This window comes from Cupriavidus sp. SK-3, from assembly GCF_000611145.1.
Taxonomy (GTDB): Bacteria; Pseudomonadota; Gammaproteobacteria; order Burkholderiales; family Burkholderiaceae; genus Cupriavidus.
Window position 1 is genome coordinate 10,230 of the sequence record NZ_JFJV02000075.1, and the last position, 57,671, is coordinate 67,900.

Below are 57,671 nucleotides of genomic sequence, written 5' to 3' on the forward strand. Positions count from 1 at the left end.
GGCGAAAGGGTGTCGTGACAACGGGCCAGGTCCGCGTCACAGCCTGTCGCAACCCAGTCAACGAGGAGACCAAGACATGTCTGCAGTCGCACCCACGCGGTCCGAATCCACCACGGCCGAAGACACCCTGAAGCAGAAGACCCGCGATGCCGGCGTTATTTCCGGCGGCCACCTGGTAGCGCGGGCCCTGAAGAACGAAGGCGTCGACACCATCTTCACGCTCTGTGGCGGCCATATCATCGACATTTACGACGGCTGCGTGGACGAGGGCATCCGCATCATCGACGTGCGCCACGAGCAGGTAGCCGCTCATGCGGCGGACGGCTACGCGCGCCAGACCGGCAAGCTGGGCTGCGTGGTGACCACCGCAGGTCCGGGCTGCACCAACGCCGTGACCGGCGTGGCGACGGCCTTCCGCTCGGAAAGCCCGATCATCCACATCGGCGGGCAGGGTGCCCTGTCCCAGCACAAGATGGGTTCGCTGCAGGACCTGCCGCACGTCGACATGATGTCGCCCATCACCAAGTTCGCGGCCACCATCCCCAGCACCGAGCGCGTGGCGGACATGATCTCGATGGCGGCGCGCGAGTGCTTCAATGGCGCGCCCGGCCCGTCGTACCTGGAAATCCCGCGCGATGTGCTCGACCGCGAAGTCGATGCGGCGCGCGCCGTGATTCCGCGCCCCGGCCACTATCGTGCTTCCACTAAATCGATTGGCGACCCGAAGGATATCGAGCGCCTGGCCGACATCCTGGTCAATGCCGAACGCCCGGCGATTCTCTATGGCCAACAGGTCTGGACCGCGCGCGGGCACGAGGAGGCCATCGCGTTGCTCAAGGGCCTGGATATTCCGGGCTACTTCAATGGCGCCAGCCGCGGCCTGCTGCCACCGGGCGATCCGCACCACTTCGACCGCACCCGTACGCAAGCCTTCGCCAATGCCGACGTACTGATCATCGTGGGCACGCCGTTCGACTTCCGCATGGGCTATGGCAAGCGCATCAGCAAGGAGCTGACGCTGGTGCAGATCGACATGGACTACCGCACGGTTGGCAAGAACCGCGAAATCGACCTTGGCCTGGTGGGCGACCCCGGCGCCATCCTCGGTGCGGTGCTGCAGGCCGCCAGCGGCCGCATCAAGAACGACAAGCGCCAGGCGCGGCAGAAGTGGATGGGCCAGCTGACCGAAGCCGAGGCCGTGGCCACCGCCAAGCTGATGCCGCTGTTCCGCTCGGAAAACACGCCGATCCATCCGTACCGCGTGGCCTATGAACTGAATGAGTTCCTGTCGGACGACACGGTCTACATCGGCGACGGCGGCGACGTGGTGACCATTTCCGCGCAGGCGGTGCGTCCGCGCCGTCCCGGGCAGTGGATGGACCCGGGTGCGCTGGGCTCGCTGGGCGTCGGCACCGGCTTTGCCATCGCCGCCGGCCTGGCCAACCCGAACAAGGAAATCCTCTGCTACTACGGTGACGGCTCGTTCGGCATGACGGCGTTCGACATGGAAACCGCCAACCGTTTTGGCGTGCCCTACCTGGCGGTGATCGGCAACAACTCCGCCATGAACCAGATCCGCTACGGCCAGCTCGCCAAGTACGGCGACGAGCGCGGCAACGTCGGCAACCTGCTGTCGGACGTGCCGTTCTCCAAGTTCGCCGAAATGCTGGGCGGCTATGGCGAGGAAGTGCGCGAGCCGGGCAAGATCGCCGGCGCATTGCAGCGCGGACGCGAGGCGGTGCAGCGCACCGGAAAATCGGCCGTGATCAATATCTGGGTGGACCCGCGCGAGTACGCGCCGGGCACCAAGAACCAGACCATGTACAAGTAACCGGTGGCGAGGAGACAAACCATGAACAAGGCACTGGACGGTGTGCGGATCCTGGACATGACCCATGTGCAGGCCGGCCCTTCGGCCACCCAGCTGATGGCATGGCTGGGGGCGGACGTGATCAAGGTGGAGTTGCCGGGGCGCGGCGACATCACGCGCAGCCAGCTGCGCGATGTGCCCAACGCAGACAGCCTGTACTTCACCATGCTGAACTCCAACAAGCGCAGCCTCACGCTCAATATGAAGACGCCGGAGGGCAAGGCGTTGCTGGAAGACCTGGTGCAGCGCTGCGACGTGCTGGTGGAGAACTTCGGCCCCGGCGTGCTGGACCGCGCCGGCTTCGACTGGGACCGCCTGCAGACGCTGAATCCGCGGCTGATCTACGCGTCGATCAAGGGCTTCGGCCCGGGACCGTTCGCGGACTGCAAGGCCTATGAGAACGTGGCCCAGTGCATGGGCGGCTCGGCCAGCACCACCGGCACGGCGGATGGCGCGCCCACCGTCACCGGCGCGCAGATCGGCGACTCCGGCACTGGCATCCACTGCGTGGTGGGCATCCTGGCGGCACTGCTGCAACGCGAGCATTCCGGGCGCGGGCAGCGCGTGGAAGTGGCGATGCAGGACTCCGTGCTCAACCTGTGCCGGGTCAAGCTGCGCGACCAGCAGCGCCTGGCCGCCGGGCCGATGCGCGAGTACCCCAACCAGGAGTTCGACGACTTCGTGCCGCGCGCGGGCAATGCCTCGGGCGGCGGCCAGCCCGGCGCCGCGCTGCGCTGCGCGCCCGGCGGCGCCAACGATTACGTCTACGTGATCGTGCAGCCGCAAGGCTGGGAGCCGCTGATGCGCTTGTGCGGCAGGGAGGAACTGATCACCCATCCGCAGTTCGCCTCGCCGGAGGCCCGCCTCAAATGCCTGGAAGAGTGTTTCTCCATCATCGAGAAATGGACGCGCACGCGCACCAAGTTCGAAGTGATGGATGCCCTCAACGAGGTCGACGTGCCGTGCGGGCCGATCCTGTCGATGAAGGACCTGATCGAGGACAAGTCACTGTACGAGCGTGGCTACCTGGTGGAACTGGATCACCCGGAACGCGGCCAGTATGTGCAACTCGGCTGTCCGATCACCTTGTCGGCATCGCCGGTGGAGGTCGAGCGTTCGCCGCTGCTGGGCGAGCATACCGAAGAGATCCTCGACTGGCTGGGCCGCACGCCCGCGCAGATCGAAGCCTTGCGCGCCGCCGGGGCAGTCTGATGCCCTGAGCGTAGCCAGGAGAACTTCAAGCACTTCCCACAGTGAGTTTGCAAGCCGCCCGCCCTCGCGCTTTCGCGCAAGGGCGCGGACCGGCTCATCCCTATGCAATCCATGAACAGATGGAGACCTGACATGGCACACAACAAGGACGCGGTGCGGAAGATCCTCGCCGCCGTGAAGGAAGAAGGCCGCAACGCACTGACTGCGCCCGAAGGCAAGCTGGTGTGCGATGCCTACGGCATCTCGGTGCCGGGCGAGGGCGTGGCCAGGACCCCGACCGGCGCAGTCGAGCTGGCTGACAAGATGGGGTATCCGGTAGTGCTCAAGATCGTCTCGCCCGACATCCTGCACAAGACCGAGGCCGGCGGCGTGCTGGTGGGCCTGAAAAGCGCCGCGGATGTGGAGCGCGGCTACCTGACCATCGTCGGGAATGCGAAGAAGTACGACCCCAACGCCAGTATCGTCGGCGTGCAGGTGCAGCAGATGATTACCGGCGGGCAGGAGGTCATCATCGGCGCCGTCACCGATCCGTCCTTCGGCAAGCTGGTGGCCTTCGGCCTGGGCGGCGTGCTGGTGGAAGTGCTCAAGGACATTACCTTCCGCATGGCCCCGGCCAGCCAGGAGGATGCGCTGTCGATGCTCGACGGCATTGCCGCCGCCGAAGTGCTCAAAGGCGTGCGCGGCGCCGATCCGGCCAATCGCGAGGCGCTGGCCGGCATGATCCAGCGCGTGTCGGAGCTGGTGAGCGATTTCCCGGAGATCTCGGAGCTTGACCTTAACCCGGTATTCGCCAGCAAGGACGGCGCCATTGCCGCCGACGTGCGTATCGTGGTGGACTTCGCGCCGCAGCCGGAGCGCTATCGCCCCAGCCAGGAAGACATCGTCAGGCAGATGAACCGCATCATGCGTCCCGATTCGGTGGCCGTGATCGGCGCATCAAACGAGGACGGCAAGATCGGCAACTCGGTGATGAAGAACCTGATCAACGGCGGCTACCAGGGCAAGATCTACCCGATCCATCCCAAGGCTGGCGAGATCATGGGCATGACCGCGTACAAGAGCGTGCTCGACGTGCCGGGCGAGGTGGATGTGGCGGTGTTCGCCATTCCCGCCAAGCTGGTGGCGGGGGCGCTGGAAGAGGTGGGCGAGAAGCATATTCCAGGCGCGGTGCTGATTCCCTCAGGGTTTGCCGAGACCGGCAACGTGGAAGGGCAGGAAGAGATCGTCGCCATCGCGCGCAAGCACGATATCCGCTTGATGGGGCCGAACATCTACGGCTTCTACTACACGCCAAAGAACCTGTGCGCGACCTTCTGCACGCCTTACGACGTCAAGGGCAAGGCGGCGCTGTCGTCGCAGTCCGGCGGCATCGGCATGGCCATCATCGGCTTCTCGCGCTCGGCCAAAATGGGCGTTTCGGCCATTGTCGGGCTCGGCAACAAGTCCGATATCGATGAGGACGACCTGCTCACCTTCTTCGAGCAGGACGACAACACCGAGATCATCGCCCAGCACTGCGAGGACCTGAAGGACGGCCGCGCCTTCGCCGAAGCCGCAAAGCGGGTGTCGAAGAAGAAGCCGGTGGTGGTGCTCAAGGCTGGACGCACCAGCATGGGCGCGCGCGCCGCCAGTTCGCACACCGGCGCGCTGGCCGGCAACGACAAGATCTATGAGGACGTGTTCCGGCAGTGCGGCGTGATCCGTGCGCGCTCGCTGCGCGATCTGCTGGAGTATGCGCGGGGCATTCCGAAGCTGCCGACGCCCAAGGGCGAGAACGTGGTGATCATCACGGGCGCCGGCGGCTCGGGCGTGCTGTTGTCGGATGCGTGCGTGGACAACAACCTGTCGCTGATGACCATGCCGGACGATCTCGACGCGGCCTTCCGCAAGTTCATCCCGCCCTTTGGCGCGGCGGGCAATCCGGTCGATATCACCGGCGGCGAACCGCCATCCACTTACAAGAACACCCTGCGCCTGGGCATGGAGGACCCGCGCATCCACGCCATCATCCTGGGCTACTGGCACACCATCATCACGCCACCGATGGTGTTCGCGAAGCTGGTGGTGGAGGTGAAGGAGGAAATGGCGGCGCGTGGCATCGAGAAGCCGATCGTGGCCTCGCTGGCAGGCGACGTGCAGGTAGAGGAGGCAGCCGAGTACCTGTACGAACACGGCGTGCCGTCGTATGCCTACTCGACAGAGATCCCGGTCGCGGTGCTGGGCGCCAAATACAAGTGGGCTCGCGGCGCCGGCAAGATCTGAGGCCAAGACCCAGCGGCAAGGCCGGGCCCGCCGCGTGCGGGCCCGGCTTTCGGCAATGCGGGACAAGGGTGGACGCGGCCAGCATGCCGCGCCCGCCGGAGGAGTTGACTGTGCAAACGTGGATTCGCTTCCAGACCGGGGACGGGGAGATCGGTTTTGGCCGTATCGAGGGGGATCATGTCATCGAGTACGACGGCCCCGGCTACGCGCGGCCGGAACCCACCGGCGCGGCTTTGCCGCGCGAGGGGCTGCGCCTGCTGAGCCCGTGCGACCCGGGCAAGATCGTGGCGCTATGGAACAACTTCCATGCGCTGGCGCGCAAGCTCGAAAAACCGGTGCCGGCGCACCCGCTGTTCCTGATCAAGCCGGCGAGCTCGGTGGCGGGCCCGGGCGATGCCATCCTGCGGCCGCGCAGCTATGGGGGCAAGATCGTCTACGAGGGCGAACTGGGCATCGTGATCGGGCGCCGTTGCCGCAACGTGTCGCCGGAAGATGCCGCCTCGCATATCTTTGGCTATACCGTGGTCAACGACGTGACCGCCGGCGAGATCATTGCCGAGGATCCCGGTTTCCCGCAGTGGTGCCGCGCCAAGGGCTTCGATACGTTCGGCTGCCTGGGGCCGGCCATCGTCACGAATTTCGACTGGCGTGCCGCGTGCGTGGTGACGCGGCTGGACGGGGCGGAGCGGCAGAACTACCCGCTGTCGGACCTGATCTTCTCGCCTGAGCAGCAGGTCAGCCTGATCTCGCAGGATCTCACGCTGATGCCTGGCGACGTGATCGCCTGCGGCACTTCACTCGGTGTCGGATCGATGAAGGATGGCGCCGTGGTCGAGGTGACGATCGAGGGCATCGGTTCGCTGGTCAATCACATGCGCGGCTGAGCGGGTGCGCGGGCGCGGGCAAGGCCCGCGCCCGGCCGGCGTCAGAGCGGCAGTGTCAGCAGCAGGGTCAGGGCGGAGGTGTCGCGCAGCCGGACGCGCCCGGCCAGCCAGCGCAATGCGTTGCATGCCGCGGCGCATCCCTTGCGCAGGCGGCGGCTGAGCCCCAGCCGTGCAAGCACCCGCAGGGGGACATTCAGCACCAGCGGCACATGCTTGCGGCAGAAGGCGATCTTGCGCACATAGCCATCGACTTCCCACAGCCAGGTGGTGTCGGCGGGGAAATAGCCGATGTCGCCGGCCTTGAGCACATGTACCTGGCCGCCAGGGCTGGTTACCTTCACCTGCCCAGCCAGGATAAACACGGTTTCCTCCCAGCCGTAGTACCACTCGAAGGTGCCGGTGGTGCATTCCCAGATATTGGTGGATGCCAGGCCATCGATCGCGCCCGAGTGCTGGGCGGCATGCGTCCGCGGGGCACCGGTACGGATCCAGGATGGTTCGATCGGACAGTTCTGCAATGCAAGCGTACGGGAGCTGGCGAACGTCCCCTCGCGGCGCTGAGCGCGGGCACCGGCTGGTGCGCCGGCTTCGAACATGTTCTGTCCCATGCCAGTCTCCCTTCTAGTGCGTAGTGGGCAGACCATAGCGCGCCACGTTCGCCGGCGGAGTGCGCTGGCGCACATTCGGCGCGCGCGGATGGCTGCAGCCATGGTCCTGGGGGCGCGTCTGCGTAGGCGCCATGGTGCGGCCGCAATATGGCACGCGGCAGGAGAATAGGGCGCTTTCCCGCGCCCATTCTTCCTGCCGCGTCTTCTCGGGCTTCCGATGTCTCAGTTGGCTTTCTGGCCCATCGCGCGAAGGTAATCGCATTTCTTGTCGAGGATCAGGCGGCTGAGGAAGTCAGCATCGTAGGCGTTGAGCAGGTGCGCGTGGTACCGCTCGATATAGCGTGCGATCCGGCTCTGTTCGCATTCGATGCCGCACAGCCACGCGTACATCTCGCTGTCCCAGCGAAAGCGCAGGCCAAGCTCGGTGAATGCGGCGTTGTAGGCCGCGAGTTGCGATTCGTCGTGGGCGCGCGGGGCTACGGCGTCGGCATGGGCGGCGGGGCGGGCTTCGAACTGGACCTGGTTCATGATCGGACTCCTCGGGCGGCTATCAAAGGTGGGCCTGAGCTGAGGATAGGTTTGCCGATCAATTAACGATAATTAAAGTTTAACTGAATAACCATAACCTATCGTTTATGCTTGATCAGGCTGTCCACGCCGGTGATGCGCTGGATCAGGCTGGCACCTTCTTCCATCAGGAAATGCTTGAAGGCGAGCGCCACAGGTGGCAGCCGCTTGTTCTTGCGGTGCACCACATACCAGTTGAGCATCACCGGGAACCCCTCGATATCCAGCACGGCGAGATTGCCTGTCTGCAGTTCCAGCCCCACGGTATGCGCCGACAGGAAGGCGATGCCCATGTTGGCGATCACGGCCTGCTTGATGGTTTCGGTGCTCTTGATCTCCATGGCGATGCGCAGGTTGGACAGTCGTCCGGCGAAGCCTTCCTGCATGGAGTTCCAGGTGTCGGACCCTTTCTCGCGCGCGACGAAGGCTTCATCTGCCAGGGCCGCGAGCGGGATGTTGCGCTCGCCCACCAGGCGGTGGTTGGGCGCGGCAACGATGACATAGGGGTGGGGCGCGAACGATTCGCTGATGGTGTCCATGCCTTCCGGCGGGCGACCCATCACCGCCAGGTCGGTCAGGTTGCCGGCAAGCTGGTGCAGCAACTCCTCGCGATTGTGCACTGCGAGATTGAGCGTCACGCCGGCATGCCGTTGCATGAACTCCGCCAGCAACCGCGGAAAAAAGTAATCGCCGGCGCTGATCACGGCCACATTGAGCCGCCCGCCGGAAATGCCTTTGAGCTGCGACATGGCGTCTTCCGCTTCGCGGAATTGCTGCATGATGCTGCGGCTGTAGTGCAGCATTTCAATCCCGGCCGGCGTGAGGTAGATCTTCTTGCCGAGTTGTTCGAACAGCGGGAGTCCGACATGGCCTTCGAGCTGCCGCACCTGCGTCGATACCGCCGGCTGCGTCAGATGCAACTCTTCCGCCGCCCGCGAAAAGCTCAGGTGCCGGGCAACCGTCTCGAAAACCTTGAGCTGGCGCAGCGTTGCGTTCTTCATGCACTCATCCGTCCAATCTATAAGGGATCGTAAATGATCATAATAAAAAACTTTATGCTTAGCTGAACTTAGTTTGAACTAGCATCAGTCCACGGATGCACGTGCCGCAATGTCAGGCGCGCTCAATCAAGTAGTGACCAAGGGCTCCCCCTCACAGAGAAGCCTACCCGTCGCGCCGCAGAGCGCGATACGCACTATGCAGGAGACACGACATGGCGCATGACAATATGGCGGCCCCGGGCCGTTCGGGCTGGCTTGGCAATCGCTGGTTCCAGCTGGCAATCGGTGTGGTTTGCATGGGGCTGGTAGCGAACCTGCAGTATGGCTGGACTTTATTCGTGGGCCCGATGAATGCCAAGCACCACTGGGGCGAGTCCGCCATCCAGGTGGCCTTTTCCATCTTCATCGTGACCGAGACCTGGCTGGTGCCGCTGGAAGGCTGGCTGGTCGACAAGATCGGACCGCGGCCGGTGGTGGCGGGCGGCGCGCTGTGCGCGGGGCTGGCCTGGGTCATCAACGCCTATGCGACGAGCCTGCCGCAGCTTTACCTCGCGGCGGTGATTGCCGGCATTGGCGCCGGAGGCGTCTACGGTACCTGCGTGGGCAATGCGCTCAAGTGGTTTCCGGACAAGCGCGGGCTGGCCGCCGGCCTGACTGCTGCCGGATTCGGCGCGGGCTCGGCGCTCACCGTGATCCCCATCGCCAACATGATCCATCGCTCCGGCTACGAGCAAGCCTTTATCACCTTCGGCATCCTGCAAGGCGTCTGCATCCTGCTGATGGCCTTGCTGCTGGTCAAGCCGCGTCCGCCCGCCGGCGCCGTGGCCGCCAAGGCGGTGCTGACCAATCCCATCGAGTTCACGCCAGGGCGGATGGTGAAGACGCCTGTGTTCTGGGTCATCTATGCGTCCTTTGTGGCGGTAGCGGCGGGCGGCATCATGGCCACCGCGCAGTTGGGACCGATCGCCCGCGACTTCGGCTTTGCATCGATGCCGGTGACGATGCTGGGATTCACGCTGCCGCTGCTTACCATGACGCTGTCGATCGATAACCTGTGCAATGGCCTGACGCGGCCGCTGTGCGGATTCATCTCGGACCGCATCGGGCGCGAGAACACCATGTTCTTTATCTTCATCGGCGAGGGGCTGTCGCTGCTCGGCCTGATGCAGTTCGGCCACAACCCGTACTGGTTCATGACGTTCGCGGCACTCACCTTCCTGTTCTGGGGCGAGATTTTCTCGATCTTTCCCGCGCTGTGCGCCGACACCTTCGGCAGCAAGTTCGCCGCGGCCAACGCGGGCACCCTGTACACCGCCAAGGGCACGGCCGCGATGCTGGTGCCGCTGGCCTCGGTCCTGTCAGCGCGGGGCGGGTGGGACGCGGTCTTTACGGTAGCGGCGGCCGTGACCATCGCCGCCGGACTGTCCGCCAAGTTCGTGCTGGCCCCGATGCGAAGGCGGTTTATCACCGGACATGCCGAGTCCCTGGTGCCCGCAGCCGACAGCACGGCTTACCTGGCGGGACTCTCCCCCCGCAAGAGCGACTGAATCCCCAGCCGGGCCCGGACCGCGTCACGCGAATCCGGGCCCGATTGCCATCACGATGCGCCGCGCCGGGCAGCGCAAGGCTGTTTGCCGCGCCTCATGCATACAGAAGGGGTAATCATGAATATTTCGCTACCGCAGTTGAAGGCTTTTGCCGCCGTGGCGCGACAGAAGAGCTTTACCCGCGCTGCGGCCGAGCTTGGGCTCACGCAGTCAGCCATCAGCCGCAGCGTGCGCGAGCTGGAAGACGAGATCGACCAGCGCCTGTTCGACCGCACCACGCGCCAGGTCGAACTCACCGATGCCGGCGAGCACCTGTCGCAGCGCATCTGCCACCTGATCGAAGAAGTCGAGCAGACGCTGCGCGAGAGCCACGGCACTGGCAAGCCGTGCCAGGGCACCGTGCAGATTGCTTCCGATCCGGTACTGTCGTCGATGTCGCTGCCTGGCTGGCTGGCGGGTTGCCGCTCGGCCTGGCCAGGGATTGGCATCTGCCTGAAGGACCGCTCGCACGAGTCCGTGCTGCAATGCGTGCGCAGCGGCGAGGTGGACTTCGGCATCTCCACCAATCCGGAGGCGGGCGACGATCTGTATTGCGAAGCGCTGTGTTCGGACCCGTTTTACGCCGTGCTGCCTTCGCAGCATCCGCTGGCCTCGCGGGAGACGATAGGATGGGGCGATCTCAATGATGCCAACGTGTTGATGCTGGACCAGCACTCGGGGATCCAGCCGGCCGTGGAGCAGGCGTTTGGCGTTTATCACGTGCGGGCGGGGTCGCTGCAGGCGCTGGGGCATTTTGCTGCGATTTTCGGCATGGTGGCGTTGGGGCTGGGCATCGGGATCGTGCCGTCGCGGGCCAATTCGGCTGGCTTGAACCCAGCTGCGGTGATGCGGCCATTGCGGCCGCAGGTCACGTCTTCGGTGATGCTGGTGCGGCGCAAGAGCCGTTCGCTCAAGCCTAATGCCGCCGCTATCTGGGATGCGCTGCGGGGGATGGAGTATGAGCCGGCGTTGGTGGCGCGCGTGGGGTAGGGCGAAGCGGCCATCCCTGTGGGGAGCGGCTCAGGGGCTGTTGCGGAGATGCCAAACTTCTTCTGATATATTACATACAGGATATTTACACATAGTGCGCCGCAGCATATAATGAAAACTCCTACTCACCATCCTTACCGGAGTTTTCTGATGGACAGCGCCCTTCTTCTCGGTCTCGCCCTTGGCCTGGTTTCCTTTGGCGTCGGTGTCACCTTCCTGATCGCCACCCGCGTGCCGACCCTTGTGCTGGTCCGCGCCCAGGAGCACGGACGCTTTGCCGGCCTCGGCGCGTCGCAGGAAACGGCCGGTGTTGGCCGTGCCAGTCCTGCCGTCCCTGGCGTGAGCGTGGAACCCCGACTGGCCCGCGCCTGATGCTGGCGTGGTGCGATCGGCAGAGCCCGGCTGCCGATCGCTGCCGCTATGCTTTGGTCTTTGGTTGAGGTCTTACCCGCTAAGTAGGCCTATTGGCTTGTCTGCAGAGCCACCCGGGTTCCGTTTCCTTTTTCGTTCGATCCGATGTCCTGGCGCGCCGTTTGGTTGCGGCCATCTCTCGTTGCGCACTGGCCTGGGCACTGCCTGCGCTACGGGCACCCGCATGCATCATGCTTGCACCTCTCCGCTCTTCTGTTCTGAAGGGCCAGACATTCAGCACATTCACCCGTTCGCGAGCCTGACTTTATCTAGGGACTTTCCCGAGGGTGGCTCTTGACGCTTTGGGCCGGAGCACTCCGCGCGCCCCGTTTCTGATTGCGATTGCCGCTGTTCCCCACGCGCCATTGATGAGGCGCAGCGCCCTAAGTCATTGATCCGTCAGCAGGCCGTCCGGGCGTGGCCGCCTGCTTTGATGCGCGTGGCGCACGAGTAACCTGCGTGCCGCTTTCCGGTGCGCAGCCGCGGCGCCTGTCACGCGATTTCAGTGGATTCCGAGCCGCCCAAAAGCGTCTTGACTATATTGATATATCACATACTGTATAGCACTGAAACGACCGCAGTATCTGGAATGACGCACAGGAGCGCCATCCCGAAGAGGTGTCCGAAGACGCCCTTTCCACATAAGGCGGCCCTGCCCGCCGTAAGGAGACACCAATGGAACATCAGCAAAACGCGCCCGAGTCACGCTTTGCCTCACCTTGGGTACAGCTCGTTTTTGGCGTGATCTGCATGGCGATGATCGCCAATATGCAGTACGGCTGGACGCTGTTCGTCAATCCGATCGACGACAAGTACCACTGGGGCCGCACGGCGATCCAGGTGGCATTCACCATCTTCGTCGTCACCGAAACCTGGCTGGTGCCGATCGAAGGCTACCTGGTCGACAAGTACGGCCCGCGTCCCGTGGTGGTCGGTGGCGGCCTGCTGTGCGCCATTGCGTGGGCGTTGAACTCCGTGGCTTCGTCGCTGCCGATGCTGTACTTCGCTGCGGCGGTTGGCGGGGTAGGGGCGGGCGCGGTCTACGGCACCTGCGTGGGCAATGCGCTCAAGTGGTTTCCCAACCGGCGCGGGCTGGCTGCGGGGATCACCGCTGCCGGCTTTGGCGCGGGCTCGGCGCTCACCGTGGTGCCGATCGCCAACATGATCAAGAGCAGCGGCTATGAGGCCACCTTCCTGTGGTTCGGGCTGGGCCAGGGCCTGATCGTGTTCTTCCTGGGCATGGCGCTCTATCCGCCTTCGGCCAAGGTGCTGAACCAGGTCACGAGCGCGGTCAAGACCGCCGCCTACAACGCCTCGCCGCGCCAGGTCCTGTCGTCGCCGATCTTCTGGGTGATGTACGCCATGTTCGTGATGATGGCGGCTGGCGGCCTGATGGCTACCGCGCAGCTCGGCCCGATCGCCAAGGACTTCGGGCTGGATGGCGTGCCGGTTTCGCTGCTCGGCCTCACGCTGCCGGCACTGACCTTCGCCCTGACCATCGACCGCGTGCTCAATGGCCTGACCCGTCCGTTCTTCGGCTGGATCTCGGACAACATCGGCCGCGAAAACACCATGTGCCTGGCCTTTGCCATCGAAGCGGTCGGCATCCTGCTGCTGGCCAGGTACGGACAGGATCCCATCGCATTCGTGGTGCTGACCGGCGTCGTGTTCTTCGCCTGGGGTGAAATCTACAGCCTGTTCCCGGCCACCTGCGGCGATACCTTCGGTCCCAGGTTCGCTGCCACCAATGCCGGGCTGCTATACACGGCCAAGGGCACTGCGGCGCTGCTGGTGCCGTTCTCCAGCGTCATCACCGCCGCGACTGGCGACTGGCACGCGGTCTTCATGCTTGCGTCCGGCATGGCAGGGCTGTCCGCCTTTCTCGCCCTGTTCGTGCTCAAGCCGATGCGGCAGGCGCACGCCAGGAAGTACGTGCATGCCAATACCGCGCCAATGGGATACCGTGCGGTGCCGGAGGACCTCACCTGAGAAGCGTGTCGGGCCGGCTGCAGGCAGTAGCTTGCCTGCGCGTGGCGGGAATAGGAATATGATCGAAGGCAACGCCCCGCCGGCACCCTGCAGCGCGGCTGCCGGGCGGGCAAGGCAGGATAAAACCAGAGCGGCGGGCAAGCGTGTCAAGCGCTTGCCCCGCTGCCATTCGGCACCCACGAGAGACAGTCACCGAGATTGCCATGAACCAGGTCGTCATTCCCATCGCGGTCCAGGATATCGGCAAGCAGCGCAAGCGCCGCCAACCCAAGGGGCGGCAGGCCGATCCGGCCGCGCTGGCCGAGGTGAGAGCCTTGCTGGGCGATGCCTCCCGCCGGCGCGACCTGCTGATCGAACACCTGCACGCCATCAACGACCATTACGGCCAGCTCGCCATCCCGCACCTGGTGGCGCTGGCGCACGAGATGCGGCTGTCGCAGGCCGAGGTCTACGAGGTCGCCACGTTCTATCACCACTTCGACGTGGTGCGCGAGGATGCGGATGGCGTAATCCGGCAGCCGGCGGCCGTGACGGTGCGCGTGTGCGAAGGCATCGCCTGCGAGCTTGCGGGTGCCCGCGACCTGCTCGCCAGGTTGCCGGCCTTGCTGGGCAGCGAGGTCAAGGTCGTGGCGGCGCCGTGCATCGGCCGGTGCGAGCGCGCGCCCGCGGCGCTGGTCGGACAGAATCCCGTCGATTTCGCCAGCGCGCCAGCCATTGCCGGCACGGTGACCGCACGCGCCGTGCGGCATGAGCCGGAAGCCTATCTGGGCTACGACGACTATCGCGCGCAGGGCGGCTACCAGTTGCTGCGGGACTTGGCCGCGGGCGAGCGCGATTTCGAATCCGTGCTTCGCACAATGGAGGATTCCGGCCTGCGCGGGCTGGGCGGAGCGGGTTTCCCTACCGGGCGCAAATGGCGCATCGTGATGGCCGAGGCGGCGCCGCGGCTGATGGCGGTCAACCTGGACGAGGGCGAGCCGGGTACCTTCAAGGATCGTGTCTACCTGGAACGGGATCCGCATCGCTTCCTGGAAGGCATGCTGATCGCCGCCGCGGTGACGCAGGTCTCGGCGATCTACCTCTACCTGCGCGACGAGTATGCCGGTTGCCGGGCGGTGCTTGGCGAGGAGCTGCGCCGCCTGCATGCCGATCCGCCGGTGCCGGGTTTGCCTGACATCCAGCTGCGCCGCGGCGCCGGTGCGTATATCTGCGGCGAAGAGTCGGCCATGATCGAATCGATCGAAGGCAAGCGCGGCATGCCCAGGCTGCGTCCGCCTTACGTGGCGCAGGTCGGCTTGTTCGGCCGGCCCACGCTGGAGCACAACTTCGAGACGCTCTACTGGGTGCGCGAGATTCTGGAGAAGGGCGCGGGATGGTTCGCCGCCCAGGGGCGCAATGGCCGGCATGGCCTGCGTTCCTTTTCGGTGTCGGGGCGGGTGAGGCGGCCGGGCGTGCATCTGGCGCCGGCGGGCATCACCGTGAGGGAACTGATCGAGGAGTACTGCGGCGGCATGCAGGACGGCCACGCTTTCTACGGTTACCTGCCGGGCGGCGCCTCCGGCGGCATCCTGCCGGCGTCGCTGGGCGATATCCCGCTGGATTTCGATACGCTGCAGCCTTACGGCTGCTTTATCGGCTCGGCCGCTATCGTGGTGTTCTCCCGGCAGGACAGCGCCGTTGCCGTGGCGCGCAACCTGATGCATTTCTTCAAGCATGAATCCTGTGGACAGTGCACGCCATGCCGCGTGGGCACCGCCAAGGCGCTGGATGCGATCGGGCGGCCGAAGTGGGACCTGGCCACACTGGCGGACCTGTCAGCGGTGATGCGCGACGCCTCGATCTGCGGGCTGGGGCAGGCCGCGCCCAACCCGGTGGACTGCGTGATCAAGTATTTCCCCCAGGAACTGGCCTGAGCCGCGAGGACGATATGAATGCACTGACCCGCGCCGAGCGTGCGCAAGTCGAAGCCTCCTCCGGCACCACGGTGACGTTCCGCCTGAATGGCCGGGACGTTTCCGCAAGCCCCGGCGAGAGCCTGCTCAAGGTGGCGCAGCGCGAGGGCTTCGACGTGCCGCACCTGTGCTACAAGGACGGCCTGGATACCGCCGGCAACTGCCGCGCCTGCATGGTGGAGATCAAGGGCGAGCGCGTGCTGGCGCCGTCTTGCTGCCGTTACCCGGCCCAGGGCATGGACGTCGAGACCGGCTCGGAGCGCGCGGTGCGCGCGCAGCGCATGGTGCTGGAGTTGCTGCAGTCCGATATGCCCGAGGCGCACTACACGCGCGACAACGAACTGGACCAGTGGTCCGCGCGGCTGGCAGTCGGAAAGCCGCGCTTTGCGCCGCGCGCCGCGGTGCCGGCGGACTTGTCCCATCCCGCCATCGCCGTCAATCTCGATGCCTGCATCCAATGCACCCGTTGCGTGCGCGCCTGCCGCGACGAGCAGGTCAACGATGTGATCGGCCTGGCCTTTCGCGGCGACCACGCCGCGATTGTGTTCGACATGGACGATCCGATGGGCGCTTCCACCTGCGTGGCCTGCGGCGAGTGCGTGCAGGCCTGTCCGACCGGCGCGCTGATGCCCGCGCGCGACGCGGCGCTGCCGGTGCCGGAGCGCCAGGTGGAGTCGGTCTGCCCGTATTGCGGCGTGGGCTGCCAGCTCACCTACAACGTCAAGGACAACCGCATCCTGTTTGTCGAGGGACGCGACGGCCCGGCCAACCAGAAGCGCCTGTGCGTGAAGGGCCGTTACGGTTTCGATTACGCGCAGCATCCGCACCGGCTCACCGTGCCGCTGGTGCGGCGCGAGGGTGTCCCCAAGCGCGGCGATTTCGTGATGGACCCCGAACGCGTGATGGACGTATTCCGCGAAGCCAGCTGGGAAGAGGCGCTCGCGCTCGCGGGCGGCAAGCTGGCAGGCATTCGCGATACGCACGGCAAGCGCGCGCTGGCCGGCTTCGGTTCCGCCAAGGGCAGCAACGAAGAGGCGTACCTGTTCCAGAAGCTGGTGCGCACCGGCTTCGGCAGCAATAACGTGGACCATTGCACGCGGCTTTGCCATGCCTCATCGGTGGCGGCGCTGCTTGAAGGGATCGGCTCGGGCGCGGTGTCCAACCCGGTGATGGATGTGGCCCGCGCCGAGGTGGTGATCGTGATCGGCGCCAATCCCGCCGTCAATCATCCGGTGGCGGCGAGCTGGATCAAGAACGCGGTGAAGAACGGCACCAGGCTGATCGTGGCCGATCCGCGCCGCTCCGACCTGGCCCGCTTCGCCCATCGTTTCCTGCAATTCCAGCCCGATACCGATGTGGCGCTGCTCAACGCGATGATGCATGTCATCGTGGATGAAGGGCTGGTCGACAAGGCGTTCGTCGCCAGCCGCACCATCGGCTACGACGAACTGCTGCGCAATGTGGCCGCCTACAGTCCGGAGGCGATGGCGCCCATCTGCGGCATCGACGCCGGCACCATCCGTTATGTGGCGCGCATGTATGCCACTGCCAAAGCCGCGATGATCCTCTGGGGGATGGGCATCTCCCAGCACGTGCACGGCACCGACAATGCCCGTTGCCTGATCGCGCTGGCGCTGATGACGGGGCAGATCGGCCGGCCGGGCACGGGGCTGCATCCGCTGCGCGGGCAGAACAACGTGCAGGGCGCCTCCGACGCCGGCCTGATCCCGATGATGTACCCGGACTACCGGCGCGTCGACGATCCCGAGGCCATCACCCGTTTCGAGTCGCTGTGGGGCATGCCGCTGGACCACCAGCCGGGGCTGACCGTTGTCGAAGTCATGCAGGCCATCGAGCGCGGCGAAGTGCGCGGCATGTACATCATGGGCGAGAACCCGGCCATGTCCGATCCCGACGCCCAGCATGCGCGCGAGGCGCTGGCGGCGCTGGACCACCTGGTGGTGCAGGATATCTTCCTGACGGAGACGGCCTACCTGGCCGACGTGGTGCTGCCGGCATCGGCGTTTCCGGAAAAGACCGGCACCTTTACCAACACGGACCGCACCGTGCAGCTTGGGCGCCAGGCGATCGATCCGCCAGGGCAGGCGCGCCAGGACCTGTGGATCATCCAGCAGATGGCGGCCAGGCTTGGGCTGGACTGGCCGTACGCGAGCGTGGCCGATGTGTTCGATGAGATGCGCCACGCCATGCCCAGCATCGGCGGCATTACCTGGGAGCGCCTGCAGCGTGAGAACGCGGTGACCTACCCCTGCCGTGCCGAAGGCGACCCCGGCGAGCCCGTGATCTTCACCGACGCGTTTCCCACCGCGACGGGCAAGGCCCGCTTCGTGCCGGCCGACATCATTCCCGCCGCCGAGCGGCCCGACGAGGAATACCCGACGGTGCTGATCACCGGGCGGCAACTGGAGCACTGGCACACCGGGAGCATGACGCGGCGCGCCGGCGTGCTGGATGCGATCGAGCCGGAACCGGTGGCGCTGGTGCATCCGCTCGACCTCGCCGCGCTCGGCGGCCAGCCCGGCGACCTGGTGACGCTGGTTTCGCGCCGGGGGCAGGTATCGCTGTTCGCGCGGGCGGACGATGGCACCCCGCGCGGTGCCGTGTTCGTGCCGTTCTGCTACTACGAGGCCGCCATCAACAAACTCACCAATGCGGCGCTGGATCCCTTCGGCAAGATCCCGGAGTTCAAGTACTGCGCGATCCGGATGACGCTGGGCGGAGTGATGCCGCGGCAGTCCAGCTACGGAGGCGGGCAGATCCTGGCGGGGACGATTCCGGGGACGACGCAATAGGGCGACTCTTGGGGCGACACTTGGCCAGTTTCCGGATTTTCGGGAAATTGATTGTTGTATTTTCCGGCTAATCAATGCAGGCAGACGGGACTACGCTATGGTCATGGCGCAGTCCCGCGCCACCGAAACCTGCTTGAAGGAGCCCTGCAATGAAAGCTGTTGGCCTGACCCGTTACCTTCCGGTCGACGATCCGCAATCCCTGGTCGATGTCGAGATTGCAACCCCCGTGCCCGAAGGCCGTGACCTGTTGGTCAAGGTGGCGGCGATTTCGGTCAACCCCGTGGATACCAAGGTACGGGCCCCGAAAGACAAGGTGGAGCCCGCCGTGCGCATCCTGGGATGGGATGCCGCCGGCACGGTCGCCGCGGTCGGGCCGGATGTGACGCTGTTCAAGGTGGGCGATCCGGTCTTCTACGCCGGCAGCATTACCCGGCCCGGCGCCAATAGCGAGTTCCACCTCGTCGACGAGCGCATCGTCGGCCATAAGCCCGCCTCGCTCGACTTTGCTCATGCTGCGGCCTTGCCGCTGACTGCGATCACGGCCTGGGAAGCCTTGTTCGATCGCCTGGGTGTGTCGCCCCGGGGCGAGCACGCGGGGCGTTCCGTGCTCGTGATCGGCGGGGCAGGGGGCGTGGGATCCATCGGCATCCAGTTGGCCAGGACCCTGGCGGGGCTGACAGTCATCGCCACGGCGTCGCGGCCCGAGTCGGCCGCCTGGTGCCGCAGGCTCGGTGCCGACCACACCATCGACCATCGCGGCGACATGCCCGCGCAACTGCGCAGCCTGGGGTTTGCCGAAGTCGATTACATCCTTTGCTTCAACGATACCGACCGCCACTTCGGCGCCATGGCAAGCGTGATCGCCCCGCAAGGCAAGATCTGCTCGATCGTGGAGAACAACGGCGAACTGGCCGTGGGCGACCTGAAGAGCAAGAGCGCCACGTTTGTGTGGGAGTTCATGTTCACCCGCTCGATGTTCGGCACGCCGGACATGGTCGAGCAGCACCGCCTGCTTAACGAGGTAGCGCGGCTGGTCGATGCCGGCCGGCTGGAGACCACGCTGGGGGAACACCTCGGGCGTATTGATGCGGCCAACTTGCGCCGGGCCCACGCCATCCTGGAGAGCGGGCAGACGATAGGCAAGCTGGTACTGGAAGGGTTTTGATGCGAGGCTGGCGGGCGGCCCTGCAACGGAGGGGTGGCCGGCACGCCCCGGCGCGCCGGCCACCGTTTTCTGTCCAATAAGCAATTAACCGCCAGGAATTTTCCCCAACCACCAAAAGTGGGTATGTGGCATGCCACATACCCACTTAGCCGACAGGATTGCTGCGGCGAACTGGCGAGGAGGGTTAGTTTCTCGCTAGCCTGGCCGGCCCAGGTCCAGGTTCAGGTTTGGGCTTCGACCTGAGCCATGCGCGCCGGCACACCGAGGGACGATGTGCCGGCAGTGCCGCCGATGAACGCCACCGTGCGCGCGATGACAGCTGCGTCATGTAGCACGCGGCGATGCCCGAGCCCGTCCGTGGCCATCAGTTGCGCACCGGGCCAGGCGCCGGCAATTGCCGCGCCGTTTTCCCAACCCACTTCCTTGTCCTGGCGGTCGTGGATCACCAGGGTCGGTGGGACCGGCACGGCGTTGCCGAGCGCGGGGACGTTGAAGGCCGACCACGGCATGCCCAGCCAGCGCTCGCTGTTGCGCTGCATGCGCGCGAGCACACCGGGGCCAATGCCCAGCCGCCAGGCCAATGCCGCGGCGGCGTTGTGCATATCCGCCGGCGGGCCGATCATCACGGCAGCCTGCAGGTGCAGGCCTTCGCGCATGGCCAGCGCCAGTGCGGCGCTGCCGAGCGAATGCGCGATCACGGCGTGGACCGGTCCGGCATGCCATGCCGTGGCCAGCAGCGCGCGCGACATTTCCACGACGGAGCTCTGGCCAGTGCCACGCGCGCCCGCGTCGGAGCCGCCGTGCGATAGCGCGTCGAAGGCCACCACGCGCATGCCTGCGGCCAGCAGCGGCGCGACCAGGGGCTGCCATTGCGCCGCATGGCCGCCCCAGCCGTGGGCCAGCAACACCGTGGGGCCTTCGCTGCCCCAGCGATAGACACGCACACGCCGGCTCGCTCCCTGGCCGGTCACCAATGCCCAGTCAACGCGGGCACGGGCAAGCAACTCCCGGCCCGCGCCATCGGGGGCTTTGCCATGGGGTGGGCGGAACCAGGCGCGTTCCAGCGCGCGCGCGGCGCCGGCGGGGTAGAGGAGGCCGGCCAGTTGCCAGCCAAGGCGCGCCCAGCGCATCGGGTCGCTCGGTACCGGCGCGGCTTGCCGGGTTTTGGTGGATGGGTAAGTCGCTTGCGTCACAGCGGGCACCTCCAGCAAATATTTGCAATGTCCTGAGTGCGGTCTGCGGTTTCGGGTGCCATGGCATCCGGTAAGACCGACCAGTCGTGCTATTTTTATTTCAAAAAAAGACGACGTCCGGTCGTCCCGTATTTCGCACTGATTTATCTCATGCTGCGTCGCGGCGTCTCGCAGGCGTTCCCGCAAGTGCCGCGCTACCTGCGCTCCGGTTGCGCCACCTCGGCACGCCTGAGCAGGGCTTCGAAGGCGCGGCGCGCCATGATCTCGGTGTCCTCACGGCCCAGCAGCTTGAAAGACTGCTGAAACGACATGCCGATGCCAACCATCTCGAAGGCGAATTGCCGCGCGTCTTGCGCGGGGGAAAGGTCGCCTTCCTCGATGGCGTCGGTCACGGCCCGGGCGATAAGGCTGTGCCAGTCCTTCAGCGATTGCACCACCTGATCCCTGATGGTGCCTGGGCGGTCGCGGTATTCCTGGCCCAGCGCCATGAACAGGCAGCGGCCCCTGTTGACGGATCCGCCAAGCCAGAGCATGTAGCCTTCGAAGAGGGCCTGCACCCGCCGCGTGCCCCTCGGCTGACGCATGGCCGGCCGGATGACGACATCGGAGAAACGCTCGAGGGCCAACCCCAGGACGGCTTCCTGCAATGCCTCCTTGGACTTGAAGTGGGCATACAACCCGCTCTTCGACATGCTGGTGTCGGCCGCCAGCGTGGCGAGCGACAACTGCTCGAACCCGACCTGCGCGGCAGTGTCCAGGGCTTGCTCGATGATGGCTGCGCGGGTGAGTTGACCTTTTTGCATTCGGCAAGAATAGCACGACCGGTCGGTTTGTCAATATTGTGTTAGTGCGCTCTCGTCAACCTAAATCCCGGCCGTCCGTTATGTCACCACGGAGGCAGATAATTGTGCTTTATTGGACCTATTGACAGGCGTGGATAAGCCTGCATTGGGTACTCTCAAGAAATCTGCACAAAGTGTTGCGCTGATTACATACGGAACGCTTTGCGTGCTCTATACTCGAATGCACGTCCGCGCACTTTTTTTTCACTGGTGACTGGAGACCGACATGAACAGTACAGCCGTGCCTAGAGGCGCTAGCGAACCGTTCCGGCAACTGCGGGCGTTGCGCCGAGCGCGAAAGCTCAAGCAGGAAGACGTCGCCCGTAAGGCCGGGATATCCCGGGAAGCTTACCTGCGGGCCGAATCGGGTCAAGCCGACCCCCGCATGTCGACTTTCCTAGCGGCTTGCGAGGCGCTGGGCCTGGAAGTGGTGCTGGCTCCCCAGCATCTTGCAGCAGACGTCAACGCATTTATTGCCAGCCGCAATGGCGGCGTCACGGCCGCTTCCATGGCCGGACAGGCGCCTGCCGCGACACCCACCGCCGCCACCAGCCCTGCACCGGCCACCCCGGTCAGCACGGGCTTCGCGTCGGGCCCGGGCGAAGGTCACAAGCCAGCCTGAGTGTTCGTGCTGGTCCCGCTTTCGGGACGGGCCGGCGCACGCTTGCCATACCTTCAGCGGGCACATCCCCCTGTGCCCGCTGAAGGAGTTTTGCCCGCCTGCCTGGCATGGCCTGGTGCCAGCCTGGCTGGCTGACGCTTGCCTTCTTTTGACGGCTTCGGCCCCTGCGCCGTGGCTGGCCTGCCTGCTATTGCCCGCCGCCCTTCCGGCGTTCTCCCCGCGTTCTCCCTATGTTCTCCATTTACGCCTGAGCATCTCCGCGCATCGCCTCGTCATGTGCTGTCTCGTGCCGCGCCGTGCTCCCGTCGCCCTATTTCCCGCCTAACCTAGAAGCCTGAGCCATCCGGGTTTCGCGGCCGCCAGCCGGTCTGCGAGCAGGATGCGGGTTTGACACGTCCGCAGGCTGAGATTACGATATGGTAAATGAATTACGGATTGTGTAATTTTAGGTGATGTTACCAGCCCGCCAGAATGCTGGAAGCGCACCGGCGGTGTAATTCACCAGGCGCCACTGTCCCCTGTGGTGCTGCCTGCCGGCTGGCGGCAAGGCGGCACCACGTCCCGTCCAGCGCCGGTTCCACTAGAAAGAACGAGACAGGAGCAGCCATGAGCAAGGCCTTTGCATCGCAGGCGGATCTGCAGGAAAAGCAGATCACCTTCACCAAGCTGTCGGAGAACGCTTACGCGTATACCGCGGAAGGCGACCCGAATTCCGGCGTGATCATCGGCGACGACAGCGTGCTGATCGTGGACACGACCGCTACGCCGGCAATGGCGCAGGACCTGATTGCCCGCATCCGCGCCGTTACCGACAAGCCCATCAAGCATGTGGTGCTGTCGCACTATCACGCTGTGCGGGTGCTGGGCGCTTCGGCTTACTTCAGGGAAGGTGCGCAAAACGTGATCGCCAGCCGCGGCACCTACGAGATGATCGTGGAGCGCGGCGAAGCCGACATGAAGTCCGAGATCGAGCGTTTCCCGCGGCTGTTTGCGGGTGTCGAGACCGTGCCTGGACTGACCTGGCCCAACGTGGTGTTCGAGCGCGAACTGACGTTGTACCTGGGCACGCTCGAAGTCAAGGTCATGCACCTCGGAGCCGGTCACACCAAGGGCGATACCGTGGTGTGGATTCCGTCGCAGAAGATCCTGTTTTCCGGCGACCTCGTCGAGTACGACGCGGCCTGCTATTGCGGCGACGCGCAGCTCGAGGAATGGCCGGCTACGCTGGAAGCGCTGCGCGCACTGGATCCGGTGGCGCTGATCCCCGGCCGTGGCCCGGCGCTCACCGATCCCGAACTGGTGGGGCGCGGCCTGGACTACACGCGCGACTTCGTCAGCACGCTGTTGCAGCGAGGCAAGGAAGCCGTGGCGCAGAAGCTCGACCTGAAGGGCGCCATGGCGCATACCCGCGCTGCCATGGACGACAAGTTCGGGCAGGTCTTTATCTACGAGCACTGCCTGCCCTTTGACGTGGCGCGTGCCTACGACGAGGCCAGCGGCATCAAGCATCCGCGTATCTGGACCGCGCAGCGTGACAAGGATATGTGGGCGGCGCTGCAGGAGTAGCGCGCGGCCGCGGATGGCATGCCGGCAGCGCGGCCCACCCGCAGCGTTGCCTGGAGAACCGCGCCAGCGGTCATGGCTGGAGGATGGAGACAAGATGGAAACCAATTACCAGGCCTGTACCTTCGCGTACCAGCCTTGCGCAGAGCAGAGTGCGCCGCGGCCAGGCGCCGGCGGCCATCCGGTCCATCCCGTCGTGGTGATCGGGGCCGGCCCGGTCGGGTTGGCCACGGCAATCGACCTGGCCCAGCAGGGTGTGCCTGTCGTGCTGCTGGACGACGACTGCACGCTCTCCACCGGCTCGCGCGCAATCTGCTTCGCCAAGCGCACGCTGGAAATCTTCGACCGCCTCGGTTGCGGCCAGCGCATGGTGGACAAGGGCGTGAGCTGGAACGTCGGCAAGATCTTCTTCGACCAGGAGCTGGTGTACAGCTTCGACCTGCTGCCCGAGTGCGGGCATGGCCGGCCGGCCTTTATCAACCTGCAGCAATACTATGTGGAAGGTTATCTGGTGGAGCGCGCGGCCGAACTGGCCAACCTGGCGATCCGCTGGAAGCATCGCGTGGCGGGGCTCACGCAAGATGGCGACGTGGTGACGCTGGATGTGGAAACGCCCGATGGCAACTATGCCCTGCAGGCCCGCTACGTGGTGGTGGCCGACGGTGCACGCAGCCCGGTCCGCCATGCGATGGGCCTGGAAAGCAAGGGGCGCGTCTTCCATGACCGCTTCCTGATTGCCGATGTGAAGATGGCGGCGCCCTTCCCGAGCGAGCGCTGGTTCTGGTTCGATCCGCCGTTCAACCGCAACCAGTCGGTGCTGGTGCATCGACAGCCGGACAATGTCTGGCGCATCGATTTCCAGCTTGGCTGGGACGCCGATCCCGAGCTGGAAAAGCAGCCCGAACGGGTGATCCCCCGCATCCAGGCGTTGCTGGGCGATGGTGTCGAATTTGCACTGGAGTGGGTCAGTGTCTATACCTTCTCCTGCCAGCGCATGGATCGCTTCCGCCATGGCCGCGTGCTGTTCGCTGGCGATGCCGCGCACCGCGTTTCCCCTTTCGGGGCGCGTGGCGCCAACAGCGGCGTGCAGGACGCGGAGAACCTCGCCTGGAAGCTTGGGCTGGTGCTGGCGGGCAGCGCGCCGGATGCCTTGCTGGATAGCTACGCCAGCGAGCGCGAACACGCCGCCGACGAGAATATCCGCCACTCAACCCGCTCTACCGATTTCATCACGCCCAAGACACCCGTAAGCCGCGTCTTCCGCGACGCCGTGCTGACGCTGGCGCGGCAGCACGGTTTTGCCCGCCAGCTCGTCAACAGCGGGCGGCTGTCGGTGCCGGCGGTGTTGCACGCGTCCCCGCTCAACACGCCGGATGCGGCCGACGAGCAGGGCGAGGCGAAGTTCGCGGGGCTGATGGTGCCAGGCACGTCGTGCGCCGATGCGCCAGTGAAGGTGGACGGCCAGGCCGCGTGGCTTTTGCCCCAGCTGGGCAGCCGGTTCACTGCCATGGTCTTCGCGGACGCGGGCGCTTTGCCGGCACCGGCGCTGACCGCCTTGCAGGCGCTGTCCTGCGGACAGGTCCGGCTGGCAGTGCTGTGCGTGGTCCCGGCAGGTGGCGGCGAGACGCCCGGCGCACCCACCGGCGTGCGCTTGTTCGAGGATAGCGAAGGCCTGCTGGCGCGCCGCTACGACGGGCGGCCGGGCACGGTCTACCTGCTGCGGCCTGACCAGCACGTATGCGCGCGCTGGCGGGCATTCGATGCCGGCCAGGTGCAAGCCGCGTTGCGGCGGGCGCTCGGCTGGCAGGAAGACGGCGCCGCCGGTGACGAACGTATTGCTGCGGCCACAGCCGAGGCCTGAGACGTTAGGGAGACATGCTGATGCCGCTGAACACTCAACCCAACCTGACCCGCCCGGACGACTTCTACGAGGCGCTGATCGACATGCATCGCGACCTGTCCGACGCCCAGAGCCAGTCCGCCAACGCGCAGCTCATCCTGCTGCTGGCCAACCACATCGGCGACCTTGCCATCCTGCAGGAAGCCATGGAGTTCGCCCGTGCGGGCGTGCTCGCACGGGCTGTCGTCCAGCCCGCCACCGACCCGGCGGCCGCAGCCTGACGCCGCGCCCAGCCGCATTTCAAGAAACCGAGATTCATCGTAAATCGTAAGCGCAAGAGGAAGACACAAGACATGACGCAGACGCAACTGAATGTTCCGGGCAAAGCGCCGGACCACGGTACGCCCGGCTACCAGTCGGGTTTTGCCAACGAGTTTGCCACCGAGGCTCTGCCCGGCGCATTGCCGGTGGCGCAGAACTCACCCCAGCGCGCGCCCTATGGCCTCTATGCCGAACAGATCTCCGGCACCGCCTTTACGGCGCCGCGCGCGCACAACCGGCGCAGCTGGTGCTATCGCATCCGCCCGGCGGCCATGCACGAGCCGTTCACGCTGGTCGAGCAGTCGCGCATCGTCAGCCGCTTCGATGCCGTGCAGCCTTCGCCCAACCAGATGCGCTGGAGCCCGCCGGCCATGCCCACCGAGCCGACGGACTTTGTCGACGGCATCGTCACCATGGCCGGCAACGGCAGCCCGGAGGCCATGTCGGGTTGCGGCATCCACCTGTACCTGGCCAACCGGTCGATGACGGATCGCTTCTTCTATAACGCCGATGGTGAAATGCTGATCGTGCCGCAGCAGGGCAGGCTGCGCGTGGCCACCGAGATGGGCGTGCTGGACGTGGAGCCGCAGGAGATCGTGGTGGTGCCGCGCGGCGTGCGTTTCCGCGTGGAGTTACCGGACGGCGAAGCGCGCGGCTATATCTGCGAGAACTACGGTGCCTTGTTCCGCCTGCCGGACCTGGGCGTGATTGGTTCCAACGGCCTGGCCAACCCGCGCGATTTCCTGACGCCGCACGCCTGGTATGAGGATCGCGAAGGCGATTTCGAGCTGGTGGCGAAATTCCAGGGCAACCTGTGGCGCGCATCGATCGGGCACTCGCCGCTGGACGTGGTGGCCTGGCACGGCAACTACGCGCCGTACAAGTACGACCTGCGCCACTTCAACACGATCGGCTCGATCAGCTTCGACCACCCGGATCCGTCGATCTTCCTGGTGCTGCAAAGCCCCTCCGACACGCCGGGCGTGGATACCATCGATTTCGTCATCTTCGGCCCGCGCTGGCTGGCGGCGCAGAACACTTTCCGCCCGCCCTGGTTCCACCGCAATATCGCCAGCGAATTCATGGGCCTGGTCGAGGGCGTCTACGACGCCAAGGCCGATGGCTTCGCGCCCGGCGGCGCCAGCCTGCACAACTGCATGACCGGTCACGGCCCGGATGCCGAGACCTTCGCCAAGGCCACCACCGGGGATACTTCGCAGCCGCACCACATCAGCGATACCATGGCCTTCATGTTCGAGACGCCGGCCGTGATCCGGCCGACGCCGTATGCGGCGAAGTCGGCCCAGTTGCAGGCCGACTACTACACGTGCTGGCAGGGATTGAAGAAGCATTTCAACCCCGGCCAGCGCTGATTCCGACCAACGATTTCGTCTTCCGGGTGCGCGCGCGGCCGAAGCCGCCGGCACCTTTTGTCATTCCCTTCCGGAGCCCCCGATGACTACCGTCCAGCAGAGTTGGATCGATTCCGCCAACGATGGCATTACGCATTTCCCGCTGCAGAACCTTCCCTACGGCATCTTTTCCCCGAGCGGGCAGGGCCCGCGCGTGGGTGTCGCCATCGGCGACCTGATTCTCGACCTGTCCGTGCTGGATGCGGAAGGCCTGTTGCCAGCCGCGGTGAAGGGCGTGTTCGGCGGCGCCACGCTTAACGCCTTCATCGCGCTCGGCAAGCCGGCCTGGACCGAAACCCGACAACGCCTGACGGCCTTGCTGTCGGCGGACGACACCATCCTGCGTCCCAAATCCGCCTTGCATGAGCAAGCCCTGGTGCCGATGGCCTGGGCCACCTTGCACTTGCCCGTGGACATCCCCGGCTATACGGATTTCTACTCCTCGCGCGAGCACGCCACCAACGTTGGCCGCATGTTCCGCGATCCGGACAATGCGCTTCTGCCCAACTGGCTGGAGATTCCCATCGGCTACAACGGCCGCGCCAGTTCGGTGGTGGTGAGCGGCACTGCGCTGCACCGTCCCAAGGGGCAGATCAAGCCGCCCAACGCACCGCGCCCGATCTTCACGGCCTGCCAGAAGCTCGATTACGAACTGGAAATGGCCTTTATCGTCGGCAAACCGTCGACGCTTGGCGAGCCGGTTACCACCGCCGCTGCGGCCGGGCATATCTTCGGCATGGTGATCCTCAACGACTGGAGCGCGCGCGATATCCAGCAGTGGGAATATGTGCCGCTGGGCCCGTTCAACAGCAAAGGCTTCGGCACCTCGATCTCGCCGTGGGTGGTGACGATGGACGCGCTCGAGCCGTTCCGCCGCGACAATCCGGTGCAGTCGCCCGAGCCGCTGGAATACCTGCAGCAGCCGGAGCGCAATGCCTACGACATCGCACTGGAAGTCTCCCTGCGCCCGGAAGGCGCCGAGCATGCCACCACCGTCTGCCGCACCAACTTCAAGGCCATGTACTGGACCATGGTGCAGCAACTGGCCCACCACACGGTGTCGGGCTGCAATGTTCGCGTGGGAGACCTGATGGGCTCCGGCACCATCAGCGGCACCACGCCGGATTCCTATGGCAGCCTGCTGGAGCTGACCCGCAACGGTGCCGAGCCGGTAGCGCTGGCCGACGGCGGCAAGCGTGGCTTCCTGGAAGACGGCGACGAAGTGGTCATGGCCGGCTGGTGCCAGGGCGACGGCTATCGGGTCGGGTTTGGCGAAGTGGCCGGCAAGATCCTGCCGGCGCGCTAAGCGGCCGGGCTCAGCGGGACATCCAGGATGACCGCGGCGCGGCCGGCCAGCAGCAACTGGCCGGCCGCGCTGACTTCAAAGGCATAGAGGATGTTGTTCTCGCTGCCGCTGATGCGGTGGGCCTCCACCAGCAGCGGCGCGGCGATATCGTCAAGACGCGCCACGCGCAGGTCCAGCTTGCGCACGCTGGCGAGGTAGCCCACGCGCGGGCGCTGCGCCGGCTGTTGCAAGGCGGCGCCGTGCGCGGCCATGGCCTGCGCGGCGTATTCGATGCCGCAGACGGCCGCCAGGCGTCCGTGGGCGCGCAGCGGATTCTCGGGATGGGTATGGCTGCTGGCTTCGCAGCGGATGAACTCCGGGCTCCAGTCGAGCACGGCGTCCAGCAGGCACATGTTGCCCTGATGCGGTATATGCGCCGCGATCCACGCGCGCCCCAGCGGTGCCGCGTCGGGATGCATGGCGTTATGCCGCCGCGGCCGGGGTAACGGCCACCCGCAGGCGCAGATCATCCAGATAGTCGATCACCACCTCGCGCGGGCCGCCCAGCGCCAGCGCCTGCAGCAGGGGCAGGGCCCGCGCCGCGGGCACGCCCTGGCGCAACCGCTCCAGCGCGGGGTCCGCCATCCGGCTGGCCGGGGCTTCGGCCAGCGTGACGTCGAGGCGCGCGAGGGAACGCGGGGTCGGCTCGGGCAGCAGCACCAGCGCCAGGCCGAACGCGTCCGGGATCGGCCGGTGGCTGCGCAGCGGCTCCGGGTAGTCCGTGTCGTAGGCGATCAGCATGCACGCTTCGCGGTCCACCGCCACCTGGCACAGGGCGTCCAGCAGGCCGGCGCCGAAACTGCCGTCGCGGGCGCACAGCACATTGGACGCTGCCATGGCACCGGAGGCGATGCCCCAGTAGCCCGCCGCCGCGTTATGCACTGAGTTGTGGAAGCGCGTCGGCGAGATCAGCGGATCGTCGCTGGCCAGTGCCTCGCAGATCATGTGATAGTTGTGGCCGTCGCCGCTGGATGCGGTGAATATGGTTGGCAGGGCCGCCGCATCCATGCCGCTCGCCGCTGCGGCTTGCTGGCCAAGCCCCAGCGCCAGCTTGACACTGGGGCCGGTGCGGCGCCGTTCGGCCGGTGGCAGGCCGGCCGGTGGTGGCAGTCCGGTCGGTTCGCTGGCATAGGGCAGCGTGCCGGCAAGTACGGCGGCACCTTGCGGCCAGTCCTTGAAACCGGGTCCGAGCAGGCCGATGCCTTCGATGAATGCGCTCACTTGCATGGCTAGGTTCAACCTGGCGAATCGGCGCGCCCGAACAACAGGCTGCAGTTGGAGCCGCCAAAGCCAAAGGCGTTGCTCAGAACGCGGTGCACGGGCTGCTCGCGGTTTTCCAGCAGGTAGTCGAGCGGCAATTCGGGATCCGGCTCGGTGGTGTTGATGCCCGCCGGCAGCAGGCCGTGACGCAGCGCCAGCGCGCAGATCACCGCCTCGATGGCGCCGGCCGCGCCCAGCGTGTGGCCGGTTGCGCCCTTGGTCGAACTGCACGGCGCGGCGGGCAGCAGGTCCAGCATGGCCTTGCCTTCGGCCGCATCATTGCTGCGCGTGGCGGTGCCGTGCAGGTTGACGTAGTCGATCTGCGCCGGTGTCAGGCCGGCGCTGGACAGCGCCTGCGCCATCGCCATGCGGGCGCCCAGGCCCTGCGGGTGCGGCGCTGACATATGGTGGGCATCGCTGGATTCGCCGATGCCCAGCAGCAGGATGTCTTCGCCCGCGCGCGCGGCGCTTGCCGCGGGAAGGCGCTCCAGCAGGCCGAACGCGGCGCCTTCGCCGATCGAGATGCCATTGCGGTGCGCGTCGTAGGGGCGGCATGGCTGGCTGGATACCAGTTCCAGCGAATTGAAACCGTACAGCGTGGTGTGGCACAGCGAATCGACGCCACCCACCACGGCAGCATCGATCAGTCCCGCCTCGATCATGCGGCGTGCCGAGGCAAACACCTTGGCACCGGACGAGCAGGCCGAGGAGATCGATGCCGCGGGCCCACGCAGGCCGAAGTAGCACCGTACGAATTCCGCCAGCGAGTAGGGGCTGTGGCTGCCGCGGTAATGAAAATCCGCGGGCAGCGCACCGGTGTCGGGGTCGCGTCGGCGGTACGCAAGCTCGGTCTGCAGGATGCCGGCAGTGCTGGTGCCAAGGAACACACCGATCCGGTGCGCGCCGTAGCGGGCCACGCTTGCGCGAACCTGCTCCGCAAAGCCGTCCTGTTCCAGCCCCAGTTGCGCCAGCCGGTTGTTGCGGCAGTCGAACTCAGCCAGCGCCGCGGGCAGCGACGTCTCATCCACCTGCGCGACTTCACCAATATACGTATCCAGCCTGATATCGCTGAACTCGCAGGGAATCAGCCCGCCGCGTTGTGCGCGCAAGGCCGCCAGTGTGGCGTCGAGGCCATGCCCCAGGCAACTGGTGGCTGTGTAGTGCGAGAAAAGAAGGGGGGACACTGCTTTGTGGATCCGTTTGCGCGGTGCGCCGATTGTATCAAATGGCCCGTGTCGGCAAGCCGCACGGGGCAAGGCGTCACGTAGCATCACGCAGCGTTATGCAGCGCAGCCCGGCGCTGTCGATGGCCCGCAGCACACGCGGCAGCACCGCCAGCACCAGCGGCCTGCCGGCGCGATCATGGCCTGGGTTGCCGTCATGCAGCAGCAGGATGTCGCGCTCGGCCAGGCCGGTCAGCAGGCGGCGCGCGACATGATCGGCATCGCCGGCGGCGGCGGTGTCGAAGCCCCGCCGCGTCCAGCTGGCCAGGTGCAGGCCCAGCCGGCACAGCACGGGTTCGAGGAAGGGGTTGCGCAGCCCGGCGGGCGCCCGGAAGAAGCGCGGCGCGGTGCCGGTCAGTTCCTTCAGCACCTGCTGTGCCGCGGCGATATCGCGCATCTGCCTGGCCGGGCCGAACAGGGAGAAGTGATGGCGATGGTCCAGGCTGTGGTTCTCCACCGCGTGTCCGCGCTGCACGATCTCGCGGACCAGCGCGGGGTGCCGCGCCGCGCGTGCGCCGATGCAGAAGAAAGTGGCCTGCACGCCGTGCTGATCCAGCAGGTCCAGCACGCGTGGCGTCACCTCGGGATTGGGACCGTCGTCGAAGCTCAGGGCCACGCAACCCTGTGCCGATGGCGGGAGGCGCCGCAGGTTGGGTCCCAGCCAGGTACTGCGCGGCCACAGCCCGGCCGCCGTCAGCAGCAGATGCGAGGCAATCACACTGCCGGCAGCCCACGGCAGGCACGCAGGCTGTGCCACGATGGCCGCGGCGGCGCCGGCATGCACTGCCAGCGTACCGCTGACCAGGGCGCCAGGACGCCACCGGCGGGCGTCGTGGATGGCGGCCGGGGCCGCTTGCAGGCGAGGGGTCGGTGTCATGCGGCTCATGGTTGGCTCCTGGCCGTCGCTGACAGCAGCGCCGGCGGCGCCAGGATAGCGGAGAACAATAGCGCGAGCACCGCGCCGGGGCCCACTGTCATGCCGAACGCTTGCAGCAACGGCAGGCTCGAGAAGGCGAGCAGTCCGAAAGCCGCCACGGTGGTCATGTTGGCCAGCATCAGGGATACCAGCGTATGTGGCGAAATAGCGGAAGCCTGCCGGCCGCTGCCGTTGAAGAACAGCGCGTAGTTCGATCCCACCGCGATCAGCAGCAGCATGCCGACCAGGTGCAGGATGGTGAGTTGCCGCCCGCTGGCGGCGAGCCCCGCAACTACCACTAGCGTGGCGGCGGCCAGCGGCAGCAAGGTGCTCAGCACGCGGCGCGGCGAGCGCAGCGCGATCGTCAGCAGCACGGCGATGGCGGCGAGCCCGCCGAGCGACAGGCGCAGCGCTTCGTGCATATAGCTGGCATACAGGTGGTCGGATTCGCTCTTCAGGTCGACAAAGAGCGTGTCGTCCAGGGCCGCGCGCGCAATGGCGGCGCGGATCGGAGCGGCGTCGAGGCTCGGCCCCGCTGCCGGCCCCGTTTTGCCTTGTGGCGTCGCCGTGGGCGCGCGCAGCGGCAGCGTCGCGCTCCAGCGCTCGCCGTGGCGGGTCAGCAGCCCGTCGACCGCAAGGGCCATCGAGGTGCCGCGCAGGTCTTCCCGGCGCAGCGGCACCGCGCCGCGCGCTTGCTCGGCGTCATCCAGGAACGGCGTAAACAGGCCGGGCTTCACCGGTTGATCCGCTACCGCCGCCTGCAGCCGTTGCGCCAGTTCCGGCCGCGGCGGCAGGCTGGCCTGCCGGGCGCGCTGGGTGGCCAGGCTGGGCAGGTAGCGCGCGGGGCTCTCATAGCCCGCGATGACGCTTTGCGCCACCAGGGGATCCAGCTCTCGCGCCACCCGCTCGGCACCCTGCAGCACGCTCTCCTGGTCGGGGCCGGACAAGACCACCAGGTAGCGCACGTCCGGCGCGCCAAGGTCGGCGCGCAACGCGGCGTCGAGTGCCTGTTCCCGCTCGGGCACAGGACTTAGCGAGGAGAGTTCCTGGCTCCACAGCGGGGCGCGCTGCATCAGCAGCACCGCGCCGGCTGCCAGCAGCAAGGCTGCCATCGGCCAGCGCAGCCGGTGGGCATGGGCGGCGGCGCTGGCCAGGCGCGTGCCCAGCGGCGTGACATCGCGCATGCGCAGGTTGGCCGGCGCCAGCCGCGGCAGCACGAAGCGCGTGACCAGCGCTGCCGTAGTCAGCCCGGCGATGGAATACAGCCCCAGCTGGGCGAGCCCGGGAAAGCCCGAAAGCAGCAGCGAAGCAAAACCGCAGACCGACGTCAAAACGCCCAGCCGCACCGTGGGCCAGAACGCGCCGACCCAGGCCCGTTCGTCGCGCCGGCCGGCATGTGTGTACTGGGCGGATTGCACGAACAGGTAGATGGAGTAGTCGACCGCCTCGCCGATCAGCGTGGTGCCGAAGCCAAGCGTCAGCCCATGCACCATGCCGCCAAAGCCGAGGCTGACCGCGGCCACGCCGGCCAGCGCGCCAGATACGACCGGCACCAGCCCGAGCAGTAGCGTGGGCACCGAGCGGTACACCACCAGCAGCAGCGTGACGATAAGGCAGATGCCCAGCGTGGACAGCCGCTCCACTTCCCGCTTGATGGTGTCGCGAGTGCTGACGGAGAACACGCCCGGGCCGGTCATCACAAGGCGGTAAGGTGCGGCGCCGGCCTGCGCTGGCTGTGCCTGCCGGGCTTGCCCGAAGGCCTGGCGGATGGCGGCGATGGCATCTGCCTGCCCGTCGGTGTCGGAGCCGGCGCTGGCGGTCTGCGCCAGCAGCACGGCGCGCTGGCCGTTGCGCGAGCTCCATGCGCCGTCGCGCAGCGGCACGCGCTGGCTGCTATCGAGCTGGCCCAGCACGGAGGTGATTTCGCCGGTGGGATCGCGCGGCAAGAGCGTTTTGGTGAAGAGTCCCGCCGGAGAGGCGAGCAGGTCGAAGCTTTCGCCCACCGCCGCCTTGAGCCCGTCCGGCGAAAAGCGCTCGGGCGTGACCGTGGGGCTGAGCAGGTAGCGATGCGCATAGAGGAAGCGCTGGTCGCTGGCCTGGTTGACCGGCTCGCCATTGTTGACCGAGGAAAAGCGCGGGTCGGCCCGCAACTTCGCCGCCACGGCCCTGGAGAGAGCGGCCCGCCCGGCGGCGTCGCCGCCTTCGATGCCAAGCAGGATCAGCCTGGACACCAGCCCCTCGCGCAACTGGTCCACCAGCAACTGCTGCTCCGCGCTCGGGCTGCGCGGCAGGAAAGCAGACAAGTCCGCCGTGAAGCTGGTGCGCGCAACCACCGCGGCGCAGGCCAGCAGGAACACCATCCACAGGCCGACGGCCATGCGCGCCGGCCGTTCGGCCAGGCGCTGGCGCCAGTTGTCGCGGCGAGCCTGTCCGGTCATGGGGCGCCGGCCGTCTTGATCTTCATCACCGAGCGGTCACCGTCTGCCTGCACGATTTCCACGCTATCGAGCGTGTCCCGTGCGCCTTCGATGCGGACCTGCCTGACGATGCCCGCCATGCGCGAATCGGCCGGCGTCAGGGTCAGCGTCCAGCGGGTAGCGCGGCCCTCGATGCCTAGTCGATAGTAACGCTCCAGCGCATTGCGGTTGCCCGCCAGGGTGCCGCGGATGCTCTCGATAAAGGCCGCGATTTCCGGATAGTTTTGCAGGGGCATCACGAACCGCTTGCCGCCGCGCTCCACCGTCATCATGTCGCCGTCGAGCACGAGGTTCTCCGGCTTGGGCGCAACGGTACGCTTTTCCAGGTGATCCGGCGCCACGAATACCAGTTCCCCCGATGATTCCACCGGACGTTCGAGCATGGCGAGATATTTCGTCTCGGTGAAGCGCACGCGCCCGGATTTGCGCTGCGCCAGCGCGGACATCAACTGGTCCACGCCCCAGGCCGCGGAGGCGGCGGGCGGTTCGGCGGCCTGCGTGGCAGGCGGGGCCGCCAGGATAAGCGCACCGCCCAGGCAGGCAAGCATGGACAGGCGCGCAAGACCACGCAGGCAGCAAGGCGCGAGGGCGGCGGGGAATCGAGGCATTTGTCAGGGCTCGTTGCCGGGAGGCGGCTGGCTGGAAAGCGGCGGGCCGGACTGCCAGAAGTCGTAGAAGTTGAACCAGTTGTATGGCGCGTCGTGGCAGTGGCGTTCCAGCATGCCTACATAGCGTGTCAGTGCGGCCTGGACTTCCTGCTCACGCTGGCCGCGTGCCACTTGGGAGAAATCCGCCAGCGCCTCGAAGTGAATGTCGTAGCGGTTGCCGCCGCGATACAGCCCGGTCATGAAGATCACAGGACGGCGCAGCATGGCCGCCATGCGCAGCGGGCCAGTGGGAAAGCCCGCCGGCGCGCCCAGGAAATCGCACTGCTGCACGGGATCGGTGGCGCGTTGCGAGAGCGTGCGATCGGCCAGCATGCCGATCATGAAGCCGCGTTCCAGGTATTCGCGTGCCTTCAGCATGGCATCGATGCGGCCGAGCGAGATCACATCCTGGCGCATGGCCGGGTTGATGGCTTCCAGCACGCTGTTCAGTTTGCGCGCGTTCTCCTCGTACATGGTGATCGCGACCCGCAGGCCGGGCCGCTGGCGGCCCACGGCGCGGATCACTTCGAAACTGCCCAGGTGGGCACCCAGCAGGAAGGCGCCGCCGCCTCGCGCCATCGCCTCGTCCACCAGTTCGCCGCCATGCACGCGGATATCGAACAGGTCGAAGCGTTCGTTGAGCAGGTAGATGCGGTCGTGGATGGTCGAGGCGAAGCTGAAGACGTGTCTGAAACCGTCGCTCCAGCCCGCGTCGCGTCCCAGCACTCGGTCCAGGTAGGCGCGCGAGGCATAGCGTGCGGTCGGGGAAAACAGCACGAAGTAAGCGGTGACCAGGCGCAGCACGGCGCGGCCGAACCGGCGCCCGAGGCGCAAGGAGAGCCAACTCATGACGCGCAGCAGCGTGGTGTTGCTGCGCTCCTGGCGGCTGGACCAGTCGGCGCCGGCGGCTTGTCCTCGATTGGCCGGCGACGTCATGCGCGGATCTCCCCTGACGCCGGCGCTGCCGGGGTCAGCGTGCCGCTTGCCACGTCCCGGCCGCTGGCGCTGAGCGTGAAGCGGATCGTGCCGCGCGCATCGGCTTCGTGCGTGACCGTCACCGGTTCGCCGGGCGACACCGGGCTCAGGAACTTGACCGAACCGAGCTGGAAGATCTCCAGCGGTTGCGCCAGCGCGGCGCCGATCAGCGCGATCGCGTGATCCAGCAGCACCACCCCCGGCACCACCGGATGGCCGGGGAAGTGGCCGGCCAGCGCGGGATGATCGGGCGCAATGACGAAGCCAGCCGTGGTGCGCGCTGCGCCTTGCTTGAGTCGATGGTCGGGGCGGGCCATGCGCATCATGCACCCGCTCCGGGCGGTTGGGACTGCCGGGCCGCCTGCAGCCTTGCCACCAGTGGCGCCAGGATCTCGTGCGGAAGCTTGCCCGTGGCGTTGCGCGGCAGCGTGTCGACGAATAGCACCGGGCGAGGCAGGAAGGCCGGATCGATGCGCTCGCGCAGCGCGTGCAGGATCTGCGAGGCCTGCAGGCGCGGCGCCACCACTAGCGCAAGCAGGCGCCGCACCTGGCCTTCGGCTCGCTCGCCCGGCGGCGCATCCGGCATGAAGAAGACACCGTCTTCCACGCCCTCGATGGCGTTGAGCTGGTGGTTGAGGTAAGCCAGGGAGGTGCGCTTGCCGGCGATATTGATCAGGTCCGCCTTGCGGCCGTGCAACAGGAAGCGGGTTTCGTCCAGCAGCTCCAGCGCGTCGCCCATGGCGACGGGTTGTTCCACATGGCCGCCCGCTGCCCAGACCTGGTCCTCTGCGCCGCTTCCACCGGTTTCGCCGCCGGCTTGCCGCCGCGCTTCCAGCCTCACCCCAGGGAACAGTTCCCAGGCGCTGGTCTGCGCGGTGCGGCGCGTAGCCAGTTGGCCCGTTTCGGTGCTGCCGTAGATTTCCATCAGCGGCGCCGCCAGGCGTGCCTCCGCCTCGCATGCCAGCTTCTCCGACAGTGGCGCGGTGGCAGACAGGATAAGGTCTGCCGGGGGCAGCCTGGCGGGAGAGCGCAGCAGCGCGCGCAGGTGCACCGGCGAGGTCACCAGCACGCGCGGCCGTGGCACGGCGTCCAGTGCATCGCGGATGTCCGCGGGGTAGAAGGTATGCGCTGCGCTCAGGGCGATACCGCCCTGCAAGGCCAGCAGTACCGTCGACTCGAAACCATACATGTGCTGGGGCGGCACGGTGCCCACCAGCGTATAGGCGCGGCCGTCCTGCAAGCCCAGCCGTGCCGCCGCGGCGCGTACGTTGCTGACCAGGAAGCCCCAGGTCTTGCGGTGCGGCACCGGTTGCCCCGTCGAACCGGAGGTGAACACATAGGCCATGACGCGCTCGCCGGGGATGGACGGTATGCTCGGCTCAGGCAGGGTGGCCGCGCCGGCTTGCCCGACGAACCCGGGGACGCGGAAGCGCGGCAGCGCGATATCGCAATCCGGCGTGTCGTGCAGGCAGAAGGCGTCGGGCGCGAACGATGCGAGCTGGCGCACCATTTCCGGTGTATGGGTGGACGGCAGCAGGCTGATCTTGCCGGCCACCAGCGCAGCGCACAGGCCTACGGTGAAGCGATAGCGGTCGGCGCAGACATTGAAGATATGGCCGCCCGGCGGCAACCCGGCGGCAAGCCGCATGACGTCTGCCAGGAAGTGGCGCACCGTGACTGGCTGGCCGAGATGCCAGGCAATGATGCTATCCGGGGAGGTATGTGAAACCAGCGGATAGGCGCGTCCGTTGCCGGGCTGCCGATGGGTGGGGGCGGCCGGCATCAACGCGACAACCCCGCGCGCGCGGCCATGGCCGCGCGGTAGCCCTGGATCGCTTCGCGAACGCCGGCATGGGCCACTCCCGGCAGCGCAAAACGGCGGCAACCCGCTTCCACCACGAACATCAGTGCCACCAGTACCGGGCTGCACAGGTTGGCGAATGTGGACCAGGTGGCGACAGGCGCGAGCGCGAACAGGACTGTGGATACCGCCGCCATGATGGCGAAGAACAGCGTCCACGCCAGCGTGACGGCGCGTGTGTAGCGTTGCAGCGCGGGGGAAAGCGCGCCCCGCACGATGGCGGCGAACTCGGTGCACAGCGGCGTTTGCCCGCGCCGCAAGCTGCGGCCGAACATCAATCCGAGCGCGGTGTTCGCACCCATGTGCTGCATGTAGTAGGTCCACCCGAAATGCAGCGAGAGCGGTGCGCGCGCCAGCCACAGGCCGGCGCAGGCCAGCGCCAGCAGCACAAGCAAGGGGAACCGCCAGCGGGAGCGCCAGCTGACGCCCAGCCCCAGCAGGATAAAAGGCGCTGCACCCAGCAGCAAGCCGGCCTCCTGTGCGCCGGGCCGCTGGGCCACTTGGTGCAAGGCGTACTCATACAACGCAAAAAATGCAGCAACGATCACCCAGCCGTGACGGCGCAGAGGGTGCTGACCAGCGGCATGTGCCGTAGCCGGCATTTGCTTGGGCGAGGCGGTGGAGCTGCTGGTGTGACAGTCGTCCGCCGGCCTGGCGGGCAGGCGATCGGGACGGCAGGTCGTGGATGGATCACAAGATGACATTTGGTGCTATAGGGGGACGGCTGTGGCGCTTGGCTTGTCTTGCCGGATGCGTCCGGCAGGACGGCCCGGTACCGATCCGGGCGCCGGGAAGCAAGACGAGAGCATATAGCGTGAAGACTGCCGAAGTGGAGCGATGTTTCAGGACGCGGCGAACAATGTTGTTACCAAACTTCTCTTTTCTAGTGGGATTTTCCCCAGCTTGGTAGCATCTGCCCCAAAGACGATGCCGGAGTATACGATAGCCGTCTGCCTTCGCGCACGCCCCGGGCTGCCCATCATGTGCAGGAGACGACTACCGTAGCGTGCATGCGGAACCCTTCGATATTTGCAACGTTGCGACGATGACCGAACTGGAACATGAACTCGCCGAGTTGATCATCGGCGAACTCGATATCTCCGACATCAAGCCGGAAGATGTCTCTGCTGAAACGCCCCTGTATGGCGAGGGCTTTGGCCTGGATTCCATCGACATCCTGGAGATTGCCCTGCTGATCTCGAAGAAGTACGGGTTCGAATTGCGCTCCGACAATCCCGACAACCACAAGATTTTCGCCTCGCTCGGCAGTCTCGCCACCTATGCGGCAGCGAACCGGACGCGTTGATGCCTCCGGCTGGCCGCCTGGCCTTGCCCGGATGTCAGAAGCGGGTGGGCAGACAAGGGATATCGAAGTGGGGTATCAATGTGCGGCATCGGGAAGGTGCCTGTGATGCGCTGCGGGGGCCTGTCGACGTAACGAAGCAGCCGCTTGTGGGAGCGTGAATGGAGCAGCAAGAGAAGCGCAAGCTGGCGCTTGTCACCGGCGGCAGCGGCGCGCTTGGACAGGCTATTTGCCTGGCGATGGCGCAGGCGGGCCATGAGGTGTGGGTCCATGCCAACCGCCACCTTGCCCAGGCCGAGGCGGTAGCCGCGACGATTCGCGCGGCCGGCGGCCACGCGCATGCCATCGCCTTCGATGTCACCGATGCCGATGCCACAGACGCTGCGTTGCAGCGCATCCTGGCGCACGGGCCGGTGCAGGTACTCGTCAACAATGCCGGCATCCATGACGACGCACCGATGGTCGGCATGACGCGCCAGCAGTGGCGCAGTGTCATCGACGTCTCGCTGAACGGATTCTTCAACGTCACCCAGCCCCTGCTGATGCCGATGATGCGCACCCGCTGGGGCCGCATCGTCAGCATGGCTTCGGTGGCGGCGCTGGTGGGCAACCGTGGCCAGGCCAACTACGCTGCCGCCAAGGCCGGGATCATCGCCGCCACGCGGTCCCTGGCCATCGAGATGGCCTCGCGCGGTGTTACCGTCAATGCCGTGGCGCCCGGCGTCATCGAGTCGCCCATGACCGGCGAGGCGTTTCCGGTTGAGCGCATCCGGCAACTGGTGCCGGCACAGCGCGCCGGCAGCCCGCAGGAGGTCGCCGGCATGATCGCCTACCTCGTGTCGGACGCGGCGGCCTACGTCACTGGCCAGACGCTTTCCATCAACGGCGGCATGGCCTAGTGCGGCCGCGGGATTCCAGGAAACATGATGGATAACAAGGCTCCTTGCAGCACCGCTGGCGCAACGCCGGCCGCGTTGCCGGCGTCCGGCCTGCGCCAATGCGATGTACTGGTGATCGGCGGGGGCCCTGCCGGGTCCACCGCTGCGGCCTTGCTGGCCGAGCGCGGATTCCAGGTCACTCTGCTGGAGAAGGAGCGCCATCCGCGTTTCCATATCGGCGAATCCTTGCTGCCCGCCAACCTGCCGCTGTTCGAGCGCCTGGGCGTGGCCGATGAAGTGCGGGCCATTTCCATCGAGAAGTGGGCTGCCGAGTTTGTCTCCCCGTGGCACGAAGGCGGCCAGGCATTCGATTTCGCCGATGCCTGGGACAAGTCGATGCCATACGCCTACCACGTGCGCCGCTCTGCCTTTGACGAACTGCTGTTCCGCAATGCGGCGCGCAAGGGCGCGCGAGTGATCGAACAATGCCGGGTGCGGGAAGTGGAGTTCCTTGCGCAGGAATCGGGCGCCTTGGTGCATGCGGTACGGGACGACGGCAGCCGGGAGGAATGGCAGGCACGCTTCGTAGTCGACGCGTCCGGCCGCGATACGTTTCTTGCCAACCGCTTCAAGACCAAGCTGCGCAATCCCAAGCACAACAGCTCCGCGCTGTACGGGCACTTTCGCGGCGCGCGGCGCCATCCTGGCAAGAACGAGGGCAACATCACCATTTTCTGGTTCGAACACGGCTGGTTCTGGTTCATCCCGCTTTCGGACGGGACCACCAGCGTGGGCGCCGTGACGTGGCCGTATTACCTGAAACGCCGCGACAAGCCGCTCAGGGATTTCTTCGCCGACACCATCGCGCTGTGCCCGGCCCTGGCGGAGCGGCTGGCGGGCGCGGAGCTGGTGGCGGACGTGGAGGCCACCGGCAATTATTCCTATGTGACCGAGCAGACCTTTGGCCCGAACTACGTGCTGCTTGGCGACGCCTATGCCTTTATCGACCCGGTGTTCTCATCGGGCGTGATGCTGGCCATGACCAGCGCCTTTGCCGCCGCCGATGCCATCGAAACCTGCCTGCGCGAGCCGGCCAGGGCGCAGCTTGCGCTGCAACGCTTCGACAAGGTAGTGCGCCACGGTCCCAGGCAGTTCTCCTGGTTCATCTACCGCATTACCACGCCGACCATGCGCGACCTGTTCATGGGGCCGCGCAATGTGTTGCGCATGAAGGAGGCGCTGCTCTCCGTGCTGGCCGGCGACATCTATGGCAAGACGCCGATCTGGCGCTCGCTGCTGGCCTTCAAGGTGCTCTACTACGGCGTGGCGCTGTTCAACCTGCGGCGCTCATTGGGCGCATGGCGTCAACGCCGCCGCAATATCCGCCCGCTCGACGACGCCGGCACGGTGGCCAGCCGATGAAGCGCGACGCCATGAACGCGACACCGCTGCGGCTGGCGCAGTACACGGCCCGTGGACTGGCGGCGGTACGGCCGGGCTGGCTGGATGGCGCGCTGGGGGCCGTGTGGTATGGCGGCGGTACGCCGCCGGCGACGCTTGCGACGGACTTGCCGCTGGCGCGCGTGGCCACGCCGCCACTGGGCGAGGATCCCGTCGTATGCGAGGTCTGGCACGGCAGCAATGCTGCCTGGGACACCATCGGCGAGCCTGCCACCGGCCGGCACGGCGTGGTGGATTTCCGCACGGATGCCACGCTGGGCCTGATCTTCGGCAGCGTCACGCTGCGCGAGGCGGATTTTGCCGCCGCGCAGGGAAGCATGCTGCAGTCGGCGACCGAGCGCGCCTATCTCGACATCTTCGGCTTGCTGGATGCGAAGGGCTATCCCTATCTCGTACGGGTGTGGAATTACGTTGCCGACATCAATGCGGAGGAGTCTGGCATGGAGCGGTATCGCCAGTTCAATATCGGGCGGCAGGATGCCTTCACGGCGTGCCGCCGGGAAATCGTGGGCAATGTGCCGGCGGCCTGCGCGCTTGGCGCGGTGGGCCAGCCCGTGGCGCAGCGCACGCTCTCGATCGGCTTCCTGGCCAGCCCGCGCGCGCCGGTCGCGGTGGAGAATCCGCGCCAGGTCAGCGCCTATCACTATCCTGCTCAATACGGCCCGCGCAGCCCTACCTTTGCACGCGCTGGCGTGTGGCAGGCCGGGACGCACGACGAATGCGCCGCCCCCGTGCTGTTCGTGTCCGGCACCGCCAGCATTGTCGGGCATCGCACGGTGCATGCCGGCGATGTGGCCGCGCAGACGCGCGAGAGCATCGCCAATATTGCCGCCGTCCTGGAGCAGGCCGCGCGCGATGGACATGCGGAGATCGGCCTGCCGGAACTCGCTTACCGCGTTTACGTGCGCCATCCGCGGGAACGCGGCACCCTCGCCAGCGTGCGCGCGGCACTGGAGGGCGCGGTCGGGCACGGCGTGGCGGCCGCCTATGTGCAGGCCGACATCTGCCGCGGCGATCTCTTGGTGGAAATCGAGGCATCGGCCGGCCATGGGCTGGAAGTGCTGGCGTGAGCGCGACATGACACTGCATGCCGCGGGCCGCCGGCACGGCCTTGACCCCGATATTCGCGGAATCCGCCATCCGCGCGCAAAGCGGGGAATGCGCGCGTCGGTGGAGGTGGCCTGATGCGGCGTCAACTACGCGAAACCTTGCCTGGCCTGGTGGTGGCAGCTGAATATGCCGTGTTCTATGCGGGCCTGCTGCTGCTGGCGCTGGTGTCCCTGCTGTGGGCACCCTTCGCCGCGGCCTGCTACTGGCTGCTGCCGGCAGGGCTGGGGCGGCGCTTCGGCCGATTCGTGATCATGTGCATATTCCGCTTCTATCTGTGGGCCCTGGAGGGCATGGGCGCCTGCCGCTTCGACCTGCGCGAACTGGACAGCCTGCGTGGCGGGCCGCCCCTCGTGCTGGCGGCGAACCACCCTGGCTTGCTGGATGCCTTGCTGGTGTTGTCGCGGCTGCCCGGGGCGGCCTGCATCATGAAAGCCGATGTGGTGGACAATCCCTTCCTCGGTGCGGCTGCCAGGCTGGCGCGCTATATCCGTAACGACACGCTGGCCGGCATGATCCGCTGTGCCGTGCAGGAGCTGCGGCGTGGCGGCCAGGTGCTGGTATTCCCGGAAGGCACGCGCACCACCCGCCGTCCGGTCAATGCCTTCAAGGGCGGCGTCGGGCTGATTGCCAAGCGTGCGGGCGTGTCGGTGCAGACGCTGTTTATCGAGACCGATTCGCCGTTCCTCGGGAAGGGCTGGCCGATTTTTCGCAAGCCCGATATGCCGGTCTGCTATCGCGTCCGGCTGGGCCGGCGCTTCGATGCGCCCGACAGCGAGCGCGCTTTCATGGCCGAGCTGGCGCAATACTATGAGGCGGAGCTGTCGCGCCCGGAAAGTGAGCCGCTTCGTCCGGGCGCCGCGGGCTGCGCCGCGGTGCACAACGTCTAAGCGGCCAGGTTTGTGCGGCCGGGCTAGCCGGCGGGTTGCCGGCATGCCGCCTGCCTCCTGCCTCCTGTTCTTGCCGTTTTTGTTTTTTCACTGTTTCCAGATCCACCTTCGCATGATCAAGCCTTCCAACACCCATCTCGTCCTGATTCCCAGCTACAACCCTGGGGCCAAGGTTTGCGACACGGTGCGCGAGGCGCGGCGCCATTGGTCGCCGGTGTGGGTGGTGGTGGATGGCAGCACCGACGGCAGCACGCAATGGCTGCAGCAAGAGGCGGCAGCCGACCCGGGCTTGCGGGTGCTCGTGCTGCCCCGCAACCAGGGCAAGGGGGCTGCGGTGCTGCAGGGGCTGGAGCAGGCCGCGGCGCAAGGGTTCACCCACGTGCTGACCATGGATTCCGACGGCCAGCACCCGGCCGGCCTGATCGCCCCCTTCATGGCGGCATCGCAACGCGATCCGGGCGCCATGGTGCTCGGCCGGCCGGTCTTCGATGCCAGCGCGCCGAAGGCCCGGGTCTACGGGCGGCGTATCTCCAACGCCTGGGCCAACCTGGAAACGCTCTGGGCCGGTATCGGCGATTCGCTCTATGGCTTTCGCGTTTACCCGATCGCGCCGCTGCGCGCTGTCATGCGCAAGCAGCGCTGGATGCGGCGTTTCGATTTCGATCCCGAGGCGGTGGTGCGCATGTGCTGGCATGGCGTGCGGCCGCTGAACGTGGACGCGCCGGTGCGCTATTTCAGCGCCGAGGAAGGTGGTGTCTCGCACTTCAACTACGTGCGCGACAACCTCTTGCTGAGCGGGATGCATGTGCGCCTGCTCGCCGGCTTCCTGCTTCGCCTGCCGCTGCTGGCCTGCCGCCGCCTGTGCGCCCGGGACGGTGCGGCGTCCCGCATCGCCGCGCCCTGACGGCGCCTTCTTCAAGCATGGCGTTTCTGTCGAACGCTGCCCGTCCGGCGGCGTTCGCCTGCCGTCGGCTGTGTCCGGCTGCACATGCTTCGGCTTGCCTTCAGGTAGACTGATCTCTGAGTGAGCTCCAGCCCATGCAGTCGGCCAATCGAGATTCCAGCCTTGCAAGGAGAAGTCCCCCATGCATGCAGTCCCGTTGCTAGATGGCAGTGCCAACGGTAGTCCCGCCGAAGTACCGATCCGCGACCTGCGTCGCGTCACCATTCATCCCGACTATTGGTATCCGCTAGCCTGGTCGCGCGAAGTCAAGCGTGGCAAGGCGCATGGCGTGCGCTTCGCGGGCGAACCGATCGTGCTGGTGCGCACGGAATCCGGCGCGGTGTTCGCGCTGGAGGATCGCTGCGCGCACCGGCAGGTGCCGCTGCATGCGGGCGTGGTCGATGGCGAATCGATTCGCTGCTGCTATCACGGCTGGACCTACGACTGCACGGGCCGCTGCATCGATGTCCCTTACCTGGGCCGCGAGCGGCTGCCCAACGGGGTGCGCTCCTATCCTTGCCGCGAGGTGGAGGGCCTGATCTTCGTCTTCCCGGGCAGTGCTGTGCTCGCTGACGAAACGCCGCTGCCCGACCTTGGCTCGGTGGCGAACAAGGCGTACAAGACGCGCCGCTTCGGCCGCGAGGTCAAATGCCATTACTCGTTCATGCACGAGAACCTGATGGATATGAACCATCAGTTCCTTCACCGCCGGCAGATGGGCCAGATGCGCGCGCGCTCGCTCGGGCGCCGGCGGGGTGAGGGGTGGGTCGAGGTCGACTACACCTTCTCGCGGGAAGAGGGCAAGCAGCCGGTGGGCGAAGCGCTGGTGTTCGGCGGCGGCAAGAACGGCGGGCAGAGCGGCAAGGATGTGATGACGGTCCGTACCTGCTATCCTTACCAGACATTGCAGATCCGCACCTCGGAAGGGACGCTGGTGATGGATTTGTGGATCGTCTATGTGCCGCTCGACGCAGCGCAGCGCACCAACCGCACCTTCGGATTGCTGTCGATCAAGAAGCCCGGCATTCCCGGCGTGCTCAACCTGGCGTGGCCCCTGCTGGTGTGGTTCACCGAGCGGATCTTCAAGGAGGACCGCTGGATCGTGGAGGCGGAACAGGAAGCGCACGACAGGCAGGGCGCAGACTGGAACCACGAGGTGTTCCCGGTCATCAACGAGCTGCGCGACCTGCTGCGCGAGTGCGGCGAGCCGGAAGCGCCCGGCCCGGCCTGACGGCGGCTTCCTGCCGGGCTATCGGGCTATCGGGCTATCGGGCTTTTCAGCTATTGCGCGAACCGGCTGCGCTCGTCGCGTTCCAGCGCCGAGCAGGCCGTCCTGAGCATGGCCGAGAAGCGCGTCAGCGCGGGTTCGATGCGATAGACCGGGCCCGCAATGGAAATCCCATAGCATTCGCCCGATAGCCGCACCGGCCAGGCCAGCGCGCCAACATCGGGCATCGACTCGCCCAGGTTGATAAAGCAGCCCAGCTCGGCGGACTTCTCCAATTCGGCTTCCAGCTGCGCCACGCCCGATATCGTGCGGGGCGTAAACCGCTCGAAGCTGAGCTGCGCCATCAGTGCGCGGCGCTCGTCCTCCGCCATGACGGACAGCAACGCTTTGCCGATGGAGTTCGCGTGGAGTTCGCGCCGCTCGCCCGCGGTGGCGATATAGCGGATCGCGTGCGGGGATTCGAGCACGTCGAGGTACACCACCCACCGGCCTTCATGCAGCTTGCCGATCACCACGGTTTCGCCGGTGGCGGCACGCAGCTCGTTCATGGTGCCGTGCACGCGGTCCAGTACCGGATCGTGGCGCGCGATCTGCTGCGCCATGGCGAGCAGCCGGCCGGTGGGGTAATAGCCCTGGCGGCGGCCGGTCTCGTAGAGATAGCCCAGCGAAGTCAGGGTGCGGATCAGCGCCAGGCAGCTTGATGCCGGCACCGCCAGCAGGCGGGCCAGTTCCGATAGCGAGAGCGCGCGCCGCTCGCGGGCAAAGGTCTCGATGATCTCGAGCACGCGCAGCGCCGTCTTCACGTTCATGGGCGGCGCTTTGTTGTCGTTGGCGGTCATGTGTGGTCAGGCCGCGCGCTGGGGGGAGGACGCGGGCCGGGTTGGCCGGAAGATAAGCGATCATCATAGTCTATCGGCAAGCGACTTTCTTCCTCCCGGCCCGGCGCGCATCAGTAGCTCACGTTCAGCCCCAGGCGGAAGCTGCGCGGCGTGCCGTAGAACGACGAACTGGTGCTTGTGTAGTAGCGCTTGTCGAGCAGGTTGTAGAGGTTGAACGTCGCCGAGACATTCCTGGTGATGGCATAACGTGCCATCAGGTCCACCACCGAGTAGCTCCCCTGCGTGAAGCGCACCCCGAGCGGCCCCTGGTTGTCGCTGTAGGTCTGGTTCTGCCAGCGCAAGCCGCCACCTACCGTCAGGCCGTTGCCAATGGCGGCAATGCGGTACGTGGTGAACAGCTTGAGGGTGTCCTGCGGGATATTGGTGTTGAGCGCCTTGCCGTCTTTGTCCGTGCTGAGGTTGCGTGCGAAGCTGGCGGTTGCCTGCCAGTCACGCGTCAGTTCGCCCGAGACTTCCAGCTCGTAGCCGCGGGTCTTGGCGCCGGATGCGCCGTAGTAAGCCTGCGAGCCGTCGGGCGCGAGGGCGCCGGGGATGGCCACCGCCAGGTTGTCCTGCTTGACCCAGTAGAGCGCGCCGCTGATGTTCAGGCGGTTGTTGAAGAATGCGCCTTTGCCGCCGATTTCATAACCGTTGCCAACCAGGGGGTCGAGGAAGCTGCCGTTGACTGTCCGGTTGTTTTGCGGCTTGAAGATATTGGTATAGCTGGCGTAGGCCGACCAGTGCTTGCTCAGGTCGTAGACCAGGCCGACGTACGGGGTGATCTTGCCGGTCTCCGAGCGGTTGTCCACCGACGTCGTACCGGAAGCGTAGTCGAGCGTGCTGTTGTCGTTGCGCCAGCTTGTGACGCGCGCGCCGAGCAGCACGGACAAGCTGTCGGTCGGGCGCAAGCGGGCGGTGGCGTAGGCGCTGGTGATCTGCTCGGTGAACCTGGTGGTGCCGTTGGGCGGGGTCTCGGGGGCTGCGGGGGTGCGGCCGTCCCACGTGTAGATGTTGGCGATACTGCTGTCCCAGCCAGGGAAGCGCCAGAGCCCATACGTCTGTGTGTTGTAGGTGGTCCGTGCGAAGGTGGTGCCGAGCACAAGCTCATGCTCGCGGCCAAGCAGGCTGAAGGGCCCCGTCGCGTAAAGATCGAAGCTGGTTTGCTCCGGCTTGGCGCCCCATCGTCCCGCCCATAGACCCAGGCCGGCGCCGGTGCTCTGCACGGGATATCCGTTGGAGGCATAGCCCATCAATTCGTCGTAGGCGTAGGTGTCGTGGCTAAGCGTGCCCTTGACGCGCCAGCTATTGTCGAACTTGTGCTCCAGCGAGGCGAACACGGTCTGGTTGCGCCGGGCCGAATAGGCCCAGTCGGCGGCCGCCGACTTCGAGCGGGCCCATGCCGTGCGCGTGCCGTCCGCAAAGTACAGCGGCAGGCCGGAGCGCGCGTGGCCCGTCAGGTCGAAGCTCTGCCACGAGAACCCAACGGTGGCGAGCGTGGATGGGGTCAGGTCGGCCTCGACCACGCCGTAAAAGATTTCACGGCGCTCATGCAGGCGTTCGATGTTGCCGTTGTTTTCCTGGTACGCGGCGACCAGGCGGCCGCGCACGGTGCCGGCCTGGTTCAGCGGGGAGGATACATCCGCCCCAAAGCGCCGATAGTCCCACGATCCGCCCTCGACACTGACGGAGGCCTGGAAATCCCGCGCCGGGCGCTTGCGCACCAGGTTGATGGTGGCCGCCGGCGAGCCGATGCCGTTCATCAGCCCAGTGGCACCGCGTACCACTTCCACACGGTCGTAGATGGCCATGTCGTTAGTCTGGAACAGCGAGTTATAGCCGCTGTTCAGCTGCAGCACGCCGTCGAGCTGGTAGTTCTCCACCTGAAAGCCGCGCGAGTAGACCGAACTGGTGTCGGAGCCCAGGTTGCCGCTCTGGTTGAGGATCAAGCCGGGCGTCTGGGTGATCACGTCGGTGAGCTGCGTCAGGCCCTGGTCGTCCATCTGCTGGCGGGTCATGACGCTGACCGATTGCGGTGTCTCACGCAGGGTGATGGCCAGCCGGGTGGCGGTGTTGCTCTCATCGCTGGTGTACAAGCCGGTGCCCTCCGTGATGCCGTCGCCCGGCCCGTTTGCCGTGACCTTCACCTCCGCCAGCATGGGGCCGCCGGCTTCGGCGCCCGCCGCGGACGGCGCGCTGCGCTTGCGCAGGCGATAGCCCCCGCTGGGCCCACTGACCGCTTCGAGCTGCTGGCCGGACAGCAGCGCGGCCAGTGCTTCGGTCACGGTATAGGTGCCGTGCAGGCCTTCGCTGCGCAGGCCTTTGGTGAGTTCCGGATCGATGGCGACCAGCACGCCCGCCTGGCGGCCAAAGTGGCCGAGCACCTGGTCCAGCGAGCCGGCGCCAATGTCGTACTGCTTGCCGCTGGCCGGTGCCGCCTGGGCGCGGGCGAGGGTCGGCGCGAGCGTGGCCACGCCCAACGTGGCGCCTAGCACAGCCGCGCGTAGCGCAAGCGCCAGCGGGGTGTGCCGATAGCGGCCGCGGGGCTGCGACAGTAGCGTGGTGCCTTGCGGGTTCGTGCAAGGGCTGGGGCGGTGCGCCATGATGCTGGTTCCTCTGGATTCTTGTGTGATGGAAGGGCGGTGGGCTGCATGGCTCTGCAGCGCCGCTAATTCACTTGATGCGCGAGAAGCGGAAAGCTGCCGCGCCCGGATGAAGATTTCCAGGGAGGAGGCGGGATACTTGCCGGCCGCTGCCGGATCAATGCATGGGAGCGAAGCGCTGGAACGTGCCGTGGCTTTATTTCGGTGCCACCGAGACCCAGTAGCGCGTGAAGTAACGCACCCGCACAGGCAGCGTTTCTTGGAGGATGGCAAGCACCGCATCGGTATCGTCGAGCGGGAAGGCGCCAGACACGCGCAATGAGGCCAGCGCCGGATCGCAACGCAGGGAGCCGGCGCGGTAGCGCGCCAGCTCCGCGATGAACCGGGCCAGCGGCATTTGTTCCGTCACCAGCATGCCGTCCAGCCAGGCGCCGGCCTGCGGGTGAGCGGAGGCCGGCGTGTCGATGGCGGTGGCGGTGAAGACAGTCTCCTGTCCCGCATCGAGGCGAAGCGGCGCGCTTAGCTGGCGGGCCCGGATCCGCACCGCGCCTTCGAGCACGGAGACAGCGATCGGATCGCGCTTGTCGCCGCTGCCGTCCGGCGCCAGCATGCCATCGCGGACGATAAAGCGCGTCCCAAGCGGTGTGATGCTGCCGTTGCGGGTCGCCACCGAGAACGGTCTTCCGTCCGGGTCATGGCCGGTGGTCACGTGGATCTCGCCGGCCAGGAAGACAAGTTCGCGCTGCATCGGCGTAAAGCGGACGTCGATGGCGCTGCCTGTGTTGAGCACGACGCGGGTGCCGTCCGCCAGCTCGATGGTGCGGCGCTCGCCGCTGCCGGTGCGGTGGTCCGCCGTCCAGGTGTTCCAGTTGCGCCAGGACAGTTGCTCGCGCGCCAGGCAGATCCCGCCCGCCGCGACACCCAGGCCGGCAATCGACTTCAGCGCGCTGCGCCGCGAGGCCCGGCGGGCGGTGCCCGCGGTGCTGGCCGAGTGCAGGGCCTTGCGGGCGACGGCCGGCGGCATCTGGTCCAGCCCGGTGCGCAGATCCTGCCCGAGCAGGGCCATGCGCCGCCAGGCCAGTTCGTGCGCAGGATCGGCTTGCCGCCATTGCTCGCACGCGGCGTTGTCGGCGGCGGTGGCCGCGCCCGACTGCAGCCGCGACATCCAGTCCGCCGCCTGCGCGATGACGTGCGGTTCGACGCGTGCGCTTGCACGGGCATCGCTTGCCTGCGGCGCAAGCTGGGGTGTGAAGGGTTTCATGGTTGCCGCGAGGCCATGGGCAATCGGGGCGGGGATGCCGGCGTCATTCGTAGACCGCGGTGTAGCAATGCACGAAGGCCTTGCTCATCCATTTCTGCACCACGTTGACGGTGACGTCGAGCCGCTGCGCGATCTCGCGGTAGGCCAGGCCATCCAGTTGCGATAGCAGGAAGGCTTCGCACACGCGTGGGGGGAGCTGGTCGAGTACCGTGCTCACGGCGGTCAGCGCCTCTACCACCAGCGCGCGGGTTTCGGGCGAAGGCGCGGTGGCTTCCGGCTGGAGGGCCAGCGCTTCGAGATAGGCGCGTTCGAGCGCGAGGCGGCGGAAATATTGCGCCGTCAGCCGGCTCGCCACAGTGGTCAGGTAGGCGCGCGGCTCGCGCAGCGAGCTGGCGTCGCAGGCCACCAGCAGGCGGGTGAACGTATCCTGGGCCAGGTCGGCGGCGTTGTCCGCATTGCCCAGCTTGCGCCATAGCAGGTTGACCAGCCAGCTGTGGTGGTTGCGGTAGAGCGTGTGGAGTTCCGACTGGGGAAGCGTGTCTGCCGTGGCCATGGCGCCTGGATAATGCGGGCGCCATGCGCCAAACGTTATTGAGAATGATTCGCATTGTATGCGAAATCGTTACTCGGAAACAAGGCGTGTTTCTCTGCCGTGAGGGGGCGGGCACATCTCCCTACAATTGCGTATCCGGCCTCCATCCGCCGCCAAGGGCCTTGTACAGGAGCACCGAGCCTTGCAGGGCCGCCAGGCGCAACTGGGCGGCATCGTCCTCGGCGGCGTAAAGGGTGCGTTGCGCGTCCAGCACGATCAGCAGCGTTTCCGCGCCGGCGCGATAGCGGCGTTCCGCCAGCTTGAAGGCGCGCCGGGCCTGCGCAAGCTCCTCATCCTGAGCGATACGCTGGGCACCGACGCCGGCGATGGAGTTGAGCGCCACTTCCACATCGCCCGAGGCCGCGACGATGGCGCGGCGGTAGTCGGCCAGCAATTCCTGCTTCTGCGCGATGGCCATGTCATGCCCGGCGGCCAGCCGTCCGGCGTTGAATATCGGCGCCAGCACGCCGGCGGCGATGGCGTAGACCGGGTTCTCGAACAGGGTGCGCAGGCGGTCGCTTTGCCCGGTGGCGCTGGCGGTCAGGGCGAGGCGGGGGAGCATCAGCGCGCGGGCCACGGCGATATCGCCGTCGGCGGCCCCCCCCCCCGCCCGGGCGGGGGGGGGGGCCGCCGACGGCGATATCGCCGTCGGCGGCCGCCAGCCTGGCCTCTGCCGCGGCCAGGTCGGGGCGGCGTGTAAGCAGTTCGGCGGGCAGGCCGCTGTCGATGGCGGGCTGGCGCAGGCCGGCAAGGCTGGCGGTGCTGATTTCGAAGCTGCTGGCGGACTGCCCCAGCAAGATCGCCAGCGCGACCTGGCTGTCGTTGGCGCGCTGCGCCAGCAGGCGCAAGGTGCGCTCCCGGCTGGCCACCAGGCCGCGCTGCTGTGCGAGTTCCAGCGCGGTCGCGCTGCCGGCGCGCTGGCGCGCATCGACCACGGCCAGTACGGTGCGAGCATTGTCCAGCATGCGGGTGGCAATGGCGACGCGCTCGCGCAGGCTGACGGTTTGCAGCCAGGCCAGCGCGACTTCGCCGGTCACCGACAGCGTGACGGCATCCTGCGCGAAACCGGCCGCGCGCAAGGAGGCGGCGGCGCTGCCTGCGGCGGCGCGGTTGCCGCCCCACAGGTCCACTTCATAGCTGGCCGCGAGCCCGAGGCGGAAATTGTCCGAGCTATCGCCGCTGCTGATGCCCGAGCCGCCATAGCGCCGGGCGTCGGCGGAGCCGGTGAGCTCCGGCAACAGCGGTGCGCGGGCAATGGTGACACTGGCGCGTGCCTGCTGCACCCGGGCGTATGCGGCGGCGATGCCGGGATTGTCGGCGCGGGCCCGCCGCACCAGCGCATCCAGTTCGGCATTGCCTAGCGATTGCCACCAGTCGATGCTGACCGGATCGGCGCCGGCCCGGTCCGGGGGCGCGTAGCGCCATTGCGCGGGCGTGGCGGGCAGCGGGGCCTCGGGCGTGGCCTTCGTGGCGCAGCCGCCGGCGGCCAGCGCGGTAGCCAGCAAGGCCGCGCGCAGGGCGAGGGAAGTCAGGGCGCTCATGGTTGTCATTCGCTTGCCAGTGCTTGTACGGGGTCGAGGCGAGCCGCCTGGCGGGCCGGCATGTAGCCAAACAGCAGGCCGGTGGCCACGGCGCAGCCAAAGGCCCCGGCGATGGCCGTGAGCGAGAAGATCACCGGCACCCTGGCCAGTTGCAGGGCAAGGCCCACGGCGATGCCGAGCACCACGCCCGTCACGCCGCCGAGCAGCGAAACCAGCACGGCTTCGGTCAGGAACTGGCGCAGGATGTCGCGCTGGCGCGCGCCGGTGGCCATGCGGATGCCGATCTCGCGGGTGCGCTCGCGCACCGTCATCAGCATGACGTTCATCACGCCGATGCCGCCGACCAGCAGCGAGATGGCGGCAATCAGGCCGAGCATCAGGGTCATGGTGCGTTCGGTCTCCGCGCTTACGCGGATCGACTCCGCGCGGTTGTACACGCGTGCATCCTGGTTGCCGCGCCGGGCGGCGAGGGCGGCCAGGATGGCCTGCTCGGTCTGTCTGGCCTGCTGCATGTCGCGGATCGAAACCGCGACCCAGGTGGGATAGGGATTGCCGTAGAGCCGCGCGCTGGCCGTGGAGAACGGCACCACCACGCGCTCATCCTCGTCGGCGTTGCCGGCCAGGGCGCCCTTCTCGGCGAGCACGCCGATGACCTGGAACGGCACGCTGTCCAGCAGGATGGTCTGGCCGATGGGGTCGCTGCCGTCCGCGAACAAGGCATCGCGCACTCGCTTGCCAATTACCGCAACCTTGCCGAGATCGCGTTCGTCGCGGGCGTCGAAGTACACGCCCTCGGCCAGCCCCCAGTCCAGCGCCGCGGCAAAATCCGTGGTGGCGCCGCCGCCTTCGGTACGGTGGTCGACATTGCCGCGCCGCGCCATCACGAAGCCTTCGATATACGGCATGGCGAGTTCCACATTCGGCACGCCGCGGATGGCCTCCACATCGGCCAGCGTGAGCGGCCCGCTCCGGTCGCGGCTGGTCGGGGGCAGCACGCCCACATACATCTTGTTGGCGCCGAACACCGCCATCTTCTTCATCACCTGGTACTGCGAGCCGCTGCCGATCGCCATCATGACGATCACCGAGGCGACGCCGATAACGATGCCGAGCAGGGTCAGCCCGGTGCGGAAGCGGTTGCTCCACATCACGCGCCACGCGGCGCGCGCGGCCTCGGCCACGTCGGCCGCGAGCGAGGCATGGCGGTCCTTGCCCGCGCGCATGCGGGCAAGCAGTTGGGCGGCGTCGTTGGCGCCTTGGGCGGGCGGGTTGGCATCGGCGGCCTCCGGCGCCGCATGGCGAGCGCTGGCCGAGTCCGATATCACCAGCCCGTCGCGGATCTCGATCACGCGGCGGGCCTGCGCCGCGATGCCGCGATCGTGCGTGATCAGGATCACCGTATGCCCGGCAGCCGCCAGCCCCGACAACAGCGTCATGACCTCGGCGCCGCTGCGCGAATCGAGCGCGCCGGTGGGTTCGTCGGCCAGGATGATGCGTCCGCCGTTCATCAGCGCCCGCGCGATCGACACGCGCTGCTGCTGGCCGCCGGAGAGCTGGCCGGGGCGATGGCCGGAGCGTCCGGCCAGGCCGAGCTGCGTGAGCAGCGCCTCCGCGCGAGCCTGCCGGGCGGCGGTGGGCTGGCCGGCGTAGATGGCCGGCACTTCCACGTTCTCGCGCGCCGTTTCGGTGGCGATCAGGTGGTAGCCCTGGAACACGAAGCCGAAGGCTTCGCGCCGCAGCCATGCCAACTGGTCGGCGTCGAATCCCGCCACGTCCTGTCCACAGATCAGGTAGCTGCCTTCGCTGGGGCGGTCCAGGCAACCCAGCAGGTGCATCAGCGTCGATTTGCCCGAGCCGGAACTGCCGACGATGGCGACGAATTCGCCCGCCTCTATGCGCAGCGAGATCCCGCGCAGCACTTCGGTGGCAGGGCTCGCGCCGTCGCTGCCGCCGCCATAGCGCTTGCGGATGCCGCGCAGCTCCAGCATTGCCGGTGGGTTCAAGGGCAGGTTCACAGGCGGAACCTCGGCATGTCGTCTGCCGGCTTGCGCTCGCCGGTGATCAGCCGGTCGCCTTCGCGCAGCCCATCGACGATGTGCGCGCGCAAGCGGTCTCGCACGCCAACGCGGATCTCACGCGCCTGCGCCTTGCCGGCAGTGTCCAGCACACGGGCGCGGAAGCGGTCGGGCCTGCCGTCCACGGCCTGCAGCGCGGCCAGCGGGGCGACCACCACGCCGCGCGCTTCGGCGGAGACAAAGGAGACCTGGGCGGTCATCTGCGGCATCAGTTCGCCATCGCTGTTCCCGACGTCGAACAGCACGGTGTACAGCACGACCTTGCTCGCCGGCGCGGCCTGCTGGTTGCCCTGCGTCTGCTGGGCCTGGCTGCCCGGGGTCGGCGGTGCCGGCAGCACCTGGCGCACCTTGCTGCGCCAGCGGCGCTGCTCGCCGCCCAGCGTGGTGAAGCTGACCTGCATGCCCGGGCGCACGCGGCGCACGTCTGCCTCCGACACCTCGGTCCACACCGTCATGGTGGCGAGGTCGGCAATACGCAGCAGCGCGGGCGTCTGGTAGGTGGCGTTCAGGGTTTGCCCCTGGCGTGCTTCCAGCGTGACCACCGTGCCGGCCATGGGCGCGTAGATGCGCGTGTAGCCCAGCTTGGCGACGTCGCCGTTCAGGGTGGACTGCGTTTGCTCGATCTGCGCCCGCAGGCGGGCCATGCGCGCAGCAGCGGTCTTGAGTGCGGCCGCGGCGGTTTGCACGTCTTCGTCGCGGGTGGCCTCCTGGCCGGCCAGGTGGCGCTGGCGCGCATCCTGCTGTTGCGCCAGCAAGTGCAGCGCTTCCTGTTCGGCAAGTTGCGCCTTGAGGCCGGCCAGTTCGGCGCGGCCGGCATCCACCGTGGCGCGCGGCACGCTGGCATCGATCTCGGCCAGCAACTGGCCTTGTTCCACGGTGTCGCCCACCTGCACGAGCAAGCGGGTGATCTGCCCGGAGACCTGCGCCCCCACGTCGACATAGCTGCGTGGATGCAGGGTGCCGAGCGCGGTGACGCTGGTTTCGATGTCGCCGCGCGCAATGGTGACAGTGTCGTAGCGCGGCGCGGCGTCCGTGTTCCACCAGGCCACGGCGCCTAGCGCGGCGAGGGCCAGGATGGCGATGCCGGTGATGGGAAGGAGTCGGTGAGGCTGCGCCATGCGTTAAGGGTTTTCCGGTTGACCAGGTGAGGGCGCGGTCCGGGGTGGCCGCGCCGCGGAAGTTGAACTGGCATGTGAGGCACGCCGGCAAGCCCTACGCCGGCACCGCCAGGCTGGCGGCGGCGAAGACCGTCGCCGGCAAGGCCAGCGCCGCTGCCGTTCGGGGGTGATAGGCCAGCATCAGCACGTAAGCCAGGGCGCCGGCGCAGAGCGAGCCGGCCCAGACCACGGCGCCGATGCTGGCGCCCCAGCCGCGCAGGCAGGGCCATGCCGCCAGGGCGAGCAGCAGCCAGCCGCAGCCGCGCAGCAGCCAGCGTGCCGGGGGAGCGGGATCGCGCCGCCAGATTTGTCCGTGGTGCCGGTCCATGGCCAGGCTGAGGCTGGCCATGCCGGCGTAACACAGGGCCAGGGTGGCCGAGGCGGCCAGCGCCGGGGGCATCGATATCAGGGCCATCATGCTTCTCCCGGCGTGGCCGCCGCGCCGGCACGCCCGCCTGGCGAACGGGACATGGCCTGGCGGCCGGCCCGGCGCACCCTGGCGGCGGCCCACAGCAGCAGGCTGCCAAGGGTGAGGGCGCCGAGTTCCAGGCCGGCGCTTTGCCAGTCCCCGAGCGAGGCATAGCGCAGCAGGTGCCAGCCCGTGGTCAGCGCATTGAGCAGCGGCAGGGTCAGGCAAAGCAGGCCGGCCAGCGCCAGTTGCCGCGGCCACGCTTTGGCCGGCTGGCTGGCCAGGGCGTGCACCGTGGCTGCCAGCCAGATGGAGAAGAACACGGCGACTTCCCACTCGTGGCGCTCCTCCAGCGCCACCGGGAGCAGCCGGTTGCCCCAGAGGTAGGCAGCGCAGGCAATCGCCAGGCCGGCGACGGCTGCCACGTTGAGGCGGTCGATGGTGCCGTAGACGCGCGCGCTGGCGGCGCCGAACTCGCGCGCCTTGCGGTTGCCGCGCTTGGTGGAGAACAGCAGCAGGCCGGTGGCGATCATGGCGGAGCCCGCCAGGCCGCAGGCAAGGTAGAGCCACCTCAGCGCATCGCCGCCGAAGCGCGCCATATGCAGCGTGCGCATGACCGAGCCGGCGACCAGCGGCGCCGCGCCGCCGGTGCCCAGCATCTCGTCCTCGGCGTGGGCCGACAAGTAGGCGCCGGTGACGCCGTCGTAGCGGAACTCGCGCTGCGACGAAAAGGCGAGGCCATCGTAGCGATAGAGGCCGGCAATGCTGACAGCGGCGTTGCCGCGGCCGGGCCGCGCCACCGCCACCGAGGCGATCGCGTTTGCTCCGGTGTCGTCCGCCGCGGCCAGCCGTGCGCGTGCATCGGCCAGCGGCGTGGGCAACGCCACCAGCGTGGCGGGCGCGCCGGGAGGAGGCAGGACCTTGGGCTCGAGCCAGCCGGCCCGCCCGAGCACGCCGAACAGCTTGGCTTCGCTGCCTTCGTAGTACGTCCGGATACCCGCCGGCATGGTATCGGGCCACCAGATGATGAGTCCCGTGTACGAGATCATGAACAGGAAGGGCAGCGTCAGCACGCCCAGCGCGTTATGCGCATCGAGCCAGGAGCGTTGGCCCTTGCCCGGCCGGAAGGTGAAGAAATCCTTGAAGAAGCGCTTATGGGTGACGATGCCCGATACCAGCGCTACCAGCATGGCCATGGTGGCGAAGGCGACGATCCATACGCCCAGCATGCCGCCGTGCAGTTCATAGTGGAAGAGCACGAAGTGATGGCCGCCCAGCGTGTCTCGCGGTGCCGGCAGCACGGCGCCGGTGTTGGGGTCGAGGCGGATCTCGCCACCGGCCTGCCCGTCCCAGTGCACATGCATGGCGGCGTCTTCCAGCGAGGGAAACTCGATTTCCCAGTGGCCGGATTGCGGCGCATGGCGCTCCAGATAGCGCTGGGCGTGGGCCAGCGCCTGCGCCGGGTCGGGCTTTCCGGCGCTGACTTCCAGCCGCTCCGGCTGCATCCAGCGCGTGATGGCGCCGTCGAACACGCTAAGGC

Annotated in this window: 46 protein-coding genes and 2 pseudogenes (1 of these 48 only partly in view); 24 read left to right on the forward strand and 24 right to left on the reverse strand. The window is 67.1% G+C overall.

Going from position 1 to position 57,671, the window contains the following annotated elements; genetic code table 11:
* The first annotated feature begins 76 nt into the window (after window positions 1-76).
* The 4 genes from CF70_RS07705 to CF70_RS07720 all read left to right on the forward strand — a co-directional run bounded on the left by CF70_RS07705 (window position 77) and on the right by CF70_RS07720 (window position 6,228).
* Window positions 77-1,831: a thiamine pyrophosphate-binding protein gene (locus CF70_RS07705; RefSeq protein ID WP_035862722.1), complete on the forward strand. Its 1,755-nt coding sequence runs from the start codon at window positions 77-79 to the stop codon at window positions 1,829-1,831.
* Between the two features lie 21 nt (window positions 1,832-1,852).
* Window positions 1,853-3,082, forward strand: a complete 1,230-nt coding sequence (gene frc, locus CF70_RS07710; protein ID WP_035862725.1) for a formyl-CoA transferase — start codon at window positions 1,853-1,855, stop codon at window positions 3,080-3,082.
* A gap of 132 nt (window positions 3,083-3,214) precedes the next feature.
* Window positions 3,215-5,344 carry an acetate--CoA ligase family protein gene (locus tag CF70_RS07715; RefSeq protein ID WP_035862727.1) on the forward strand — a complete coding sequence of 710 codons (2,130 nt, stop codon included), beginning with the start codon at window positions 3,215-3,217 and terminating at the stop codon, window positions 5,342-5,344.
* A gap of 110 nt (window positions 5,345-5,454) precedes the next feature.
* The gene (locus tag CF70_RS07720) at window positions 5,455-6,228 is read left to right on the forward strand and encodes a fumarylacetoacetate hydrolase family protein (RefSeq protein ID WP_035862902.1); all 774 of its coding nucleotides are present in this window, start codon (window positions 5,455-5,457) and stop codon (window positions 6,226-6,228) included.
* Window positions 6,229-6,269: 41 nt separating this feature from the next.
* On the opposite strand, the gene CF70_RS07725 is transcribed toward CF70_RS07720, so the two are convergent.
* The 3 genes from CF70_RS07725 to CF70_RS07735 all read right to left on the reverse strand — a co-directional run bounded on the left by CF70_RS07725 (window position 6,270) and on the right by CF70_RS07735 (window position 8,404).
* On the reverse strand, window positions 6,270-6,836 hold the full coding sequence (locus CF70_RS07725) for a cupin domain-containing protein (protein WP_235184935.1): 567 nt from the start codon (window positions 6,834-6,836) through the stop codon (window positions 6,270-6,272).
* Between the two features lie 222 nt (window positions 6,837-7,058).
* Window positions 7,059-7,364 carry a hypothetical protein gene (locus tag CF70_RS07730; protein ID WP_035862730.1) on the reverse strand — a complete coding sequence of 102 codons (306 nt, stop codon included), beginning with the start codon at window positions 7,362-7,364 and terminating at the stop codon, window positions 7,059-7,061.
* Between the two features lie 98 nt (window positions 7,365-7,462).
* A complete protein-coding gene (locus CF70_RS07735; protein WP_035862732.1) occupies window positions 7,463-8,404 on the reverse strand; it encodes a LysR family transcriptional regulator in 942 nt (313 codons plus the stop codon).
* Window positions 8,405-8,616: 212 nt separating this feature from the next.
* On the opposite strand from CF70_RS07735, the gene oxlT (CF70_RS07740) reads away from it, so the two are divergent.
* From oxlT (CF70_RS07740) to CF70_RS07770, 7 genes are all read left to right on the forward strand, one after another.
* Window positions 8,617-9,951 (forward strand): oxalate/formate MFS antiporter, encoded by a 1,335-nt coding sequence (gene oxlT / locus CF70_RS07740; protein WP_035862734.1) that lies wholly within the window; start codon window positions 8,617-8,619, stop codon window positions 9,949-9,951.
* A gap of 117 nt (window positions 9,952-10,068) precedes the next feature.
* Window positions 10,069-10,980 carry a LysR family transcriptional regulator gene (locus CF70_RS07745; RefSeq protein WP_035862736.1) on the forward strand — a complete coding sequence of 304 codons (912 nt, stop codon included), beginning with the start codon at window positions 10,069-10,071 and terminating at the stop codon, window positions 10,978-10,980.
* A gap of 150 nt (window positions 10,981-11,130) precedes the next feature.
* Window positions 11,131-11,352: a hypothetical protein gene (locus tag CF70_RS07750; protein WP_035862738.1), complete on the forward strand. Its 222-nt coding sequence runs from the start codon at window positions 11,131-11,133 to the stop codon at window positions 11,350-11,352.
* A gap of 714 nt (window positions 11,353-12,066) precedes the next feature.
* Complete coding sequence (gene oxlT / locus CF70_RS07755; protein ID WP_035862740.1) at window positions 12,067-13,380, forward strand: oxalate/formate MFS antiporter; 1,314 nt, start codon at window positions 12,067-12,069, stop codon at window positions 13,378-13,380.
* A 203-nt stretch (window positions 13,381-13,583) separates the two neighbouring features.
* On the forward strand, window positions 13,584-15,293 hold the full coding sequence (locus tag CF70_RS07760; RefSeq protein ID WP_035862743.1) for an NADH-ubiquinone oxidoreductase-F iron-sulfur binding region domain-containing protein: 1,710 nt from the start codon (window positions 13,584-13,586) through the stop codon (window positions 15,291-15,293).
* A 14-nt stretch (window positions 15,294-15,307) separates the two neighbouring features.
* Window positions 15,308-18,145, forward strand: coding sequence for a formate dehydrogenase subunit alpha (gene fdhF, locus CF70_RS07765; RefSeq protein WP_035862746.1), 2,838 nt, complete (start codon window positions 15,308-15,310; stop codon window positions 18,143-18,145).
* Window positions 18,146-18,294: 149 nt separating this feature from the next.
* Window positions 18,295-19,311: a zinc-binding alcohol dehydrogenase family protein gene (locus tag CF70_RS07770; RefSeq protein WP_035862747.1), complete on the forward strand. Its 1,017-nt coding sequence runs from the start codon at window positions 18,295-18,297 to the stop codon at window positions 19,309-19,311.
* A gap of 221 nt (window positions 19,312-19,532) precedes the next feature.
* Here the strand turns inward: CF70_RS07770 and CF70_RS07775 are convergent, their stop codons facing one another.
* Together CF70_RS07775 and CF70_RS07780 are read right to left on the reverse strand one after the other, a co-directional pair.
* Entirely contained in the window at window positions 19,533-20,441 is a 909-nt protein-coding gene (locus CF70_RS07775; protein WP_051648131.1) for an alpha/beta fold hydrolase, read from the reverse strand.
* A 257-nt stretch (window positions 20,442-20,698) separates the two neighbouring features.
* Complete coding sequence (locus tag CF70_RS07780; RefSeq protein ID WP_035862750.1) at window positions 20,699-21,307, reverse strand: TetR/AcrR family transcriptional regulator; 609 nt, start codon at window positions 21,305-21,307, stop codon at window positions 20,699-20,701.
* 265 nt (window positions 21,308-21,572) lie between these two features.
* Here CF70_RS07780 and CF70_RS38555 point away from each other — a divergent pair, with 265 nt between their 5' ends.
* The 6 genes from CF70_RS38555 (at window position 21,573) to fahA (ending at window position 28,410) form a co-directional block, all read left to right on the forward strand.
* On the forward strand, window positions 21,573-21,968 hold the full coding sequence (locus tag CF70_RS38555; RefSeq protein WP_081862071.1) for a helix-turn-helix domain-containing protein: 396 nt from the start codon (window positions 21,573-21,575) through the stop codon (window positions 21,966-21,968).
* 606 nt (window positions 21,969-22,574) lie between these two features.
* Entirely contained in the window at window positions 22,575-23,534 is a 960-nt protein-coding gene (locus CF70_RS07795; protein ID WP_035862753.1) for an MBL fold metallo-hydrolase, read from the forward strand.
* Window positions 23,535-23,628: 94 nt separating this feature from the next.
* Window positions 23,629-25,392: an FAD-dependent oxidoreductase gene (locus CF70_RS07800; RefSeq protein ID WP_051648132.1), complete on the forward strand. Its 1,764-nt coding sequence runs from the start codon at window positions 23,629-23,631 to the stop codon at window positions 25,390-25,392.
* A gap of 20 nt (window positions 25,393-25,412) precedes the next feature.
* A complete protein-coding gene (locus tag CF70_RS07805) occupies window positions 25,413-25,652 on the forward strand; it encodes a DUF2783 domain-containing protein (RefSeq protein WP_035862909.1) in 240 nt (79 codons plus the stop codon).
* A gap of 72 nt (window positions 25,653-25,724) precedes the next feature.
* Window positions 25,725-27,065 carry a homogentisate 1,2-dioxygenase gene (hmgA, locus tag CF70_RS07810; RefSeq protein WP_035862755.1) on the forward strand — a complete coding sequence of 447 codons (1,341 nt, stop codon included), beginning with the start codon at window positions 25,725-25,727 and terminating at the stop codon, window positions 27,063-27,065.
* Between the two features lie 82 nt (window positions 27,066-27,147).
* A complete protein-coding gene (gene fahA, locus CF70_RS07815) occupies window positions 27,148-28,410 on the forward strand; it encodes a fumarylacetoacetase (protein WP_035862757.1) in 1,263 nt (420 codons plus the stop codon).
* Here fahA and CF70_RS07820 read toward each other — a convergent pair.
* The 9 genes and pseudogenes from CF70_RS07820 to CF70_RS07865 form a co-directional block, all read right to left on the reverse strand.
* On the reverse strand, window positions 28,407-28,868 hold the full coding sequence (locus tag CF70_RS07820; protein WP_035862759.1) for a hypothetical protein: 462 nt from the start codon (window positions 28,866-28,868) through the stop codon (window positions 28,407-28,409). The genes fahA and CF70_RS07820 overlap by 4 nt on opposite strands.
* A 4-nt stretch (window positions 28,869-28,872) precedes the next feature.
* Window positions 28,873-29,676, reverse strand: coding sequence for a beta-ketoacyl synthase chain length factor (locus tag CF70_RS07825; RefSeq protein ID WP_035862761.1), 804 nt, complete (start codon window positions 29,674-29,676; stop codon window positions 28,873-28,875).
* Between the two features lie 8 nt (window positions 29,677-29,684).
* A complete protein-coding gene (locus tag CF70_RS07830; RefSeq protein WP_035862763.1) occupies window positions 29,685-30,893 on the reverse strand; it encodes a beta-ketoacyl-[acyl-carrier-protein] synthase family protein in 1,209 nt (402 codons plus the stop codon).
* A 76-nt stretch (window positions 30,894-30,969) separates the two neighbouring features.
* Entirely contained in the window at window positions 30,970-31,818 is an 849-nt protein-coding gene (locus tag CF70_RS07835) for a polysaccharide deacetylase family protein (RefSeq protein WP_414629435.1), read from the reverse strand.
* Window positions 31,815-34,286: an MMPL family transporter gene (locus tag CF70_RS07840; protein WP_081862072.1), complete on the reverse strand. Its 2,472-nt coding sequence runs from the start codon at window positions 34,284-34,286 to the stop codon at window positions 31,815-31,817. Before CF70_RS07840 ends, CF70_RS07835 begins: the two co-directional genes overlap by 4 nt.
* Entirely contained in the window at window positions 34,283-34,933 is a 651-nt protein-coding gene (locus CF70_RS07845) for a LolA-related protein (protein ID WP_255350640.1), read from the reverse strand. The genes CF70_RS07840 and CF70_RS07845 overlap by 4 nt, the downstream gene beginning before the upstream one ends.
* A gap of 3 nt (window positions 34,934-34,936) precedes the next feature.
* A complete protein-coding gene (locus CF70_RS07850) occupies window positions 34,937-35,908 on the reverse strand; it encodes an acyl-CoA synthetase (protein WP_035862768.1) in 972 nt (323 codons plus the stop codon).
* Window positions 35,905-37,730: pseudogene (locus CF70_RS07860) on the reverse strand (AMP-binding protein). Before CF70_RS07860 ends, CF70_RS07850 begins: the two are co-directional and overlap by 4 nt.
* Entirely contained in the window at window positions 37,730-38,308 is a 579-nt protein-coding gene (locus tag CF70_RS07865) for an acyl carrier protein (RefSeq protein ID WP_235184946.1), read from the reverse strand. Before CF70_RS07865 ends, CF70_RS07860 begins: the two are co-directional and overlap by 1 nt.
* Before the next feature lie 545 nt (window positions 38,309-38,853).
* Between CF70_RS07865 and CF70_RS07870 the strand changes: the two genes are divergently transcribed.
* The 7 genes from CF70_RS07870 to CF70_RS07900 all read left to right on the forward strand — a co-directional run bounded on the left by CF70_RS07870 (window position 38,854) and on the right by CF70_RS07900 (window position 45,621).
* On the forward strand, window positions 38,854-39,114 hold the full coding sequence (locus CF70_RS07870) for a phosphopantetheine-binding protein (RefSeq protein WP_035862917.1): 261 nt from the start codon (window positions 38,854-38,856) through the stop codon (window positions 39,112-39,114).
* Window positions 39,115-39,272: 158 nt separating this feature from the next.
* On the forward strand, window positions 39,273-40,010 hold the full coding sequence (gene fabG / locus CF70_RS07875; RefSeq protein WP_035862773.1) for a 3-oxoacyl-ACP reductase FabG: 738 nt from the start codon (window positions 39,273-39,275) through the stop codon (window positions 40,008-40,010).
* Window positions 40,011-40,034: 24 nt separating this feature from the next.
* The gene (locus tag CF70_RS07880; RefSeq protein ID WP_081862074.1) at window positions 40,035-41,411 is read left to right on the forward strand and encodes an NAD(P)/FAD-dependent oxidoreductase; all 1,377 of its coding nucleotides are present in this window, start codon (window positions 40,035-40,037) and stop codon (window positions 41,409-41,411) included.
* Window positions 41,412-41,422: 11 nt separating this feature from the next.
* Window positions 41,423-42,520 (forward strand): endoribonuclease L-PSP, encoded by a 1,098-nt coding sequence (locus tag CF70_RS07885; protein WP_152561725.1) that lies wholly within the window; start codon window positions 41,423-41,425, stop codon window positions 42,518-42,520.
* A 114-nt stretch (window positions 42,521-42,634) separates the two neighbouring features.
* Complete coding sequence (locus CF70_RS07890) at window positions 42,635-43,447, forward strand: lysophospholipid acyltransferase family protein (protein ID WP_035862775.1); 813 nt, start codon at window positions 42,635-42,637, stop codon at window positions 43,445-43,447.
* 112 nt (window positions 43,448-43,559) lie between these two features.
* Window positions 43,560-44,351 carry a glycosyltransferase family 2 protein gene (locus CF70_RS07895; protein ID WP_035862924.1) on the forward strand — a complete coding sequence of 264 codons (792 nt, stop codon included), beginning with the start codon at window positions 43,560-43,562 and terminating at the stop codon, window positions 44,349-44,351.
* 181 nt (window positions 44,352-44,532) lie between these two features.
* Window positions 44,533-45,621: an aromatic ring-hydroxylating oxygenase subunit alpha gene (locus tag CF70_RS07900; protein WP_035862778.1), complete on the forward strand. Its 1,089-nt coding sequence runs from the start codon at window positions 44,533-44,535 to the stop codon at window positions 45,619-45,621.
* A 50-nt stretch (window positions 45,622-45,671) separates the two neighbouring features.
* On the opposite strand, the gene CF70_RS07905 is transcribed toward CF70_RS07900, so the two are convergent.
* From CF70_RS07905 to CF70_RS07945, 10 genes and pseudogenes are all read right to left on the reverse strand, one after another.
* Window positions 45,672-46,427 (reverse strand): IclR family transcriptional regulator, encoded by a 756-nt coding sequence (locus CF70_RS07905; protein WP_035862925.1) that lies wholly within the window; start codon window positions 46,425-46,427, stop codon window positions 45,672-45,674.
* A 140-nt stretch (window positions 46,428-46,567) separates the two neighbouring features.
* Window positions 46,568-49,096 carry a TonB-dependent siderophore receptor gene (locus CF70_RS07910; RefSeq protein ID WP_063830436.1) on the reverse strand — a complete coding sequence of 843 codons (2,529 nt, stop codon included), beginning with the start codon at window positions 49,094-49,096 and terminating at the stop codon, window positions 46,568-46,570.
* A gap of 196 nt (window positions 49,097-49,292) precedes the next feature.
* On the reverse strand, window positions 49,293-50,357 hold the full coding sequence (locus CF70_RS07915; RefSeq protein ID WP_051648134.1) for a FecR domain-containing protein: 1,065 nt from the start codon (window positions 50,355-50,357) through the stop codon (window positions 49,293-49,295).
* Between the two features lie 43 nt (window positions 50,358-50,400).
* The gene (locus tag CF70_RS07920; protein ID WP_035862780.1) at window positions 50,401-50,910 is read right to left on the reverse strand and encodes a sigma-70 family RNA polymerase sigma factor; all 510 of its coding nucleotides are present in this window, start codon (window positions 50,908-50,910) and stop codon (window positions 50,401-50,403) included.
* Between the two features lie 121 nt (window positions 50,911-51,031).
* Window positions 51,032-51,904 (reverse strand): TolC family protein, encoded by an 873-nt coding sequence (locus CF70_RS38755; protein ID WP_349675100.1) that lies wholly within the window; start codon window positions 51,902-51,904, stop codon window positions 51,032-51,034.
* Window positions 51,798-52,499 (reverse strand): annotated as a pseudogene (locus CF70_RS37525) (TolC family protein); the annotation flags it as partial. The pseudogene CF70_RS37525 and the gene CF70_RS38755, both read right to left, overlap by 107 nt.
* Window positions 52,496-54,478 carry a MacB family efflux pump subunit gene (locus tag CF70_RS07930; RefSeq protein ID WP_035862782.1) on the reverse strand — a complete coding sequence of 661 codons (1,983 nt, stop codon included), beginning with the start codon at window positions 54,476-54,478 and terminating at the stop codon, window positions 52,496-52,498. The gene CF70_RS07930 and the pseudogene CF70_RS37525, both read right to left, overlap by 4 nt.
* A 23-nt stretch (window positions 54,479-54,501) precedes the next feature.
* Window positions 54,502-55,683 carry an efflux RND transporter periplasmic adaptor subunit gene (locus tag CF70_RS07935; protein ID WP_051648135.1) on the reverse strand — a complete coding sequence of 394 codons (1,182 nt, stop codon included), beginning with the start codon at window positions 55,681-55,683 and terminating at the stop codon, window positions 54,502-54,504.
* Between the two features lie 94 nt (window positions 55,684-55,777).
* Window positions 55,778-56,140 carry a DUF3325 domain-containing protein gene (locus CF70_RS07940; protein WP_235184937.1) on the reverse strand — a complete coding sequence of 121 codons (363 nt, stop codon included), beginning with the start codon at window positions 56,138-56,140 and terminating at the stop codon, window positions 55,778-55,780.
* On the reverse strand, window positions 56,137-57,671 hold the 3' portion of the coding sequence (locus tag CF70_RS07945; RefSeq protein ID WP_063830437.1) for a PepSY-associated TM helix domain-containing protein. Its footprint extends 94 nt past the window's final position; the window shows 1,535 of its 1,629 coding nt (coding positions 95-1,629); its start codon lies off the right edge, out of view — the gene reads right to left on this strand; it ends in the stop codon at window positions 56,137-56,139. Before CF70_RS07945 ends, CF70_RS07940 begins: the two co-directional genes overlap by 4 nt.

Coding starts and splice junctions, on each gene's coding strand:
- CF70_RS07705 (WP_035862722.1), top strand. CDS start 77: ATGTCTGCAGTCGCACCCACGCGGTCCGAATCCACCACGGCCGAAGAC.
- frc (WP_035862725.1), top strand. CDS start 1,853: ATGAACAAGGCACTGGACGGTGTGCGGATCCTGGACATGACCCATGTG.
- CF70_RS07715 (WP_035862727.1), top strand. CDS start 3,215: ATGGCACACAACAAGGACGCGGTGCGGAAGATCCTCGCCGCCGTGAAG.
- CF70_RS07725 (WP_235184935.1), bottom strand. CDS start 6,836: ATGGGACAGAACATGTTCGAAGCCGGCGCACCAGCCGGTGCCCGCGCT.
- CF70_RS07730 (WP_035862730.1), bottom strand. CDS start 7,364: ATGAACCAGGTCCAGTTCGAAGCCCGCCCCGCCGCCCATGCCGACGCC.
- CF70_RS07735 (WP_035862732.1), bottom strand. CDS start 8,404: ATGAAGAACGCAACGCTGCGCCAGCTCAAGGTTTTCGAGACGGTTGCC.
- oxlT (WP_035862734.1), top strand. CDS start 8,617: ATGGCGCATGACAATATGGCGGCCCCGGGCCGTTCGGGCTGGCTTGGC.
- CF70_RS07745 (WP_035862736.1), top strand. CDS start 10,069: ATGAATATTTCGCTACCGCAGTTGAAGGCTTTTGCCGCCGTGGCGCGA.
- CF70_RS07750 (WP_035862738.1), top strand. CDS start 11,131: ATGGACAGCGCCCTTCTTCTCGGTCTCGCCCTTGGCCTGGTTTCCTTT.
- oxlT (WP_035862740.1), top strand. CDS start 12,067: ATGGAACATCAGCAAAACGCGCCCGAGTCACGCTTTGCCTCACCTTGG.
- CF70_RS07760 (WP_035862743.1), top strand. CDS start 13,584: ATGAACCAGGTCGTCATTCCCATCGCGGTCCAGGATATCGGCAAGCAG.
- fdhF (WP_035862746.1), top strand. CDS start 15,308: ATGAATGCACTGACCCGCGCCGAGCGTGCGCAAGTCGAAGCCTCCTCC.
- CF70_RS07770 (WP_035862747.1), top strand. CDS start 18,295: ATGAAAGCTGTTGGCCTGACCCGTTACCTTCCGGTCGACGATCCGCAA.
- CF70_RS07775 (WP_051648131.1), bottom strand. CDS start 20,441: ATGCGCTGGGCGCGCCTTGGCTGGCAACTGGCCGGCCTCCTCTACCCC.
- CF70_RS07780 (WP_035862750.1), bottom strand. CDS start 21,307: ATGCAAAAAGGTCAACTCACCCGCGCAGCCATCATCGAGCAAGCCCTG.
- CF70_RS38555 (WP_081862071.1), top strand. CDS start 21,573: ATGAACAGTACAGCCGTGCCTAGAGGCGCTAGCGAACCGTTCCGGCAA.
- CF70_RS07795 (WP_035862753.1), top strand. CDS start 22,575: ATGAGCAAGGCCTTTGCATCGCAGGCGGATCTGCAGGAAAAGCAGATC.
- CF70_RS07800 (WP_051648132.1), top strand. CDS start 23,629: ATGGAAACCAATTACCAGGCCTGTACCTTCGCGTACCAGCCTTGCGCA.
- CF70_RS07805 (WP_035862909.1), top strand. CDS start 25,413: ATGCCGCTGAACACTCAACCCAACCTGACCCGCCCGGACGACTTCTAC.
- hmgA (WP_035862755.1), top strand. CDS start 25,725: ATGACGCAGACGCAACTGAATGTTCCGGGCAAAGCGCCGGACCACGGT.
- fahA (WP_035862757.1), top strand. CDS start 27,148: ATGACTACCGTCCAGCAGAGTTGGATCGATTCCGCCAACGATGGCATT.
- CF70_RS07820 (WP_035862759.1), bottom strand. CDS start 28,868: ATGCATCCCGACGCGGCACCGCTGGGGCGCGCGTGGATCGCGGCGCAT.
- CF70_RS07825 (WP_035862761.1), bottom strand. CDS start 29,676: ATGCAAGTGAGCGCATTCATCGAAGGCATCGGCCTGCTCGGACCCGGT.
- CF70_RS07835 (WP_414629435.1), bottom strand. CDS start 31,818: ATGAGCCGCATGACACCGACCCCTCGCCTGCAAGCGGCCCCGGCCGCC.
- CF70_RS07840 (WP_081862072.1), bottom strand. CDS start 34,286: ATGACCGGACAGGCTCGCCGCGACAACTGGCGCCAGCGCCTGGCCGAA.
- CF70_RS07845 (WP_255350640.1), bottom strand. CDS start 34,933: ATGCCTCGATTCCCCGCCGCCCTCGCGCCTTGCTGCCTGCGTGGTCTT.
- CF70_RS07850 (WP_035862768.1), bottom strand. CDS start 35,908: ATGACGTCGCCGGCCAATCGAGGACAAGCCGCCGGCGCCGACTGGTCC.
- CF70_RS07870 (WP_035862917.1), top strand. CDS start 38,854: ATGACCGAACTGGAACATGAACTCGCCGAGTTGATCATCGGCGAACTC.
- fabG (WP_035862773.1), top strand. CDS start 39,273: ATGGAGCAGCAAGAGAAGCGCAAGCTGGCGCTTGTCACCGGCGGCAGC.
- CF70_RS07880 (WP_081862074.1), top strand. CDS start 40,035: ATGATGGATAACAAGGCTCCTTGCAGCACCGCTGGCGCAACGCCGGCC.
- CF70_RS07885 (WP_152561725.1), top strand. CDS start 41,423: ATGAACGCGACACCGCTGCGGCTGGCGCAGTACACGGCCCGTGGACTG.
- CF70_RS07890 (WP_035862775.1), top strand. CDS start 42,635: ATGCGGCGTCAACTACGCGAAACCTTGCCTGGCCTGGTGGTGGCAGCT.
- CF70_RS07895 (WP_035862924.1), top strand. CDS start 43,560: ATGATCAAGCCTTCCAACACCCATCTCGTCCTGATTCCCAGCTACAAC.
- CF70_RS07900 (WP_035862778.1), top strand. CDS start 44,533: ATGCATGCAGTCCCGTTGCTAGATGGCAGTGCCAACGGTAGTCCCGCC.
- CF70_RS07905 (WP_035862925.1), bottom strand. CDS start 46,427: ATGAACGTGAAGACGGCGCTGCGCGTGCTCGAGATCATCGAGACCTTT.
- CF70_RS07910 (WP_063830436.1), bottom strand. CDS start 49,096: ATGGCGCACCGCCCCAGCCCTTGCACGAACCCGCAAGGCACCACGCTA.
- CF70_RS07915 (WP_051648134.1), bottom strand. CDS start 50,357: ATGAAACCCTTCACACCCCAGCTTGCGCCGCAGGCAAGCGATGCCCGT.
- CF70_RS07920 (WP_035862780.1), bottom strand. CDS start 50,910: ATGGCCACGGCAGACACGCTTCCCCAGTCGGAACTCCACACGCTCTAC.
- CF70_RS38755 (WP_349675100.1), bottom strand. CDS start 51,904: ATGCTCGCACCGTACTGGCCGTGGTCGATGCGCGCCAGCGCGCCGGCA.
- CF70_RS07930 (WP_035862782.1), bottom strand. CDS start 54,478: ATGCTGGAGCTGCGCGGCATCCGCAAGCGCTATGGCGGCGGCAGCGAC.
- CF70_RS07935 (WP_051648135.1), bottom strand. CDS start 55,683: ATGGCGCAGCCTCACCGACTCCTTCCCATCACCGGCATCGCCATCCTG.
- CF70_RS07940 (WP_235184937.1), bottom strand. CDS start 56,140: ATGATGGCCCTGATATCGATGCCCCCGGCGCTGGCCGCCTCGGCCACC.